The 57,671-nt window shown below is 46.9% G+C and carries 51 protein-coding genes and 2 pseudogenes (2 of these 53 only partly in view); 42 read left to right on the plus strand and 11 right to left on the minus strand.

From position 1 onward, the window contains the following. A protein-coding gene (locus HW560_RS12380; protein ID WP_179265790.1) for a YetF domain-containing protein crosses the window boundary here: on the plus strand, window positions 1–238 show its final stretch. Its footprint begins 479 nt before the window's first position; only the last 238 of its 717 coding nucleotides appear in the window; its start codon lies beyond the left edge, outside the window; it ends in the stop codon at window positions 236–238. A gap of 3 nt (window positions 239–241) precedes the next feature. Here the strand turns inward: HW560_RS12380 and spoVB are convergent, their stop codons facing one another. Further along, window positions 242–1,843: a stage V sporulation protein B gene (gene spoVB / locus HW560_RS12385; protein ID WP_090903978.1), complete on the minus strand. Its 1,602-nt coding sequence runs from the start codon at window positions 1,841–1,843 to the stop codon at window positions 242–244. Between the two features lie 223 nt (window positions 1,844–2,066). Between spoVB and HW560_RS12390 the strand changes: the two genes are divergently transcribed. The 6 genes from HW560_RS12390 to HW560_RS12415 all read left to right on the plus strand — a co-directional run bounded on the left by HW560_RS12390 (window position 2,067) and on the right by HW560_RS12415 (window position 8,583). Continuing rightward, on the plus strand, window positions 2,067–2,306 hold the full coding sequence (locus HW560_RS12390; protein WP_175383441.1) for a post-transcriptional regulator: 240 nt from the start codon (window positions 2,067–2,069) through the stop codon (window positions 2,304–2,306). A gap of 90 nt (window positions 2,307–2,396) precedes the next feature. Further along, complete coding sequence (gene secD, locus HW560_RS12395) at window positions 2,397–3,647, plus strand: protein translocase subunit SecD (RefSeq protein WP_090903977.1); 1,251 nt, start codon at window positions 2,397–2,399, stop codon at window positions 3,645–3,647. Then, the gene (gene secF / locus HW560_RS12400; protein WP_090903976.1) at window positions 3,637–4,545 is read left to right on the plus strand and encodes a protein translocase subunit SecF; all 909 of its coding nucleotides are present in this window, start codon (window positions 3,637–3,639) and stop codon (window positions 4,543–4,545) included. Before secD ends, secF begins: the two co-directional genes overlap by 11 nt. 74 nt (window positions 4,546–4,619) lie before the next feature. Then, a complete protein-coding gene (locus HW560_RS12405; protein WP_090903975.1) occupies window positions 4,620–5,585 on the plus strand; it encodes a cation diffusion facilitator family transporter in 966 nt (321 codons plus the stop codon). A gap of 39 nt (window positions 5,586–5,624) precedes the next feature. Further along, window positions 5,625–8,033: a single-stranded-DNA-specific exonuclease RecJ gene (gene recJ / locus HW560_RS12410; RefSeq protein WP_179263266.1), complete on the plus strand. Its 2,409-nt coding sequence runs from the start codon at window positions 5,625–5,627 to the stop codon at window positions 8,031–8,033. Between the two features lie 37 nt (window positions 8,034–8,070). Further along, a complete protein-coding gene (locus HW560_RS12415; protein WP_024633046.1) occupies window positions 8,071–8,583 on the plus strand; it encodes an adenine phosphoribosyltransferase in 513 nt (170 codons plus the stop codon). A gap of 194 nt (window positions 8,584–8,777) precedes the next feature. Here HW560_RS12415 and uraA read toward each other — a convergent pair whose 3' ends face one another. Continuing rightward, a complete protein-coding gene (uraA, locus tag HW560_RS12420) occupies window positions 8,778–10,094 on the minus strand; it encodes a uracil permease (RefSeq protein WP_090903973.1) in 1,317 nt (438 codons plus the stop codon). 375 nt (window positions 10,095–10,469) lie between these two features. Between uraA and HW560_RS12425 the strand changes: the two genes are divergently transcribed. The 12 genes from HW560_RS12425 to HW560_RS12480 all read left to right on the plus strand — a co-directional run bounded on the left by HW560_RS12425 (window position 10,470) and on the right by HW560_RS12480 (window position 27,076). Beyond that, on the plus strand, window positions 10,470–12,647 hold the full coding sequence (locus HW560_RS12425; protein WP_024633048.1) for a RelA/SpoT family protein: 2,178 nt from the start codon (window positions 10,470–10,472) through the stop codon (window positions 12,645–12,647). A 12-nt stretch (window positions 12,648–12,659) separates the two neighbouring features. Beyond that, entirely contained in the window at window positions 12,660–13,121 is a 462-nt protein-coding gene (gene dtd / locus HW560_RS12430) for a D-aminoacyl-tRNA deacylase (RefSeq protein ID WP_090903972.1), read from the plus strand. A 77-nt stretch (window positions 13,122–13,198) separates the two neighbouring features. Continuing rightward, entirely contained in the window at window positions 13,199–13,366 is a 168-nt protein-coding gene (locus HW560_RS12435) for a hypothetical protein (RefSeq protein WP_177185862.1), read from the plus strand. A 284-nt stretch (window positions 13,367–13,650) separates the two neighbouring features. Beyond that, complete coding sequence (locus HW560_RS12440; protein WP_053779112.1) at window positions 13,651–14,157, plus strand: type 1 glutamine amidotransferase domain-containing protein; 507 nt, start codon at window positions 13,651–13,653, stop codon at window positions 14,155–14,157. A gap of 114 nt (window positions 14,158–14,271) precedes the next feature. Next, the gene (locus tag HW560_RS12445) at window positions 14,272–14,718 is read left to right on the plus strand and encodes a hypothetical protein (RefSeq protein ID WP_090903971.1); all 447 of its coding nucleotides are present in this window, start codon (window positions 14,272–14,274) and stop codon (window positions 14,716–14,718) included. 615 nt (window positions 14,719–15,333) lie between these two features. Beyond that, window positions 15,334–16,602 carry an SEC-C metal-binding domain-containing protein gene (locus tag HW560_RS12450; protein WP_090903970.1) on the plus strand — a complete coding sequence of 423 codons (1,269 nt, stop codon included), beginning with the start codon at window positions 15,334–15,336 and terminating at the stop codon, window positions 16,600–16,602. Between the two features lie 605 nt (window positions 16,603–17,207). Then, window positions 17,208–18,461 (plus strand): histidine--tRNA ligase, encoded by a 1,254-nt coding sequence (gene hisS, locus HW560_RS12455; protein WP_090903969.1) that lies wholly within the window; start codon window positions 17,208–17,210, stop codon window positions 18,459–18,461. Window positions 18,462–18,663: 202 nt separating this feature from the next. Continuing rightward, a complete protein-coding gene (gene aspS / locus HW560_RS12460) occupies window positions 18,664–20,442 on the plus strand; it encodes an aspartate--tRNA ligase (RefSeq protein ID WP_063567716.1) in 1,779 nt (592 codons plus the stop codon). Window positions 20,443–20,460: 18 nt separating this feature from the next. Then, the gene (locus HW560_RS12465; protein ID WP_076287755.1) at window positions 20,461–21,219 is read left to right on the plus strand and encodes a tRNA threonylcarbamoyladenosine dehydratase; all 759 of its coding nucleotides are present in this window, start codon (window positions 20,461–20,463) and stop codon (window positions 21,217–21,219) included. Between the two features lie 333 nt (window positions 21,220–21,552). Further along, window positions 21,553–22,851: an NCS2 family permease gene (locus HW560_RS12470; RefSeq protein ID WP_090903968.1), complete on the plus strand. Its 1,299-nt coding sequence runs from the start codon at window positions 21,553–21,555 to the stop codon at window positions 22,849–22,851. Between the two features lie 70 nt (window positions 22,852–22,921). After that, window positions 22,922–24,715: an ABC transporter ATP-binding protein gene (locus tag HW560_RS12475; protein ID WP_110001993.1), complete on the plus strand. Its 1,794-nt coding sequence runs from the start codon at window positions 22,922–22,924 to the stop codon at window positions 24,713–24,715. A gap of 174 nt (window positions 24,716–24,889) precedes the next feature. Beyond that, entirely contained in the window at window positions 24,890–27,076 is a 2,187-nt protein-coding gene (locus tag HW560_RS12480) for a HelD family protein (RefSeq protein WP_179263268.1), read from the plus strand. 133 nt (window positions 27,077–27,209) lie between these two features. On the opposite strand, the gene HW560_RS12485 is transcribed toward HW560_RS12480, so the two are convergent. Together HW560_RS12485 and HW560_RS12490 are read right to left on the minus strand one after the other, a co-directional pair. After that, on the minus strand, window positions 27,210–28,112 hold the full coding sequence (locus HW560_RS12485; protein ID WP_090903965.1) for a DMT family transporter: 903 nt from the start codon (window positions 28,110–28,112) through the stop codon (window positions 27,210–27,212). Window positions 28,113–28,140: 28 nt separating this feature from the next. Continuing rightward, on the minus strand, window positions 28,141–28,881 hold the full coding sequence (locus tag HW560_RS12490) for an SDR family NAD(P)-dependent oxidoreductase (protein WP_179265791.1): 741 nt from the start codon (window positions 28,879–28,881) through the stop codon (window positions 28,141–28,143). A 163-nt stretch (window positions 28,882–29,044) separates the two neighbouring features. Here HW560_RS12490 and HW560_RS12495 point away from each other — a divergent pair, with 163 nt between their 5' ends. The 3 genes from HW560_RS12495 to HW560_RS33795 are packed head-to-tail and all read left to right on the plus strand — an operon-like array spanning window position 29,045 to window position 31,460. Further along, complete coding sequence (locus HW560_RS12495; RefSeq protein WP_090903964.1) at window positions 29,045–29,923, plus strand: LysR family transcriptional regulator; 879 nt, start codon at window positions 29,045–29,047, stop codon at window positions 29,921–29,923. Between the two features lie 53 nt (window positions 29,924–29,976). Continuing rightward, a complete protein-coding gene (locus HW560_RS12500; protein ID WP_110001989.1) occupies window positions 29,977–31,284 on the plus strand; it encodes a replication-associated recombination protein A in 1,308 nt (435 codons plus the stop codon). Window positions 31,285–31,325: 41 nt separating this feature from the next. Next, a complete protein-coding gene (locus tag HW560_RS33795; RefSeq protein WP_256222378.1) occupies window positions 31,326–31,460 on the plus strand; it encodes a hypothetical protein in 135 nt (44 codons plus the stop codon). A gap of 537 nt (window positions 31,461–31,997) precedes the next feature. Here the strand turns inward: HW560_RS33795 and HW560_RS33800 are convergent. Together HW560_RS33800 and HW560_RS33805 are read right to left on the minus strand one after the other, a co-directional pair. Next, window positions 31,998–32,759: pseudogene (locus HW560_RS33800) on the minus strand (hypothetical protein); the annotation flags it as partial. Between the two features lie 69 nt (window positions 32,760–32,828). Beyond that, a pseudogene (locus tag HW560_RS33805) lies at window positions 32,829–32,933 on the minus strand (hypothetical protein); the annotation flags it as partial. Between the two features lie 212 nt (window positions 32,934–33,145). Between HW560_RS33805 and HW560_RS12520 the strand changes: the two are divergent. Beyond that, complete coding sequence (locus tag HW560_RS12520; protein ID WP_090904028.1) at window positions 33,146–33,559, plus strand: C40 family peptidase; 414 nt, start codon at window positions 33,146–33,148, stop codon at window positions 33,557–33,559. On the opposite strand, the gene HW560_RS12525 is transcribed toward HW560_RS12520, so the two are convergent. Beyond that, entirely contained in the window at window positions 33,483–33,725 is a 243-nt protein-coding gene (locus tag HW560_RS12525) for a helix-turn-helix domain-containing protein (RefSeq protein WP_256222376.1), read from the minus strand. The genes HW560_RS12520 and HW560_RS12525 overlap by 77 nt on opposite strands. A gap of 12 nt (window positions 33,726–33,737) precedes the next feature. Between HW560_RS12525 and HW560_RS12530 the strand changes: the two genes are divergently transcribed. Genes HW560_RS12530 through crcB (HW560_RS12540) form a run of 3 tightly spaced genes read left to right on the plus strand, consistent with a single transcriptional unit; the run spans window position 33,738 to window position 34,697 of the window. Next, entirely contained in the window at window positions 33,738–33,911 is a 174-nt protein-coding gene (locus tag HW560_RS12530; protein ID WP_179263272.1) for a hypothetical protein, read from the plus strand. 28 nt (window positions 33,912–33,939) lie between these two features. Next, window positions 33,940–34,341, plus strand: a complete 402-nt coding sequence (crcB, locus tag HW560_RS12535) for a fluoride efflux transporter CrcB (protein ID WP_090903960.1) — start codon at window positions 33,940–33,942, stop codon at window positions 34,339–34,341. After that, window positions 34,338–34,697: a fluoride efflux transporter CrcB gene (crcB, locus tag HW560_RS12540; protein ID WP_090903959.1), complete on the plus strand. Its 360-nt coding sequence runs from the start codon at window positions 34,338–34,340 to the stop codon at window positions 34,695–34,697. Before crcB (HW560_RS12535) ends, crcB (HW560_RS12540) begins: the two co-directional genes overlap by 4 nt. Before the next feature lie 144 nt (window positions 34,698–34,841). Here crcB (HW560_RS12540) and mnmA read toward each other — a convergent pair whose 3' ends face one another. After that, window positions 34,842–35,963, minus strand: a complete 1,122-nt coding sequence (mnmA, locus tag HW560_RS12545) for a tRNA 2-thiouridine(34) synthase MnmA (protein WP_076287764.1) — start codon at window positions 35,961–35,963, stop codon at window positions 34,842–34,844. 322 nt (window positions 35,964–36,285) lie between these two features. Here mnmA and cymR point away from each other — a divergent pair, with 322 nt between their 5' ends. Further along, window positions 36,286–36,705 (plus strand): cysteine metabolism transcriptional regulator CymR, encoded by a 420-nt coding sequence (cymR, locus tag HW560_RS12550; RefSeq protein WP_076287765.1) that lies wholly within the window; start codon window positions 36,286–36,288, stop codon window positions 36,703–36,705. Between the two features lie 196 nt (window positions 36,706–36,901). Here cymR and HW560_RS12555 read toward each other — a convergent pair whose 3' ends face one another. Continuing rightward, entirely contained in the window at window positions 36,902–37,297 is a 396-nt protein-coding gene (locus HW560_RS12555; protein ID WP_179263274.1) for a hypothetical protein, read from the minus strand. A gap of 127 nt (window positions 37,298–37,424) precedes the next feature. Here HW560_RS12555 and HW560_RS12560 point away from each other — a divergent pair, with 127 nt between their 5' ends. From HW560_RS12560 to HW560_RS12625, 14 genes are all read left to right on the plus strand, one after another. Next, window positions 37,425–38,576 carry a cysteine desulfurase family protein gene (locus HW560_RS12560; RefSeq protein ID WP_090903957.1) on the plus strand — a complete coding sequence of 384 codons (1,152 nt, stop codon included), beginning with the start codon at window positions 37,425–37,427 and terminating at the stop codon, window positions 38,574–38,576. Window positions 38,577–38,740: 164 nt separating this feature from the next. After that, window positions 38,741–39,262, plus strand: a complete 522-nt coding sequence (locus HW560_RS12565) for a PRC-barrel domain-containing protein (RefSeq protein WP_024633069.1) — start codon at window positions 38,741–38,743, stop codon at window positions 39,260–39,262. A 10-nt stretch (window positions 39,263–39,272) separates the two neighbouring features. After that, complete coding sequence (locus HW560_RS12570; protein WP_024633070.1) at window positions 39,273–39,482, plus strand: hypothetical protein; 210 nt, start codon at window positions 39,273–39,275, stop codon at window positions 39,480–39,482. A gap of 251 nt (window positions 39,483–39,733) precedes the next feature. Further along, window positions 39,734–40,801, plus strand: coding sequence for an AI-2E family transporter (locus tag HW560_RS12575; protein ID WP_110001984.1), 1,068 nt, complete (start codon window positions 39,734–39,736; stop codon window positions 40,799–40,801). 428 nt (window positions 40,802–41,229) lie between these two features. Continuing rightward, window positions 41,230–43,860 (plus strand): alanine--tRNA ligase, encoded by a 2,631-nt coding sequence (gene alaS / locus HW560_RS12580; RefSeq protein WP_090903955.1) that lies wholly within the window; start codon window positions 41,230–41,232, stop codon window positions 43,858–43,860. 277 nt (window positions 43,861–44,137) lie between these two features. Then, entirely contained in the window at window positions 44,138–44,398 is a 261-nt protein-coding gene (locus HW560_RS12585; RefSeq protein ID WP_024633073.1) for an IreB family regulatory phosphoprotein, read from the plus strand. A gap of 125 nt (window positions 44,399–44,523) precedes the next feature. Beyond that, a complete protein-coding gene (ruvX, locus tag HW560_RS12590; RefSeq protein ID WP_076287768.1) occupies window positions 44,524–44,940 on the plus strand; it encodes a Holliday junction resolvase RuvX in 417 nt (138 codons plus the stop codon). Between the two features lie 12 nt (window positions 44,941–44,952). Beyond that, window positions 44,953–45,252, plus strand: a complete 300-nt coding sequence (locus HW560_RS12595; RefSeq protein WP_024633075.1) for a DUF1292 domain-containing protein — start codon at window positions 44,953–44,955, stop codon at window positions 45,250–45,252. Next, a complete protein-coding gene (locus HW560_RS12600; protein WP_024633076.1) occupies window positions 45,253–45,567 on the plus strand; it encodes a DUF1292 domain-containing protein in 315 nt (104 codons plus the stop codon). Window positions 45,568–45,646: 79 nt separating this feature from the next. Continuing rightward, the gene (gene mltG, locus HW560_RS12605) at window positions 45,647–46,687 is read left to right on the plus strand and encodes an endolytic transglycosylase MltG (protein WP_257031873.1); all 1,041 of its coding nucleotides are present in this window, start codon (window positions 45,647–45,649) and stop codon (window positions 46,685–46,687) included. A gap of 15 nt (window positions 46,688–46,702) precedes the next feature. After that, entirely contained in the window at window positions 46,703–47,632 is a 930-nt protein-coding gene (locus HW560_RS12610; RefSeq protein ID WP_179263276.1) for a peptidase U32 family protein, read from the plus strand. A 17-nt stretch (window positions 47,633–47,649) separates the two neighbouring features. Then, window positions 47,650–48,978 carry a peptidase U32 family protein gene (locus tag HW560_RS12615; RefSeq protein ID WP_090903953.1) on the plus strand — a complete coding sequence of 443 codons (1,329 nt, stop codon included), beginning with the start codon at window positions 47,650–47,652 and terminating at the stop codon, window positions 48,976–48,978. A gap of 235 nt (window positions 48,979–49,213) precedes the next feature. Continuing rightward, a complete protein-coding gene (locus HW560_RS12620) occupies window positions 49,214–51,496 on the plus strand; it encodes a methyl-accepting chemotaxis protein (protein ID WP_090903952.1) in 2,283 nt (760 codons plus the stop codon). 113 nt (window positions 51,497–51,609) lie between these two features. After that, entirely contained in the window at window positions 51,610–53,412 is a 1,803-nt protein-coding gene (locus HW560_RS12625; protein ID WP_256222369.1) for a peptidoglycan D,D-transpeptidase FtsI family protein, read from the plus strand. On the opposite strand, the gene HW560_RS12630 is transcribed toward HW560_RS12625, so the two are convergent. Continuing rightward, the gene (locus HW560_RS12630; RefSeq protein ID WP_179263278.1) at window positions 53,391–54,587 is read right to left on the minus strand and encodes an AI-2E family transporter; all 1,197 of its coding nucleotides are present in this window, start codon (window positions 54,585–54,587) and stop codon (window positions 53,391–53,393) included. The genes HW560_RS12625 and HW560_RS12630 overlap by 22 nt on opposite strands. 186 nt (window positions 54,588–54,773) lie before the next feature. On the opposite strand from HW560_RS12630, the gene HW560_RS12635 reads away from it, so the two are divergent. Beyond that, window positions 54,774–56,174 carry a polysaccharide deacetylase family protein gene (locus HW560_RS12635; protein ID WP_090903950.1) on the plus strand — a complete coding sequence of 467 codons (1,401 nt, stop codon included), beginning with the start codon at window positions 54,774–54,776 and terminating at the stop codon, window positions 56,172–56,174. 108 nt (window positions 56,175–56,282) lie between these two features. On the opposite strand, the gene ilvD is transcribed toward HW560_RS12635, so the two are convergent. Beyond that, on the minus strand, window positions 56,283–57,671 hold the 3' portion of the coding sequence (gene ilvD, locus HW560_RS12640) for a dihydroxy-acid dehydratase (protein WP_090903949.1). The gene runs 297 nt beyond the window's last position; 1,389 of the gene's 1,686 nt are visible here — the last part of the coding sequence; the start codon falls outside the window, past its right edge; it ends in the stop codon at window positions 56,283–56,285.

Consider the following 57,671-nt stretch of genomic DNA (forward strand, 5'->3'; position numbering starts at 1 on the left):
TAGACGGAAAAATAAAATAGATGGATTTGAAAACATCAAATATGAAGGCCTACCATTGCCATTGATCATGGATGGCAAAGTTCAGGATCAGAACCTTGAACTGATTCAGAAAACCAGATTTTGGCTTAAAAATCAGATTCAGCAGAAAGGGATTATGGACTTCAAAGATGTGTTTATCTGTTCCATTGATCATAACGAGAAAGTTTATGTAAGTTCCAAAGATGATAAAGATAACTGACGTCTAAGAACGGCGTTTAAACCAGGAACCAATAATGGGGGCACGGGAAAGATCGTGAAAATCGATCATTTTGGTCCAGCCCATAACCATGAAATAAACAATTAGACCAACAAGGGGAGCAAGAAGCATTCTGATCCAAAACGGAAGCAAAGATGCGGTCTGCTCATAAATGACCAGAGTAGCGGCGCCCATGATGACCATACCCGTACCTGTTTTGACCCAATCCATCAGCTTGAAACGGAACTGCAAAAGGTTGCGCACACTTCTTGCATGTAGAAGGGTAACGACCGTTGAATTCACACATATGGCAATCACCGCACCAAATATGCCGTATTCCGGTCGGGAGGCGAGTACCAAAATCAATGTAATTTTGATGACAGCACCAATAAATGTATTGAGCAGTGCTTTTCCCGGACGATCAAGTGCTTGAAGAGCAGCTTGAAGAGGAGCTTGAATGTAGATAAACAAAGCAAAAGGAGCCATAAGCTTAAGCATGCTTCCAATCGATGCATCATTATACAGGACAAGACACATCGGTTCGGCAAGCACATACATAAATACAGAAAATGGGGCTCCTGTTACGAGTGCTAACCGCAAAGCCTGATGCATCCGTTTATGTATGAGCGCACGATCACCTTGAGCCGAGGCCTCAGACAATGAAGGGACAAGGGACGTTGCTAATGAGGACGTTAATGCTCCGGGCAGAAGAAGTAGCGGGATAATCATGCCTTGTAGTGCTCCATACTGGGCCGTGGCGAGCCCTTTGGAGATGCCTGCAATTGCCAGGCTCTGTGCGGTTACAATGGTCTCAGCAAGATAGGATAGGGAGCCAACTAATCGTCCGGCAGTTACGGGTACGGAAATCGCAAGTAAACGACGAAGGAGTCCAGGCTCTGATCCGGTTGAGTTTTTTAAAACAGCAGGTTTGGTTTCGATTGAAGATTCGAGTATGGGCTGATGTTGATCGATATATTTCTTCTGTCTAGCATAGTTCCACAGTAATACAAGCATGCCGACGAATTCACCGACAAGCGCCCCCAGCATGGCCCCTGCTGCAGCTTGTGCAATTCCTCGGGGCAAGAGGAGCCAGGAAAACCAGATTACACATATAATACGAATGACCGTTTCTACGATTGATGAAACAGCCGTAGGCATCATGTTTTGCTTTCCCTGGAAATAACCTCTGTAGACTGCAGATACGGCGATAATGGCAATCATAGGGCTCATGCTGACAAACGTGTGATAGACCCTTTCATCGGTCAGAACATAACGGGTGACCCATGGAGCGAAGATTATGCACAGAAACATAAACACAACGCCAAGGGTCAATGTGAAGCTCAGGCTGATTTGCAGAATCCGTTGGGGTGAGTAACGGTTGGCACCTGTATCCGCCTCGGCTACGAGTTTGGCTACAGCCAATGGAATACCGCCAGTGATTAAGGTGACGAGTACGATGAAAAAGGGATAGCTCAGTTGGTAGATGCCAACACCTTCTGCACCGATAACCCGTGGCAGCGCAATGCGCGGGATGAACCCGAGAATCCGATTAATGATGCCTGCGGCGAGCAGGATCATGGCTCCCTGGATAAATGTCTGTTTCTTCAAGACTACCCCTCTTTCCCGGTTGGAGTACAGATATTCATAAACGGGACAATGCCGTCGTTCTTCATCCTATGCCAGTCCAATATCTTCTCATGACAACTTGGACACGATTAACAAAAAGATCCATCAACAGCAAGAAGGAATATGATCGGGTAAAGTCGAATGATGTAATATTGATGCCGCATAAAGGCTTGGATGTATGAAGGGAGGCTCCCCGTTGGAAGAAATGAATGATGTGGAGTTGGAACAGTCTATAGAGATGCTCTGCCGTAGCAAAGCAGAGGAACTAAGGCTTGTCGGTTACGAATATGTCACCAGCAAAGATGTCTGGAATTGCATCAGTCATAAATATGAAAAGCAGGGCATTCCACCGCTTCACCAACTGGTGAACGACATATTGTCACTGAAAGCAACAAGCTTTATGAACTTTATGACCGTGTCTGCATACCGGGGGTCCTCTTTCTAGCGAAAGGGATCTTTTTTGTTGGAAATTGACTGCTTTTTACGGCATCGCTATAATAGGAATATTGAGAACGAAAGGGGATCTAGGAACGGCATGAAAAGAATCGTCAGTTTCATTTTGGTCGTGCTTGTGACCGCAGGAGTAATGTTGGGCACAAGTCCAGGGCTGCTCAAAAATATACGCTTGGGCCTCGATTTAAAAGGAGGCTACGAGATCTTATATGAAGCAGAGCCGCTGGAACAAGGACAACAAGTCACCAAAGCATCTTTGGTGCAAACAGCAAAAAGTCTGGAGAGCCGTGCCAATGCGCTCGGAACAAGCGAGCCGGAAGTAACAACTGAAGGAACGAACCGGATCCGTTTGAAGCTGGCCGGGGTTACCGACGAGGCTGAAGTCAGAGCCAAAATGAAAGAACCTGCTGTCATGACCTTCCGCAGTAAAGCTGAGAATGACAAAGAAGGCGAATATACCAAAATCGAGCTTCGGGGAAATGAGTTCGTGGAGAATGGTGCCAAAGTGGTATTTAACCAGTTGAACGCACCGATGATCGATATCCAGGTTAAAGACAAAGCGAAGTTTGCTGAAATCACCAAACGTTTGATTGGACAACCTTTGGCTATCTATCTGGATGATCAACTGTTATCCGCTCCAACCGTGCAGCAGCAGCTGAGTGACGGCTCTGCGCAAATCACGGGTAACTACTCACGTGAGGAAGCCAATCAGCTTCGCGATACCATTAATTTGGGTGCGTTGCCGCTGAAACTGACAGAGAAGTACTCTCAAAGTGTTGGTGCAACGCTTGGTAAACTATCTCTGGACCAGACGATTAAAGCGGGATTAATTGGTTCCGTAATTATTCTAGTGTTCATGATTGGCCTGTACCGTATTCCGGGGATTATTGCGAGCTTTGCCCTGATTACACATACGTGGCTTGTACTTGCAATCTTCTATATGGGAGAATTCGTACTTACCCTTCCGGGGATCGCGGCATTTATCCTGGGTATAGGGATGGCCGTGGATGCCAACATCATCACGTATGAGCGGATCAAGGAAGAAATGCGCAGTGGTAAGTCGATATTGTCTTCGGTAAGAGCTGGTGGTAAAAGTTCATTCCGTACGATTATTGACTCTAACATCACAACCATCATTGCTGCCGCCGTTATGTTCTTCATGGGTACAGGTGCGGTTAAAGGTTTCGCACTGGTACTGATTTTTGATATCGTGACCAGCATTATTACGAATATTTTCTTCTCCCGCTTCCTGTTGACCCTGCTTGTGCGGGCTAACGTATTGAAGAAGCCTAAGTACTTCGGAGTGAAGGAGAGTGAAATTCGTGCGCTTTAATTGGAATTTTGATTATGTTAAAGGCAGTAAAATTGCCTATGCTTTTTCCATCATTTTGACGATTGCAGGTATCATCAGCATTTTGGCTCTGGGATTGAATTATGCGGTTGATTTCCGTTCAGGTTCAAATGTGGATATTACGGTGTCTAAAGCAATCACAACAGAACAAATTAAGCCCATCGTTAGTGACCTTGGTGTTGACACAAAAGATGTTCATATTACACCTGGTGCTGATCGGGTTAACGTTCGTTTCTCGAACGTACTGGATGAAAATCAGGAAAGCAAGTTTAAGCAAGAGTTCACCAAGCTGGATTCAACCGCTTCTTATGAAGTCAATACGGTGGACCCGGAGATGGCTAAAGAACTTGAACGCAATGCCATATACGCGGTTCTCATCGCTAGTATCGGGATTATGATCTATGTAGCGATCCGATTTGAATGGCGGTTTGGCTTGGCTGCTGTCATTGCGCTCTTCCATGATGCATTTGTAGTGATTAGTGTGTTCTCGATTTTCCGACTGGAAGTGAATTTGACCTTCATTACGGCGGTACTGACCATTGTCGGATTCTCGATCAATGATACCATCGTTATCTTCGACCGGATTCGTGAGAATATGCGTTTTGCTAAAAAGACTACCAAAGCCGATTTGCGTGAAGTAGTCAACCGCAGTTTGGCACAAACGATGACACGTTCCCTGAATACAACATTCACCGTGTTTGTCGCTTCGCTCTGCTTGTTTATTTTTGGTGGAGAATCCATTCGCATGTTCTCACTTGCTATGGTCATCGGAACATTGTTCGGTGCATATTCTTCGATCTACATCGCCGCTCCATTGTGGCTGGCGCTCAAAGGTAAACAAACAGAGAAACCTAAAGCAGCTGTCAAAGCATCCAACTAAACATTGTATTGTCAAGCCGCGTCTGCCAGGCGCGGTTTTGCAACTTTAGGTACAGTATTAAGGGGGGCATCGCCATGACCAGAGAACGTTTCCCTTCTGTTCACGCTGCCACGTGGAGCGGGATCGCCGGGAATTTGACACTTGCAGTAATTAAGGCTGGGTTCGGTTATATGGCAAACAGCAAATCGTTGCTTGCAGACGGCCTGCACTCTGCTTCAGAAGCTGCTTCTTCATTGTCCGGCCTCTTTCCCTCGAAGTCTGTACAAACAAAAACAAAGGCTCGTAGGGAGCAGTCAAAGGAACATTCACGTATCGCTAGACCTGGAATTTCGGTATTATTATCTGTGCTCATCCTTATGGGAGGTTTGCAGATTGCCATCTCCGCTTTGGGTAGTTTGTCTGGAGAGGAACCAGAATCGTTAGAAAAGTATACCCATGCACTTGTAGTAGCTTTTGCAGCACTGGCTGTGAAGGAAGCGATCTTTCAATATCAATACCGGTATTTTCGTAAACGAAATCAATCGCAGGCTCTGGCTTATGCACAGCAACATCGTCGGGCACTCTACTGTTCACTTATCGTTTTGGTCGGCATTGTAGGTTCCATGACAGGAGAAACGATGGGGTGGAGTATTCTTCGATATATGGACCCCGCAGCTGCATTGATAGCTTCCTGTTTTGTGCTGCACAAAGGGTACAGAATGATTGTGGATACCGTATATGGTTCACTTGTTCAGGAATTGGAACAGGAAGAAGCAATTGACTTCAAAGAAACGGTACAGCGTGTATATGGCATTATTACGATCGAACATCTGGTAGCACGTGAACAGGAACATGATGTTACGATTGAACTGGTCATAAGTGTAAACCCTAGAATTTCTGTGCTCGAGGCACAGGAGATTGCGAATCGGGCGAAGACACTTCTCTTAACTCGTTTCAGTCATGTGAAAGAAGTACAGATCCAGGCTGTACCTTATGATCCTGGGTATCCTTATAAATCCAATCATGAACTGCCAGATCCTGAAGCGACATTAATTCAGTAATGAAGCTTGGTCCAGTAGATCAGGAAAGGAGCGTTATCATTGCTTTATTCGCAATACCGGTGGAACACACCGAATATCGATCTGGAGGCGGCTGCGGGACTCTCGCAGGCGCTTTCCGTTTCATCACTTGTTGGACGTTTGCTGGTTAGTCGGGGGGTTCATAATGAAACAGAGGCAGAACAATTTCTGCATCCTGATCTGAATCAGATGCATGATCCTTATCTGCTTCTAGGTATGAAAGAAGCTGTGCCCCGAATCCAGCAGGCCATTGAGCGTGAAGAACATATTTTAATATATGGGGACTACGACGCGGACGGCGTATCCAGTACATCCCTGATGATCCATCTGATGCGTTATCTCGGGGCTTCCTACGATATCTATATTCCTCATCGTTCCAATGAAGGCTACGGATTACACAATCATGCCTTGGATTGGGCTCATCAACAAGGAGTCACGCTGGTGATTACGGTAGATACCGGAATCAGTGCGGTAGAGCAGATTGCTTATGCTGCAACACTGGGAATGGAAGTCATTGTGACGGATCACCATGAGCCACCTGAAGTTTTGCCTGAGGCCTATACGCTCATCAATCCTAAGCTTCCGGACTGTCCATACCCTTTTAAAGGGTTAGCTGGTGCGGGTGTAGCGTTGAAGCTGGCCCAGGCATTGATCGGAGAAGTGCCTGGAGAATGGATGGAAATTGCCGCTATTGGTACGGTTGCCGATTTGATGCCTTTGGAAGGCGAGAACCGGGTTATCGTCAGTTATGGTGTTGAGTCCATGCGTGGTACACGTCTGCCCGGTGTAAGTGCTCTACTTGAAATTAGTGGTGTGGATCAAAGTCAGGTCACTTCAATCAATATTGCCTTTGCCATGGCTCCCCGTATTAATGCAAGCGGACGTCTGGATCATGCCGGCAGAGCCGTATCGCTGCTTACAACCGAGGATCTGGATGAGGCACATACTCTGGCAGGTCAACTGGATTTGCTGAATCGTGAAAGGCAACAGGTTGTTGAGGGTATACTTCTGGAAGCGACAGCCCAATTGGAGCAGAAAATCCAGCTTAATTCCGGAGCAGTGCCGGACGTCATCGTTTTAGCGGGAGAAGGCTGGAATGTTGGAGTTGTAGGTATCGTGGCTTCCAAGTTACTTGAACGGTATTATCGGCCAACGCTTATCCTGGGCATTGACCCGGAGAGCGGCGCTTGTAAAGGCTCAGCACGCTCCATAGAGGGGCTGGACATCTATGAGGCATTAACGGCTTGCAAACACACGATGGACCATTATGGTGGTCACCCGGCTGCAGCAGGCATGAGCCTGCATCGTGATCAGCTAAAAGAGCTGGAAGCCGGATTGAATGAGTTTGCGGCATCCGTGCTGACGGAGGAGGACTTTGTTCCCCATCGTCTTGCGGATGATGAGTGTAGAATCAGTGATGTGCCCCTGCAGGTCATTCAAGAGATCGACAGACTCCAGCCATTTGGCATGAGCAATCCTTCTCCTCGTTTTGTGCTGCGCAATGTGACTGTAAAAGAAACACGGACGATGGGACGTGAAAAACGTCATCTGAAATTGGTGTTGGAGCAGGATGGCCAGCAACTGGAAACGGTCGCTTTTGGCAAAGGAGCATTGGCGGAGTTTCTTCCTCCAGGCTCTATCATTGATGTTATGGGCGAGTTGTCTGTTAATGAGTGGAACGGGATGAGGAAACCACAATTGATGCTGCAGGACATTCAGGTCCCACATGCGCAAGTGTTTGATTTGCGAGGCAGTACGGAGCCTCTGAACGCGATGAAGCAGTTCCTGAGTTCGCTTGAAATACATTTACGATACAAGTCAGGCTCTATTGGTGCCATCGTTCGGAAAGAAACGAATGTTTCCGAGGGAAATTCATTGTATGAACCGTGCCTTTGGGTATATGATAGAAAGGTCGGGTTATTTCCGTGTAATGCTGCTGCGCAGCATTATGGGCAGGAACAGGTCCGGACGTTATTTGTGTTTGATACGCCGGAAACCCCGGAACAACTTGATGCAATGCTGGCTTTATTCAGCGGAGCCGAGAATATCATCCTTCTGAACGGATCAGGCAACCGCCGAGATCGCCTTCAGATGCCCTCCAGAGAACTCTTCAAGCGTATTTATATGCTGGTGTCCAAATGGAGAGCTGAACCCGTGGAGGAACAAGAGATCACTCCTGTGCTCAGTCGTCAGTGTGGCTGCTCGCCGCGCATGATTACCATGATGTTGGATGTTTTTGAGGAGTTATCGTTCATTACCCGAGAAGATGGAAAGATTGTGTTTGTGGATAACCCACCCAAGCGTGAGCTAACCGCTTCGCGTCATTATCAGGCGTTGGAGAGCATGGCCGAGACAGAGCAGGTGATGCTGGATGCATCGACCCCTCAACTGACACAATGGATGATATCCCGGATGAAGGGCGTATCTTAGATAGAAGTTGTGCTATTTATTTTAGGAGGAGATTATTTTGGATTTTAAAGATTATATTCGTGTCATTCCTGACTTTCCACAACCGGGAATCAGCTTCAAAGACATTACGACATTGTTGAAGGATGGAGAAATGTACCGCAAGGCGATCAATGAGCTGAAAGTAATGGTTTCAGATCTCAAAATTGACGTTATTGCCGGACCTGAAGCACGTGGATTCGTTGTGGGCGCTCCTCTGGCGTACGCTCTGGGTGTCGGTTTTGCTCCGATCCGTAAAAGCGGAAAATTGCCTGGAGAGACGATCGAAGTCGGTTATGATCTTGAATATGGCAAGGATACGCTTGCTATGCATACAGATGCGATCGAAAAAGGACAAAATGTTCTGATTGCGGATGATCTGCTGGCGACAGGCGGAACTATTGCTACCTCCATTAACCTGATTGAACAATTGGGTGGCAAGATTGTAGGTGCAGCATTCCTGATTGAGCTGTCTGATTTGAATGGACGTGCAAAATTGCCGGGAATTGATGTATTTACATTGATGAACTACTAGAATTCCGGCATTTATTGCTGTTAAATCACGTGAACTGGATCTCCCGTTTCCCGGGAAATAATATACAGCATTAACTATTTGCAAAAAAAGCCTGTCCCTCAACCCGTTAAGGTTGGAGAGCAGGCTTTTTGCATTGTACGATGTATAAGATGAAGAATGAATAAACATTGTTCGTTCGAAATAGTCGCAAAAAATCAATCCGGAGTTTTCTCCGTTAAAGGCTGTTTCTCCGTTTGATCATTCGACCAACCCAGTACTTCAAATAACTTAAACAACAAGCTCAGCAGAATTCCGACGATGGTTGCCAGAGCCATTCCCTTGAGATGAATACCATAAAACGTGATCTCCGTACCACTGAGTCCGATGACGAGTACAAGGGTCGTTAGCAGCAAGTTGGTCGGTTTGGCAAAATCCACTTTCTGTTCGACCAGAATACGCAAACCGGATGCCGCAATTACTCCGAACAGAAGCAAAGATACACCACCCATAACCGGAACGGGAATGTTAGCTATAAGTGCCGAGAACGTACCTGAGAACGAAAGCATGATCGCGATAACGGCAGCGCCGCCAATAACATACGTCGAGTAAACCCGGGTCAGAGCCATGACACCAATATTCTCACCATAAGTTGTATTCGGTGTGGAACCTACAAAACCGGAAAGAATGGTTGAAACGCCGTTCCCAAGCAGGGAGCGATGTAGACCTGGGTCCTTGGACAGATCTTTGCCCACAATGCTGCTCGTTACAAGCAGATGTCCGATGTGCTCAACAATGACAACAAGTGCGACAGGCAAAATGGTGAAGATGACAGACCAGTCAAATGTCGGTGTTGTTACGGTAGGCAGCGAGATAAAGTCAGCGTTCGCTATATTCTCGGTTTTTACCTCACCCATAAAGTATCCAAGCACGTAACCGGATACAATCCCGATCAGAATATGAATGATCTTGGGGAACCCACGGAAGGTTACTGCACCAATAACAGTGATACCAAGTGTAACCATGGATAAAATAATTGGTTTGGCCTGAGGAACCCAGTTGGGGTTCTCAGCAGGGGTCGAATTGATTAGACCAGCCATTCCGGCTGCTACTGGTACAAGCTCGAGACCGATTAGGGCAACAATAGCACCCATAACCGCTGGCGGGAAAACAACGTTAATCCAGCCTGTCCCCGCATACTTGATGATAAGAGCTACAATACAGAAAACAGCTCCCGTTACGATGAACGCTCCAAGTGCCATGGAGTATCCGTTATCAGGGTGTGCGAGTAACACGGAAGAAACAGGTGCGATAAAAGCAAAGCTTGACCCAAGATAGGCCGGAATCTTCCCTTTACACATGAGTATGTACAACAATGTTCCAATACCGTTCATAAGCAAGATCATACTTGGGTCCACACCGAACAGGTTCGGCACAAGTACCGTGCTGCCAAACATGGCGAACAAATGCTGAAGACTCAGCAGCGATCCTGAGCCAAGCGGCATTTTTTGATTAACCTGAATTTCACGTTGCAATGAATGTTCATCTCCTTTTTCCGAAACACAAATCTTCAATATAGTACAGAGTTTCTCTTCATTTAGCAATAACATTTTTCCTTTAAGCATGACGAATCCATTTTTATTTCGCGAATTGATACTTCTATTTCGGCAAATAACGGTAATAATACATAATAAATGAGGATGAATTCCACCTACTGTTGAATATCGGGCAACATCTTTGAGGAAAGACACATTACGTATAAAAAAATTGGATATGTGCTCTTATTCGTCAGTAGTTGACGGGAAACGGGCGAAGCGTCATAATTATAGGAAATTACTTTTACGGGGAACCTGTGTTGATATCATGTCACGGGTTCCATTTTGTATAGAAAGGACACGGAACAGATCAGAATGGGCATAGAGCAATTACTCGAGAAGGCCGGGGCATATATCAAAGAACCCGATCTGGTGCGCATACGTGAAGCTTACGAATTTGCTGATCAGGCCCACCATGGACAGACGCGAAAATCGGGAGAACCGTATATTCTGCATCCGCTTGCGGTTGCCGATATTGTTGTAAACATGCAGATGGACACCATCTCCATAATTGCAGCGCTTCTTCATGATGTAGTAGAAGATACTACGGTTTCACTTGAAGAAATCCGCAATCATTTCGGCAATACGTGTGCCATGCTTGTTGACGGCTTGACGAAGCTGGAACGTATTCAGTTCCGCTCCAAGGAAGAACAGCAGAACGAGAACTACCGCAAAATGTTCATCGCCATGGCGCAGGACATCCGTGTCATCGTGATCAAATTGGCTGACCGTCTGCATAATATGCGGACACTCAAGTTTCAGTCGGAAGAAAGCCAACGCCGGATTTCATACGAAACGTTGGAGATTTTCTGTCCGATTGCAAACCGTTTGGGTATCTCTGCAATCAAATGGGAAATGGAGGACATCGCCCTCCGTTATTTGAATCCGCAGCAATATTACCGAATTGCAAACTTGATGCACAAAAAGCGTGCAGAACGTGAGCAATATATTGATACGGTTATGGACGGTATTACCAGCAAGCTGGATGAGATGGGAATTCAGGCAGATCTGTCAGGACGTCCTAAGCACATCTACAGCGTGTTCAAAAAAATGACAACGAAAAACAAACAGTTTAACGAGATTTATGATCTGCTTGCGATTCGTATTATTGTGGATAACATCAAGGATTGTTATGCTACCCTCGGCATTATACACACGTTATGGAAACCGATGCCTGGACGTTTCAAGGACTATATCGCGATGCCGAAGGCGAACATGTATCAATCGCTGCATACCACGGTCGTAGGTCCGAATGGTGAACCGACCGAAGTCCAAATCCGGACGTGGGATATGCACCGCACTGCTGAATTCGGGATTGCTGCCCACTGGGCCTACAAGGAAGGCGCTGCGAACGGAAATAATTTTGAAGATAAAATTACGTTCTTCCGCGAGATCCTTGAACTTCAAAATGAAGCGCAGGATGCGTCTGAGTTTGTAGAATCGCTTAAAATGGATTTCTTCTCGGATCTGGTGTTTGTATTTACGCCAAAAGGTGAAGTTATCGAATTGCCGACTGGATCTGTTCCATTGGATTTTGCATATAGAATCCATACAGAGGTGGGTAATCGGACGATTGGTGCCAAAGTGAATGGTCGTATCGTTCCGCTCGATTATCATCTCAAGACGGGCGATATCATCGAAATTTTGACGTCCAAACATTCTTACGGACCGAGCCAGGACTGGCTTAAAATTGCTAAATCCTCTCACGCAAGAGCGAAGATCAAGCAATGGTTCAAGAAGGAACGGCGCGAAGAAAACGTTGAAAAAGGACGCGACAGTTGTGAACGTGAGCTCAAGCGTATGGGACTTGATCCATCTGCCTGGATGACGGACGACAAGTTGCAGGAAGCAGCCAAAAAGTATGCCTTCAATGATATTGAGGATATGCTCGCAGCTGTTGGATTCGGGGGCATTACGGCTGCACAGATCGTGACCAAAGCAACGGAGAAACTTCGCAAGGAGCAGGAAGAATCCAGCTTGCTTGAACTGAACTCCGAGATGCGTGAGCTGAAGCCAGCACCTGAACGCAAAAACCGCCCAACCAATGGCATTCGTGTCAAAGGTATAGACAATTTGCTTGTTCGTTTTGCACGCTGCTGTAACCCTGTACCAGGGGATGCTATTATCGGGTATGTTACACGTGGACGCGGGGTTTCGGTGCATCGCAGTGACTGTCCGAATATTCCGTCCAGTACGGATGGGGAAGAAGCAGCTCGCGTCATTGAAGTCGAGTGGGAAGAGAATATTGAAGCCAACTACAGCGTGGATATTGAGATTACGGGCCATGATCGCAATGGCTTGCTCAATGAAGTGCTTCAGGCTGTTTCGGAAAGTAAAACCAATATATCTGCCGTCACCGGACGTACAGATAAAAATAAATTAGCATTGGTGCACGTCACAATTCTGATTCGCAATACGGAGCATCTGCATTCGGTTGTGGAACGGATCAAACGGGTGAAAGATGTCTATTCTGTGCATCGGATTATGCAGTAAGGAGCCTGTAAGATGAGGGTGCTTGTACAACGCTGTAAAGAGGCTCAGGTGACCGTTGGAGACGAGCTGACTGGGAGAATTGAATCCGGTTTGATGTTGCTCGTGGGAATTACACATGAGGACACGGAGAAGGATGCCATCTATTTGGCAGACAAAATCGCTGGACTTCGAATCTTTGAGGATGAGCAGGAAAAGATGAATCTCAGTTTGATGGATGTGGGCGGGGCTGTATTATCTGTCTCACAATTTACATTGTACGGAGATTGTCGTAAAGGAAAACGCCCAAGCTTTGCAGCTGCAGCCAGACCTGAAGCGGCAGAATTATTGTACGAAACGTTTAATCAGCTGTTACGTGATAAAGGGATTCTGGTGGAAACCGGACGTTTCGGAGCGATGATGGATGTGACTTTCACGAATTGGGGACCGGTGACTTTAATGCTCGAAAGCCCTATTCGTCAAGAAACGCATGCATAATTGGTTGGGGAATAGGCCATAATGAGGGATAATTCGGCTCATTAACATAAGATGATCAAAGGAGTATCCCACCCATTATGCGCCAATCCGTCAAGGAAACACGTTCCCGACTAGAACCTCTGCTTCTGCCTGGAAACCTGTATGAGTCCCTGAAGCTTGCCCGCGCTGCTGCCGAGTGTGCAACAACGATTTGGGCCCTTCAGGATTTGGACAAAAGGGAGCAGAGCCGTCTTCCGCGTGACTGAGTGCTGACCATTTGGAATGAATGAAAAGTCTTGATTCGATCATCGAATCAAGACTTTTTTGTTATGGAGCTTATCTGGTGCTGAATCGGATCGTCTGATCAAAGTCAAAATAATACAGACTCGTCATGTTATAAACGGCTCTGGTTAGGGTAATAACAGAACGAGGCACGATGGCGTGCCAGGTTCAGTATTTATTACGGGCAATGAACAAGAAATGTACACCAACAATTTCTGCGAATACCCGATTTCAAGAAATTTCGAACACGGAAAGGAGAACATACGTTATGAGTAAAGTTGCTTTTTTATTGGCGAATGATTTTGAAGATTCGGAAATGCAGGTTCCATATGATGAGGTGAAAAAAGCCGGACACGACGTGGAAATTATCGGCTTGAAAGCAGGAGAGACGCTGAAAGGTAAAGGTGGTAAAGCCTCCTATACTTCGGACAAAGCGATCGCTGAGGTTTCGGCTTCAGATTACGACGCAGTTGTCATTCCAGGTGGATCTTCTCCTGAAAATTTGCGTACAGACGCACATATCCTGAAATTCGTAACGGAGATCAATAGTGCGAAGAAACCAATCGCTGCGATCTGTCACGGCCCGCAAATTCTGGCAAGTGCGAATTTGTTGAAAGGCCGTACGATTACATCCTATCCACCGCTCAAGGATGATATGGTGAACGCAGGGGCAGAATTCAAGGATCATGAAGCTGTAGTAGATGGAAATTATATTACATCCCGTACGCCTGCCGATGAACCGGCATTTGTCCGCGAGTTGTTAAAAGTCATTTAATGACTTGGGACGGGCCGTACGTGTTAATGAGATTAGGTTGAAGTTCGAAAGTCGAAGCTCAAAGCTTCTAAGTTTTCATTACCAAGCATTTATTCCGATAAAGGAGGGTTTGACATGACAAAACATATTCAGGCGTATTTTCGGACCGAGGACGAGGCGGAGGGAGCAAGAACCTCACTTCAGACGTTCCGTACAGAGCATTTGGAAGTAGGACAACTGGACAGTGCGGTTGGCAGAGACAAACGGATTATGGTGCCTCTGGTGCCTTATAACACAGCAGGTGGCGTAGGAACCAATGGAGCCATGGGTGTGGGTGCTGCCCCTGGGGTTCCTGCCAGTGAAAATGTAATCCCGGTCGTCAGCAATGTGGATCGCGATACCGAGCGAGGTTCACGAGATAATGTCAATGAGGATGGCGATCTACTGGATGCTGCGGATGTGTCCTCGGCTGACTATGACGATCTGCGTTATGTTTTGTCTGCCAAAGTAAGGGATGAGGATTATGAGGAAATCGTTCATAAACTTCGTTCCAACCAAGCTTATGTGGAAGAATTGAATTAATATGTAGAATCAAGCCCTTGCAGTGCCTGACTTTCATGTCAGGAACGTCTGCAGGGGCTTTTGTGATGTAGAAAATAATAAATTATAAAGCGCTATCATTTTTGTAATATTACTGTAATATTAGTTACATAAGCCTTTAACATAGCCCGTTTATAATAACACACATGACCCCCTTTTTTTATATATCCTTTGAGCCTGCACACCGTGTGCAGGTTTTTTTTTTGAGATGAGAATGTATATCTTTTGGGCGAAACTTACCCCGTATTTAAATTTTTGCTAGAATAGAGAAATGGACTTGAATATTTTAAAGCGAATTGTTTTCATAGTTGGGCTACATTGGACGGTAAATCAAGCTTCCAGTGATTGGACTCAGGCGAATCCAATCCTATGATAAAGAGTGTGAGGAATTCATAGCCAGAGTGATCGTCATATTCCAGATGAACATATACTCGCTGAACGACCCCGCCCTTATATAAGAGCGGGGCAACCGTTTCTGCTTGATGCTGGAAATTGTAAATTATATAGAATGCCTTGTAGGAGAAATGACACCTATAATGCTAAAGCAACAGTGTTCTCATGCAAATGGCTAGTGACAGATTTAAGGGGGAATTAGTTTTGAGTAAGGTTGGAAGAAATGATTTATGCCCGTGCGGAAGCGGGAAAAAATATAAGAAATGCTGTCTGGGCAAGGAGCCTTCTGCGGTAGAATCCATACTGGGGCTGATATCAACGGGGCAGCATGCCCAGGAAGCCTCGATTCAGCCTGAGAGCAAACTGACCTTGACCAAACTGAAAAAGATGGTGGAGCGCGAACTGAAATGGGAGCATCAGGCTCACGAACAGCTGGCCCTGCAGCTTATTGAGAACATGAGGGACCATTACGAGCGGGAGCTGATATTGGAAGCTCTGGTGCTATGGAATGGCTATTCTCGTCAGACCCGCCCTACTGTGAAGAAGACAGGCTCGTTCTGTGCCGCCATCGAGTATTTGCTGTCTGAGGAATACGGCTTCAATGTTTCGAAGGCTGAGCTGTCAGGTAAATATGAGGTAACGACATCAACGATTTCCCGAAAAGTTAAGGAGATGTTCGAGTACATCGAAGAATACGGCATGGGTGGCGAAACGGACGAGCTGATGATTCTGAACAGCCCAGGTACATCGAAGGACAAAGCGCAGGCTCTGCTACATAAGGCGATGGAAGCCAGTTCTTCCAAACGCAGAATACAGCTGGCGAAAATGGCACTGGAGATGTATTCTGACAGCTCTGATGCATATCGTATTCTGGCTGAGGAGTCGGACAATGAGCTTGATGCACGATCTTACCTCAAGGCCGGAATCGCTGCTGGCAAACGCGAACTGGGCGAACTGTTTTTTGAGAAGAACAAAGGGGACTTCTGGGGGCTTCATGAGACTCGTCCATATATCCGGATATGCAAAAGCTACGCCGAATCCTGCTGGTTTGGTGGAGATACCAAAGAAGCGGCACAAATCCTGGAGCATATTTTGGAGCTTAATACGGAAGACAATACCGGAGCGCGTTACCTGCTCGCTGCTGTGTATTTGTACAGCAACCAATTGGAGCAGGCAGAGCAACTGATGGAGAAGTATGGGAAAGGTGACGCCACAGCCGCCTTTGCCTATGACAAGATCATTCTGGAGTATAAGAGGAACGGAATCACCTCCCAGCTCAAAAGGCTGTACCGTGTGGCCCAGGGTGTGAACAAACATGTGCCTGATTATCTGCTGGGTTTGAAGCGGCTGCCACATAACCTCCCTGATTTTGTCGGAATGGGCAATTCCGACGAAGCGGTTGAATATGTCATTATACACTCCCGTCTATGGGCGAATGTGCCGGATCTGCTGAAGTGGATGCTGAAACAATAGAGAGATAAGAAAGCAATAGAAGTTGGAATTCATTGATGAATCCAGCTTCTATTAGCTTTGATTTCTATGGACTCCGCCTCCCGTACGGCGTGTGAATTTTTTTTTCTAATGCTATCTTTTTGTGTTAACCCTTGACTTTAGCACTGCGGTTCATTACAATCAGAAAATAAATTAACTTTAAACGTTATATAATAACATGTAATCATATAACTTGATGATTTGATGACGGGACCAAGTACTCCGTGCCCACATGAACAGAGAGGAATCCCCTGGCTGTAAGGATTCTCTTGATGAGCGGACGAATGACTTCCCCGAGAACAGACAGCGAACACATTAGATTTACATCTGATGGTCATTAGCTGGCCTGCGCAGGGCGTGCGTTATACGTAGAGCGGAATGATCTGTTTGATCGGATTGCCTGGAGCAATCTTAGATCATCACATGATCACCTGAACGGCGAAAGTGTCAGGGATTCCGGAATGTGGGTGGTACCACGGGTGAATGTGTAAACACAATCCCTCGTCCCTTTGTTTGCTGTGTATACAGCGACAGGGCGAGGGATTTTTTTGTTATACAGAGAAAAATAGATGCTGGAGGGATGAAAGATGGCTTTTCAAAAACCGACTGGAACGCAGGACTTGCTGCCTGGTGTTGTGGAAAAGTGGCAGTTCGTAGAGGAAAAAGCGCGTGATCTGTGCCGCCGTTTTAATTACCGCGAGATTCGCACACCGATCTTCGAACAGACTTCTTTATTTGTACGAGGCGTTGGGGAAACAACCGATATTGTTGAAAAAGAAATGTACACCTTCAATGATAAAGGGGACCGCAGCATGACCCTTCGTCCGGAGGGTACAGCGGGTGTTGTCCGCGCTTATGTGGAAAATAAAATCTATGGCGAACCAGATGTGAGCAAGCTCTATTACATCGGTCCGATGTTCCGGTACGAACGTCCGCAAGCAGGTCGCCAGCGGCAGTTCCACCAGTTCGGCGTAGAAGCTATCGGAGCCCTTGATCCAGCCATCGATGCTGAAGTCATTGCACTTGGGTATCAGCTGTGCGTAGAACTGGGACTGAAAGATGTCAAAGTCGAGATCAACTCGGTAGGTAACCCAACCAGCCGTGCAGAATATCGCGAAAAATTGCTTGGATTCCTAAGACCGATGAAGGACAGCCTGTGCAAGGACTGCCAATCCCGGATGGAACGTAATCCGCTGCGTGTGCTCGACTGCAAAGTCGATCAGGACAAATTCGTAGGGGCACCGTCCATACTGGATAGTCTGGATGAAGAATCATTGAACCACTTTGCCAAGCTGAAAGAGTATCTGGATGATTTTGGCGTAGATTACGCGGTGAACAATCGTCTGGTACGCGGCTTGGATTACTACACATTGACTGCTTTTGAACTGAAAGCCCAAGGTATTGGCGCAATTGATACAGTCGGCGGTGGCGGCAGATACAACGGCCTCGTTGGAGATATCGGTGGACCGGATCAGCCTGGTATTGGTTTCGGTATCGGTCTGGAGCGTATTCAACTGATTCTGGAGCACCAAAATATTGAGGTTACTACACTGGCTCCATTGGATGTGTACTTTGTTGCTTTGGGAGATGCTGCTGATCGTGAAGTGAACCGACTGTTGTTCAAACTCCGTCAATCCGGCCTGTCCGGTGAACGCGATTATCTCGGTCGCAAGATGAAAGCCCAGATGAAATCTGCTGACCGATTCAAAGCCCGTTACACTGCCATTCTGGGTGATGATGAACTGGAGCGCGGGGAAATTGCCCTGAAGTCCATGGATACAGGTGAACAACAAACCGTGAAGCTCGATGATCTGGTGTCAGCTGTACGCGGAAGTAAATAAGCACGAGTCTGAAACTGTAAAATAGCAACAATGGATCCGGCAAGATTACTGAGGTTCACCAATGTTTCCGATTAATCGGAAGTTGACGAGTCAGAGGTAACATGCCTTTTCGAAATAAAATCGTCTTCACGCAACCGCACTGTTGAAAAGCGGGCTCTGCCCGCCCATACAGAACGGAAATTCACATAAGAGGAGTTTGGTTATGAAAAGAAGTCATCATTGCGGCGCATTAACACCCGCACACATCGGTGAGACCGTAACATTGAACGGCTGGGTACAGACCCGCCGTGACCTGGGGGGCGTACTGTTTATCGATCTGCGTGACCGCAGCGGAATTGTACAAGTTGTTTTCAACCCGGCTTACTCTGGCGAAGCATTGCAAATCGCTGACAGAGTGCGGAGCGAGTATGTTATCGCGGTAACAGGTAAAGTCGTTAAACGTGACGAAGAGACTGTAAACAAAAACCTGCCTACAGGCGAAATCGAAGTGCAAATTACCGAGATTGAAGTACTGAACGCGGCCAAAACTCCTCCATTCTTCATCGAAGATGGTGTGGAAGTCGACGAGTCGCTTCGCTTGAAATATCGTTACCTGGACCTGCGTCGTCCGGAAATGTTTGAAACCTTGAAATTGCGTTCCAAAGCATCCAAAGTGTTCCGTGATTATCTGGATGGAGAAGAATTCGTTGAAGTAGAAACACCAATCCTGACCAAGAGCTCCCCGGAAGGTGCGCGTGATTATCTCGTACCAAGCCGTGTGCATGAAGGTGAATTCTTCGCCCTGCCGCAATCCCCGCAAATTTACAAACAATTGCTGATGGTCGGCGGACTTGAGCGTTACTATCAGATCGCTCGTTGTTTCCGTGATGAAGATTTGCGTGCGGACCGTCAACCGGAATTCACCCAAGTCGACATCGAGACTTCCTTCCTGCAACAGGATGACCTGCTGCCAATGATGGAAGAACTGATGGCCAAATTGCTGCGTGAAACGAAAGGCATTGAGCTGGAACTGCCTTTCCAACGGATTACGTATGCAGATGCAATGGGTAAATACGGTTCAGACAAACCGGATCTGCGTTTTGGCATGGAACTGGTTGAAATGAACGATATCGTAGCAAACAGTGGTGTGAAAGTATTTGCTTCTGTCATCGAAAAAGGTGGAGAAGTGAAAGTGCTGAACGCCAAAGGCTGTGGTACATGGAGCCGTAAAGAAATCGATGACCTCGGACCATTTGCTGCACGTTACGGTGCAAAAGGATTGGCGTGGATTCAAGTAAAAGATGGCGAGTTCAAAGGGCCAATCGTGAAGTTCTTTACGCCGGAAGAGATCGAAGCAGTCAAAGAACGTACTGGCGCTGAAGAAGGCGACTTGTTGCTCTTCTCTGCTGACACCAAAAAAGTGGTTGCAGATGTACTGGGCGCATTGCGTCTGAAAATCGGTCGTCAACTGGGCTTGATCGATGACAGCAAATTCAAATTTGCATGGGTTGTGGACTTCCCATTGCTCGGGTACGATGAAGATGCGAAACGTTATGTCGCAGAACACCATCCGTTCACACGTCCTAAAGATGAAGATGTACATCTTTTTGATACAGATCCGGGTGCCATTCGCGCTCAAGCCTATGACCTTGTTCTGAATGGTTATGAAGTAGGCGGCGGTTCGATGCGTATTTACAAACGTGATGTTCAGGAAAAAATGTTCGCTGCTCTGGGACTCTCTCCAGAAGTAGCCAACGAGAAATTCGGATATCTGCTCGAAGCGTTCGAATACGGAACGCCACCACACGGCGGAATCGCCTTTGGTCTCGACCGTCTAGTAATGCTGCTGGCAGGCCGCACGAATCTGCGTGAAACGATTGCCTTCCCGAAAACGGCAAGTGCAACGGATCTGCTCATGAATGCACCTTCTGAAGTGGATAACTCCCAATTGGAACAACTTCACATCCGCGTAGCCCGTAAACCGGTGGCGGAAAAGAAATAAAGGAGGCATCGATTCTCAATGCTCCATCAATTTTCAAGAACAGAACTGGCAATCGGACCTGAAGGTCTGAACGCTTTGAAAAATAGTACAGTAGCTGTGCTCGGCATCGGCGGCGTGGGCGGTATTGCAGTGGAAGCTCTCGCCCGTAGTGGTGTTGGGCGTATCATTCTGATTGATAAAGACGTGGTGGACATCACCAACATCAATCGTCAGATTCATGCTTTGACTACGACCGTTGGTCAGAAAAAAGCAGATCTGATGGTAGAGCGGGTGAAGCTCATCAATCCGGAGTGCGACGCGATTGCACTGAATATGTTTTACACGGAAGAAACGTATGAGGAATTGTTCAAATATGAGCTGGATTATGTGCTGGATGCTTCCGACACGATCATTTACAAAATCCATCTCATTAAGGAATGTTTGAAACGGAAGATTCCGGTCATTTCCAGCATGGGTGCGGCAAACAAAATGGACCCTACGAAATTCCAGGTTGCGGATATTTCGAAAACGACCATGGACCCGATTGCCCGAGTTGTCCGCACAAAACTGCGGAAAGAAGGCATCAAAAAAGGTGTGAAAGTGGTCTTCTCCACCGAAGAACCATTGAAACCTCGCGCAGATGTGACGCAAAAAATCGTTCCTGAGAATGCGCCGGAAATTCGCAAGGCGAAACAGCCACCAGCGAGTAACGCCTTTGTTCCTCCGGTAGCCGGACTGATCATGGTCAGTGTGGCCGTCAAGGAACTGATCGAAATTGCAGAGAACAAGCAGCAGTAATCTGCTGTGAATGGAAAAGCGTAGGTACCGACTAGGTACCTGCGCTTTTTTGCATGCGCGAAACCTTAACAAATGTCAGGGTTACGTGATGTACTTCAATCCCAAAACCGTGTATGATATGTGGTGCTGCGCGAAATGATGGTAAATACATAGAGAAATCGCAGCTATATAAGATTTACACAAGAACGAAGAGGACAGAAAAAACCTGGAGAAGCGAAGCGTGCGCCTAAAAGCTTTCTGAAAGAAAGCTACATCGGAAGGTTGTTCTGTCCGCGCAGTGGTAGAGTGTAAATACATTTGTTCGGCTTACATAGAGAGAGGGGAACGGAACGAATGAAACAAGGATGGATGACCAGACGTCTTGGCCTGGAGCCGGGGGACCAGTGGAAGAAAGAAATTGTGGCGGGGGCCATTTCTTATTTTGCCGTGGTCTATATCATAATGGTCAATGCAACAATTCTGGCCGATGCCGGAATGCCGCTGCAGGCGGCTATGGTGGGTACACTGCTGACGTCCATTGCAGGGTGTTTGCTGATGGCATTTGGCGGTAAGTCGCCGATTATCGTTGTACCTGGCATGGGCATCAATGCATTTTTCACGTATACACTCGTACATTCGATGAAATTGAGCTGGCAGGAAGCCTTGGCGGTTGTATCCGTCACCGGTGTGCTGTTTGCGGTCGTAGCCTTTACATCGTTATATAAAATAATTAGTGAGGCCATTCCGAAAAACCTGCAGCATGGCATTACGGTGGGGATTGGTTTGTTTCTGACGTTTATCGGTTTGCAAAAAAGCGGAATCGTCATCGCACACCAGACCACGTTTGTAGCGATCGGACATTTTAATGATCCTGGAGTGATCACTGCCTGTGTTACTCTTGTGATCGCCTTGATTTTATTTATACGCAATGTACAAGGCGGGCTCCTGATTAGTATTCTGGCGGGAACAGGACTAGCTTATGTGCTTGGTGCGGTAAAACCGGGTGATCCGGTGTCTGCCACAGCAGCATTGCATCAATACGGCGGTTTGTTTGCCCAGCTGTCCTTCGCAAATCTGGTGGATCTATCGTTCTGGATTGCTGTATTTTTGTTGTTGCTGATCGTTGTATTTGAAAACATCGGCCTGATCACAGCCCAAACCCATCTGATTGGTCGCCCCCAAAGATTTAAGGGCAGTTTGCGGGCGCTGTCGATCTCGAATATTTTTGCCGGAATTTTTGGCAGCAGTCCTACTGTAGCTGCGGCCGAGACAACAGCGGGCATAGCAGCAGGTGGACGTACAGGCTTGACTCCACTAGTTACCGCAGTGCTGTTTGGTGCAACGTTCTTCTTTATTCCACTATTGGGTTATATTCCGGACAGTGCTATTGCACCGATTTTGATCATTATTGGCGGCTTGATGGTACAAAGTGTGAAGGACATGGATTTCAGTGATTTCACGGAAGCTTTTCCGGCTTTTCTGATCATGGTCATGATTCCATTTACGTACAGCATCGTGGACGGGATGGCATTTGGATTCATTGCGTATCCGGTGGCGAAGCTGGCGGCGGGCCAGGGCAAACAGGTGCCTAAAGTCATGTATGGCATTGCCATCCTGTTTTTGGCCAATTTTGTGCTGCATGGGATATTGTAAAAGACAGGAAACGTAGTGTAAGTTCATACGTATGATCTCTGGTGAACAAGGGGAGAACGGGGGAACGGTAATGGAAGAGCAACAACAGGCAGGTCAAGCTGAATCGAAAATAGGAAAAAAAGGATTCAAGGATTTTGTGAAGCTGATTGCTGCGACAAATCCACCAAAGCTAATTCTGATCATTGCGTTGATCCTGACACTTATTCAGACGACAGCCGGACTGATTGTGCCATTGATGACCAAAGGCCTGATTGATGGGCTTACAATGTCTGCGCTGAACAAGTCCGTTATTTTCCTGCTGCTGGGGGCATTTGTTATTCAGGCCATCGCTTCAGGCATCAGCATCTATATGTTGAACTATGCAGGTCAACGGGTGGTTGCGACATTGCGAACGAAGCTGTGGAACAAGGTATTATCCCTACCGATGCCATATTTCGACCGGAATCGTACAGGGGATACGATGAGTCGAATTACGAATGATACAAGTCAGATTATGACGCTAATTGCGGATTATCTCGTCTCTTTTGTGTCCAATATCGTTGCGGTTGTGGGCGGGGTAGCGTTGCTTTTCTATCTGGATTGGGTTATGTCACTCATCATTTTGAGCCTAGTGCCGCTAACGCTGCTGATCCTGCTGCCTGTTGGTCGTAAAATGTACAAAATCTCCAAAAAGCAGCAGGACGAAATGGCAGGTCTTACTTCGGTGCTCAGCCAAGTCATTGGCGAGATTCGTTTGGTGAAAGCTTATGGAACGGAGAAACAGGAGGCGGAAGCAGGCGATTCCCGTATTGGGAAGATGTTTGCTTTTGGATTACAGGAAGCTCGGATTTTGGCGTTGATCGGTCCACTCTTTACGTTTGTCATGACGGCTGTGCTGGTTGTTATACTGGGTGTTGGCGGCATGCGGGTAGCTTCTGGATTGCTGTCTCCGGGTGAACTGGTTGCCTTCATTCTGTTGTTGTTCCAGGTGATTATGCCGATGGGACAATTTACGACACTGTATTCACGTCTGCAAAAGGTTGTCGGTGCGACAGAACGCATTCAGGCTATTCTGGCACATGAAGAAGAACCGCGCCATAGCACAGCAATTGCTCCCAAGGGCAATGAGACGATTACATTTAACAATCTCCATTTCTCATATGTAACAGGGGAAGAGGTACTGCATGGAATTAATCTGACCGTTCCTGCCCGTAAAGTGACCGCCATTGTGGGGCCAAGCGGCAGCGGGAAATCAACGCTGTTCTCCCTCTTGGAGCAGTTCTATCTTCCAGAGTCGGGCAGTATATCATATGGTGGACAAGCCATAACCGATTATTCATTAGCCTCTTGGCGAAGCAAGATTGGATATGTATCACAGGAGAGCCCTCTGATGGCGGGCACAATTAAGGAAAACATGACATACGGGCTGGGCCGTGAGGCGAGTATGGATGAAATTAGACAGGCGGCAGAAATGGCGTATTCCTCCGCTTTTATTGATAAACTGCCTCAGGGCTACGACACGGAAGTGGGAGAACGCGGGATCAAGCTCTCCGGTGGTCAACGCCAACGGATTGCCATTGCTCGTGCCCTGCTGCGCAGCCCGGATATTCTGTTGCTGGATGAAGCGACGTCCAGTCTGGACAGCACCTCCGAACATGAAGTGCAGCAAGCCCTGTCCAATCTGATGGAAGGACGAACAACGGTTGTTATTGCACACCGATTGTCCACCGTCGTCGACTCTGATCAGATTGTTGTTCTGGAACAGGGACATGTGACGGGAACGGGAACACATGCGGAGCTAATTAGCAACCACCCGGTATACCGTGAACTGGCACAGAAACAGTTTGTGGCACAGGATGGAAAGCCGGATTCGGAACCGGAATGATGTAAAAGGAAAACCGTTGTTCATCTGTTCTTTGCGAACAGGAACAGCGGTTTCTTTCATTTGGCTATCCAGGTTACTGTAGCTTTTTGTACATCAATATGATATAGTGGGTATCCTTTTGTGTCGTCAGTGTTGACTATGCAGAAAAACATATTCTTAGGAGGTAACTGAAACATGTCAGACAGCTTTCAAAGTGCCTATCAAGAAGAAGAGTACAGGTTAGAGCGAACGATGAAGGAAGTGGACAGTCAGCTGGAACGGCTGCGGAATATTCCGGTGTATACCGGCCACGACTTCACAGAGCAAGTGCTGGAGGCCGGACGTGAAGAGCGCCGCACCGCCTTGTCCAAGAGCGCGCAGCAACCCTATTTCGGACGCTTGGATTTCGAAGAACAGGGCAGTGGTGCACGGAAACCGCTGTATATTGGCAAAATCGGCGTAGACCGCGAAGAGGTGGGAGAGCATCCGCTCGTCATCGATTGGCGTGCTCCTGTCGCAAGCCTGTTTTACTCATTTACCGGAGGGGAAGCCTCCGCAACGTATGAAGCCCCGGAAGGACTCATTGAGGGCCTGGTTTATCTGAAACGAAACGTTGTCATTCGGCAGCGTATATTGGAACGTGTGGCAGATACGTACAATCGGGACAGTGACCAGCCAGCCGTATCGGATGAATTCCTCGTGTATCGATTGGGTGAGAACAAAGACAACAAACTCCGTGATATCGTATCTACCATTCAGGCGGAGCAGGATCAGATCATTCGTGCGGCGAGAAACACCGCATTGATCATTCAGGGTGTGGCCGGTTCGGGTAAAACAACCGTCGCACTGCATCGCCTCGCCTTTTTACTCTATCAGTATAAGGAGCAGGTATCTGCGGAGAAAATGGTTATTTTCGCACCTAACCATATGTTCCTGGATTACATATCGGATGTACTCCCGGAGCTCGGTGTAGGGGACATTCAGCAGCGTACATTCCCGGATTGGGCGATGAACCTGCTGGGGCTGGACCTACCTTTGGCAGACACGTCGGAGACATTGAACACCTGGTTTGAAACGCCGGATGCACGTCCTGAACTCAATGAGGATGTGCCAGGGCGCTACAAAGGATCGATCCGCTTCATGGAACTGATCCGGGAGTGGTTATCCGGGATGGAAGGAGAATCCGTACCTGATATGGACTTTAGTCCGTGGGATGGTGCAGTGCTCAGCAAAGCCGAGATTGAGAACTGGTTTGGGGAAGAGTACAAACATTATCCGCTGGCAAAACGAAAAGAGCGGGTTATGGCGCGTATTCATCGCTGGATTGAGATGGAACTCAAGAAACCTTGCCCGGAAGCCGTTCGTAAAGAGCGTAAAAAGAAAGCGGCAACCCGTGAGAAAGCCTATGCCAAAAAATGGCCTCAATATGAACCACTTACGCTGTACAAACAGCTGTTCAAGGTTGTTAAAGGCGGTTCGGTACCTGCCTCGCTTAGCGCGCTTATTCCCAAATTGGTGATGAAGCAAACGGCAGCAGATCTGAAGCAGGATATCATCCGTGAAGAGGATTTGCCTGCATTGGTGTACATTCATACCTTGGTTCACGATATTGAAGGCTCCGAGCGATTCGATCACGTTGTCATTGATGAAGCGCAGGACTTTTCTCCTTTTCATGTGGCGTTATTGGATCAGTTTGTCAAAGGGCATTCCTTCACCATACTGGGCGATCTGTCCCAAGGCATCCATGAGTACCGTGGTGTTCACGCGTGGGAAGAGATGAGTTCGCTGTTTCCTGAGGAACAGAATGCATACTTTGCATTGACGCGAAGTTATCGCTCGACGATGGAAATTATCGATTATGCCAATACGATTCTGGAGCGGGGCGTCAAGAGTGGCATTACGGCGATTCCTGTATTCCGGAGTGGTGATCCTGTACGGACATTGTCCTATGGGGTAGAAGGGCGCACAGCGAGCCTTGAACAGGCTCTGAAGCTCTTAACGGTCAAAGACTATCGTACAGTTTCCATTCTGACCCGTACCCTGCATGAAGCAAAGGAGCTTCACCGTAAACTTCAGGCAGCAGGCTGGGATCTGAACTTGATTGACGGCGGCAAAAAACAGTACACAGGCGGTCACTCCGTTTTACCTGTCTATTTGTCAAAAGGGCTGGAGTTTGATGCAGTAATCGTTGCGGACGCGGATGAGAAACACTATTTGCCCAATGCGGGTGATGCGAAGCTGTTATACGTTGGCTGTACACGGGCGTTGCACGAATTGTGGTTATTCCACGACGGCCAGCTGCCAGACTATGCTGCTGCAACCCACAATCCGGAAGGCGAGTCTGTTGCCATTCAGGGTTGGCCTGACAGCGAGGCAGAGTGAATCCTTGTTGTTGAACATAGCATTAATATAGAAAGGGCATGGCGCTGTTAAAACGCCATGCTCTTTCTGCGTTCTCATATGAGTTTTATTTTCGAGTGGCTCACCTCAAGTTTCGCTGTTGTTCTTCTACTGGTCAACTTGCAGGTGTGTGTTGGGGCGACCCCGGTTTATCCAAAACTGACTTATGACTGGCGGGATGGCGGTTAACCAGGAAAATGCCCAGACAGATCATTACCCCGCCTGCACCCACAATCCAGCCGACATGCTCTTCCAACAAGACGAAGCTCGACAGTAGTCCAAACAGCGGCGCCAGAAAAAGAAAGGAACTGGTTTTGGCCGGATCGGTGTTCTGCAGCAAATAAAACCAGAGGGTGAATTGAATGATGGAACAGAAAGTGGTCAGCCATACCAGGACAACGATGGATGTTGTATTTACGATAAAATGAGGCTGCTCTGTAAACACACTTAGTAGAAGCAGTACTGCCCCTCCAGCGAGCATTTGGTAAGCGGTAAGTACAAATGTATCATGAGCAGCTCCCCAACGTTTAATGAGCAACGTAGATACAGCAAAAGAGACAGCGCCGCCGAAGCCAATCCACGTTCCAGGACTCATACTCAGATGGAATCCAAAGGTTAACGCCACTCCGACCAATCCGAGCACCACACCGGTCCACTGGCTAAAACGATAGGACACTCCATATAGAGCAGCACTCAGGATGATGACAAGCAACGGATTCGTAAAGGTGATAATAGCAGACTCTCCCGAACTGATCCAGTTCATGCTGTAGTAGGCACAGCCCATCACTCCTGCCGACTGGAACAGACCGATTACGGCGACTTGCATCCACTGTTTCCACCCCACAGGCATGGGACGTTTTCTAATGATCCACGCTAGTAATGCTCCTGCCAATATATAGCGAAGTCCCATTAACAAAAAGGGAGGAGCATACATCATGCCGATTTTGCCTACGGGAAACGAGGTTCCCATGATAAGAGTTGTAACAAGGATCAGGAGTGTATATTTTAAAGGCTTCATCAGAATTCCTCCTTTTCGCTTCCCATGCTCATAACATCTGACCGCTATCTACTGTAATCAGTTGCCCGGTCATGGATGGTTGCTCCAACGCGGCGCATATCATATGTGCAATGTCTTCGCTTGCCGCTATTCGCTGCAACAATAATTCACCACCTAGACGATGCATCTGTTCTTCCTTTCCTGCCCACCAACGGGTCGCGACTGCACCCGGAATGATGGCGTTAACCCGAATATCAGGGGATAAAGCATGTGCCAAAGACTTCGTCAAACCGTGTACTGCTGCTTTGGATACTGCGTAAGGAAGGGAGGACCCGGATCCTGTGCTGCCAGCTATGCTGCCGAGGTTAACGATTGCGCCTTGACCTGCCTGCTGCATTCCTTTCGCTACAGCTCGTGCGCAGTAAAACATGCCTTTAACATTGACATCATATAGTTCATTCCATATGTCATCCGTTACGGCTTCCAGATCCTTCATTGGGATATGATGCGTAATGCTGGCGTTGTTTACGAGTGCTGTCACAGGGCCAACTTGATCAGTGATAGAGGCTATCATTTGACGAACCTCGACATCGGAAGCAACATTGGCCTGAACTGCAAAAGCATGACCTCCCGCATTCAAAATTTGTTGTACAGTCTCTTCGGCCTCATCCTGGGAACGGGAGTAATTGACGGCAACGGTTGCTCCACGACTAGCGAGCAGTATACTGGTAGCTCGGCCTATACCCGTACCGCCTCCGGTTACCAAAGCTACAGTGTTGGTCCAGTTCATCATCGTGAACACTCCTTAATTGAACTCAGCGAACAGGGAGTTGCTGTGTTCTGATCTACCCCGATTGTAGCTCGAAGCAGCTATACTGTATAATGATTGCTAATAGATTGGATATCATTTTAAATGATGCCTGGATGGATATAGCATAGTTGGGAGGTTTACAATGGAGAGCGGGGATTTAAGGATATTTCAATGTGTCGCACAAGAAGGGAATCTGACCCGAGCTGCGGAGCGCCTTGGTTACGTGCAGTCCAATGTGACAGCAAGGATACGACATCTGGAATCCGAAGTAGGGACACTGTTGTTTATCCGTCATAATCGGGGGATGACATTATCTCCAGCAGGGGAGATGCTGCTGACGTATGCGGATAAAATTGTAGGCCTGCTCGATGAGGCGGGTAAGGCGTTGAGTTCTACAAATGAACCTTCTGGACCACTGCGCATAGGCTCCACGCAGACTGCCGCAGCGGTACGTTTACCTGAGCTTTTTGCGAAATATTATAAACAGCATCCGGCTGTCTCCTTATCTTTGACTACAGGTAACTCCCAAGTGCTTATGGATCAGGTTATTGGGTATGAATTGGAAGGGGCATTTATCGGTTGTTCATGTGACCACCCCGACATTGCTGCTACTCCTGTATTCGACGAAGAACTATTCGTTGTCTCCTCCGGTATGGGACCGGAAGACGAGGAACTCACCAGTAAACCGATTCTGGTCTACAGCATGGGATGTTCGTATCGTCAGATTTTGGAGGAATGGTTATCGGTTAGCGGTGTAACCCGTCCGGTCATTATGGAATTTGGAACTCTTGAAGCGATTATTAGCGGGGTCACATCCGGCATGGGCATTTCATTGTTACCCGAGATCGTCATTCGGAACCAGATTGAAAATGGATTACTGCGAAAGCACACACTCCCGGTAGGCATGAATCGGATGATGACTCATTTTATTACGCGCAAGGATGCCTTTGTCAGCAGTGCGCTTGGCGCATTTATGGGTATGCTGCCGCGGGAGTATGATATGATAGAGAATAGCGATTAATCAGAAATTTATCAGGAACAAGTAAAGGCAATCCGTTAAGGAAGTGATGAGCAATGGATTTATTTTCGTTTCAGCAGGATTCAGTACCTCAAGCAAGACTGCTCGCTGACCGTCTGCGGCCAGAGCGGCTTGATGAATATATTGGGCAAGAGCATATTATTGGACCTGGAAAATTGCTTCGGCGCGCGATTGAAGCGGATCAGATCTCGTCCATCTTGCTTTACGGTCCTCCGGGATGTGGCAAGACGACACTGGCACATATTATTTCCCAGCATACCCAAGGACAGTTCGTTCGTCTGAATGCGGTGGATGCTTCCGTCAAAGATGTACGTGAAGTCATCGAGCAGGCGCAAACGAACAAGCAGTTGTATGGAACAAAAACCATTTTGTTCCTCGATGAAGTACACCGTTTTAATAGTTCACGTCAGGATGCACTGCTGCCCGCAGTAGAGAAGGGCACGATCATTTTTATTGGCGCAACGACAGAGAATCCCTTTCATTATGTGAATGGGGCCTTGATGAGCCGTTCGACGCTGTTTCAGCTGGAGTCTTTGAACAAAGAACATTCTCTGATTGCGATGCGCCGAGCGCTGGCGGATGCGGATAAAGGTTTGGGATTCATGGACCTGCAGGCAGATGATGAGGCATTGGAGCATATTGCAACGATGGCAAATGGCGATATTCGGCGTGCGCTGAACGCCTTGGAACTTGCTGCACTGACTACACCGCCAGAGAAGGATGGTTCGATTCACATTACGCTCGATGTAGCGGAAGAATCTATACGTCGTCCGATTGTGAAGGCAGATGAATCGACACAATATGATGTATTGTCAGCATTTCATAAAAGCATTCGGGGTTCCAGTGATGCGGCATTGTTCTGGTTTTTGTATGCGGTAGAGAAGCTGGGCATGGACCCGATGACGTTTATACGTCGTCTAATTGCAGCGAGCAGTGAAGATATTGGACTTGCGAATCCGCAAGCGATGACCCAGGCCATTGGGGCATTGGATGCTTATCGCAATAATGGCTGGCCTGAAGCCAAGCTGAACATTGCCCAAGCGATCCTGTTTGCTGTTGAAAGTCCGAAGTCCAATGCGGTGTACACTGCGATCTCAAAAGCGATGAATGCCATTGATGAGGTGAAATCGGCCGAGGTCCCTCTTCATCTGCGGGATACCCATTATTCCGGTGCAGTGAAGCTCGGACATGAAGGCTACCAATACCCGCATAATTATCCGGGCCATTATGTGAAACAGGAATATTTACCGAAACAGCTCTCACGCCGCATTTTCTATGAAGCAACGGAACAAGGCAATGAATCCAAGATTCGTCTAAACCAGCAGCGGCGCAGAGAACTGTAAGATCGATACCCGGTCCTAAATCAAACACGGCATATACAGCTTTGGACAGGGCTTGGGGAGACGTCCGCAAGGGGATCACCGGCGATGTGCCTGATCATCTTAAAGATGCCCATTACGTTTCCATAACCCTTTTTCAAAACGCATTTTTTAATATTTTAGCAAATGAAGTATGTTAATTTATCGATGTTGTGAAGGGATATTCTTAACTGAATTTAGTTTAATAAAAGTTCCATATTAAAAGGAATCGCGGTTGGCGATTCCTAAGATTATTATTTATTTGCTGCGTTTATGGTACTAAGTGAATTGTTAAGTGCTGTTTTACACTTGTTTACATCAGGATTTGATGAACGAACTGCTGCTAATACAACATCTATTGTTCCATCAATTTTCGTCCATGTAGTGCTATCCATTTTTCGAAGCTTAGGTTCTTGTGTATCCCATTGATGTTCCAAATTATCAGCGCCTTTTTTTGCTGTAGCAAAGTCGTTTTTATTTATAGCGTTTAGCATATCATTTTCATTATTAACAAAATCGTTTAATTCACCTCCTAACGAAGCTTGCTCAGCAGCACCTTGTGATGCAATATAATTACTGCGCCAGTTATAACCACCTATACCAACAACTAAGAAAATTACGAGTACAACAATCGTTTGTGTTAGCACATGTTTCTTATTTGCATTACTTTGATTTGTTCCCGCTTTATCACTTTTAGCATTTGTATCAATTTTTGAAACGGTAAGGAAAACGATGATCGCTAAAATAGCGATAAGAAAAATGACACTCGTAACGGTTGTCCCGAGTCCTAATCCGCCATTTACTTTTGGTTGAGATAGGTAATCTCCAAGTGACGCTCCAAGCGGACGAGTTAAAATATATGCAATCCAGAAAGCTAATACCCCGTCAAGTTTCAAAAATTTATAAGCTAAGAACACAAGAGCAATAATAATAACAACGCCTATTCCTGTGTTAAGATAACCAAAACCAAGTTGTTCTGAATATAAGTCGCCGACTGCAGTTCCAAGTGCAAAGGTGAAAAGGATCGTAAGCCAGTAGAAAACTTCTCTTTTTTTAGTGAAAATCGAGTGGATCGATAGTGTTTTTTCACTAAGATACCAAAATAGAAAAGTCAGTCCTAGTAGCACCGAGAAAACAGTTGTACTAACCTCAAGTGGTATGCTTATATTATCTGTCAAATTATCCGTTACCAGTGTTCCAAATACACTTATAAGAACAACGGTTACCCAGTAAATGGCTGGAACATACTTGTTTGCTTTAAGTTGAAAAAACAATGCAATAAAGAATGCAACTCCCATAGTAATGGTAGTAAGAGTTAAACCAAGTCCAATGTTGAAATTGATGAAGTCAGCAAATGTTTCACCAACAGTAGTACATAAAATTTTGATGATCCAAAAGAAAATTGTCACTTGGGGCACTTTGTTAAGTAAAATTATCATTTTATTTTGGTTTTCTTGCATATATAATTTCCTTTCTTTAAAGTGGTTTCCCACAACTTTGTTATATTTCATTCTCTCTAAATAAAATATTCATCCAGATCCAAGTTTAAGGAAGTCTTCGTTGTTTCTCCCACATTGGTTCAGCAGGTCCGCTGCCGTATCCCCAACGGTCGTTGCCAAGATTTTAATGGTCCAAAAAAATGGTGACTTGCAGGACTTTGTTTAACATCCATCTTCCCGGGCTCATGAGCGGCTGGATCAAGCCCTCCTAATTATACGTATACTGTTCCATTTGCCCATCCTCCTTTACCGTCATAGAAACCACCGGCATCAACTGCTCATACTGTCCATGTTGATTCGGTTTTGTTCATGAGTGTAACAGCTAAAAATGAGAATTTTCTGTGAAAATGACCCAGATCGGCTTGTGTCTCTCCATTGCTTTTTCCAGAAGCATGATGCTGCCGACCCATCCGGTTCACGCGGCTTCCGTACCCGGCAGCTCCGTGGCGGATCGGGTCATCTCGACAGGGAAACAATTTTTAGGCGTTCGCTACCAGTTTGGTGCACCTTCCGGAAGAACGGACGAATTCGATTGTTCCTCATTCACGCAGTATGTCTTCAAGCAAAACGGCTTCGATCTGCCCCGCTCATCAAGACAGAAATCGCAGGTAGGTACGCTGGTGTCCAATGATCAGTTGCAGAAGGGAGACTTGGTTTTCTCCGATACGAATCACGACGGCGTCATCAATCATGTCGTATGGCTTCGGACCATTTACCAAGTGAGATCGAAGCTTTACGACGCTCCTCATAAGCGCTTTTAGCCTGCTCTGCATGATAGGGTTTCGATGAAGTAGCAGGATCCAATTCACGACAAATCGTCGAAGGATGCCTTCCTAATTCTTTTGCGATGGCTCTTGAAATTTGACATTGTCGACGGAGGATTTCTAGCTTGCTGCGCTCAATTATGCTAAGATGTGTGTAGCTCATGGTGGATTCTCCTTGTGTGAATGTGGTGTAGGAACCTCATTCTACACGATCCGGCTATGGGCCCTTTTTTATTTATTTCCAGTAGGTGTCGCACTTCATATTACAATCCGCATTTTCTATGAAGCAACGGAACAAGGCAATGAATCCAAGATTCGTCTAAACCAGCAGCGGCGCAGAGAACTGTAAGATCGATGACCCGGGAGATGCTTGAACAATGAAAGAAATTTTCTATATTGGAATCGGCGGAATTTTGGGTACATTATGCCGATATGGGATACAGTTATGGATGCCAGCAGCCAATGAAGGCTTTCCTTGGGCAGTGCTGCTGATCAACGCCATCGGGAGCCTGTTTTTGGGTTGGTTTTTCACCATAGCTGTTCCAGGTAAAATAACGCCTCAACTTCGTCTTGCGATTGGAACGGGGTTTACCGGGGCCTTCACCACCTTCTCCACCTTTACTCTCGATGTGGTCCGTTTATCTGAAGGAGGAATGTGGGGGAAGGCTGTTATATACCTCGTTGTGAGTATACTCGCAGGGTTATTACTGTGTGTATTGGGGATTAAGGTTGGTCAGCGAATGCTGGGTAAACCGACGCAGGACGGTGTTGCACCTTGATCATCTGGATTGGTCTTGCAGGAATGCTGGGTGCGGTGCTTCGCTACAGTTTGGGTCGATGCATATCCGGTTCACTCGGAACGGCCTTCCCATGGGGGACATGGGTCATTAATATCAGTGGTTCTCTGTTACTTGGACTGCTCTATGGCTGGCATCAGTCAGCTTCAATCCCGGACGCAGTCTGGGTGATAGTGGGTACTGGATTTTGCGGAGCGTATACCACATTCTCTACGTTTGGATATGAAACCCTTGGTCTGCTTGGGCAGGAACGTTACTCAAGAGCAGTTATATACGTCACCAGTTCGGTACTGCTGGGGGTTGCGGCCTCTTTTGCAGGAGTGTGGCTGGCTGCATAAGTGAAGATAATTATTTTTTTTGCAGGAAAAAGAAGGAAAAAAGCCATCCGTCATGGTATACATGAAAGATGGCTTTTGTTATAGGAATACAGGGTATTGTGCAAAATCCATATGGGGATGGATTCATTTCTGTCATTGAATCTATTACAGCGCCGGTACAGGCACTTTTTGAACCTGATCAATCGTGCCCCCGCCGAGACACACATCTCCATCATAAAACACAACGGCTTGACCAGGCGTGATCGCTTTTTGCTGTTGGTCAAACTGTACATCCACGCTGCCATCTTCCTGCCATGTCAAGGTTACACCCTGATCCGGCTGACGATAGCGGAATTTGGCGGTACAACGGAATGGTACGTTAGGCATGTGTGCTGCACCTGCGATCCAGTTTACACCTGTTGCAGTCAGACCGGTTGAATACAGGCTTGCATGTGCATCGCCTTGAACGACAAGCAGTTGATTTTTCTCCAGATCCTTGTCTGCCACGAACCAGGGTTCACCATTACCGGAACCGCCAATGCCGAGACCCTGACGCTGTCCAAGCGTATAGTACATCAGACCATCATGACGGCCCTTCACTTCTCCGGTTGCAATATCAACCATGTCTCCGCCTTTGGCAGGGAGATAGTTGCTCAGGAACTCTTTGAAGTTGCGCTCGCCGATGAAGCACACACCTGTGCTATCTTTTTTCTTCGCGGTGTACAGGCCAGCCGCTTCTGCAATCTTGCGCACTTCCGGTTTAGGCAGATGACCAATCGGGAACATGGCTTTGGACAGCTGGTTCTGATTCAGTGCATTGAGGAAGTATGTTTGGTCTTTGTTACTGTCCACACCGCGCAGCAGTTTGAACGTTCCATCTTCTTCAATGAGGCGAGCATAGTGGCCTGTAGCCACATAGTCAGCGCCGAGATCCAGTGCTTTGTTCAGGAATTCGCCGAATTTGATCTCACGATTACACATGACATCCGGATTCGGAGTTCGACCCGACTTATATTCATCAAGGAAATAGGAAAATACTTTATCAAAGTATTCTTTCTCGAAGTTGACAGTGTAGTAAGGAATGCCGATCTGTTCGCAAACCCGGCGTACGTCCTCTGAATCTTCTTCAGCGGTACAGTGGCCGAACTCGTCCGTGTCATCCCAGTTTTTCATGAAAATGCCGATGACATCGTAACCCTGCTCCTTTAGCAGCAGTGCGGTGACGGAAGAATCGACACCCCCGGACATGCCAACGACGACCCGTGTATTTTCAATTGTTTTGGACATCGTTATCACCATTTCTCTATATAAATGTGTTTCGTTTCTATTCTAGCATAACCGGACTCAAGTTACGATACACCCGGCCAATTTTGGATAGTGTCCACCACAGGCGCACATTTTGGAATTTCGTCAATCTTTCTTTTCCATAAAGCATGCAGATATGTTAACATTAGCTGAGGGTTATGATCGGAATACGGAGGATTAGCAGGACTAGGCCTGTATTTTTCATATCCCGCTGTGGCGGATCCTGGAAAGACGGTCTTGGACCACATCCTGTTATTTTATGTTTCACAACTTGTTTTTTCGAAAATGGAAAGAGGTGACTCCTTTGAAAATATCGACAAAGGGCCGTTATGGGCTCACAATCATGATGGAGCTGGCAGCCAGAACAGGCGAAGGCCCGACATCTTTGAAAAGTATTGCCGAGCGCAACCAGCTCTCGGAGCATTATCTGGAGCAATTGATCGCTCCCCTGCGTAATGCAGGACTGGTCAAAAGTATCCGTGGCGCCTACGGCGGTTACATTCTGGCAGGCGATCCTGCTACCGTAACGGCAGGGGATGTGATTCGTGTACTGGAAGGTCCAATCTCCCCAGTAGATTTCACGGAGGAAGATGATCCGGCGAAGCGCGACTTGTGGTTGCGCATCCGTGATAGCATTGCAGAAGTACTGGATTCAACAACGCTGAAGGATCTGATTACATTCCAGGATCAGGAACAAAAAGACAGCTATATGTTCTATATCTAACATAGTTGATGATGAACATCTCAGATGACACACTAAAGCCCCCATATTGGGGGCTTTAGCCGTGCAACAAGCTACATTGTGATTCTTCTAATTCTAGAATAGCCTGTGATGAACAGGATTTATGTAATCATGTGCTGAAGAAGAAACCGTTTTGGAGGTTTCCCTTCCGGAATAATGTAGTCAGAAATTCGAGAATCTAGCGACGCTTGAGTGCTTCTATATCTGCTTCCATACGCAATTGACGACGGTTCAAAATATCAATGCTGTGCTGATGGGTGTTCAATTCGGCATTTACTTTACGTTCAAACGTGATCTGTGAAGCTTCAAGACGTTTGGTAACTTCCAGTGTCTCCAGAACGGTCTGCTGGAGCAGAGGAATGGTTTTGGTTTGTTCCTCGATGGCGTCAAGTCTGCCATCTATGGTATCCAGCCTGCGATCCATGGTACCAAGCCTGCTATCCATGGTATCCAACCTGCCATCCACGGTATCAAGCCTGTCTTCAATCTTTTCAAGCCGTCCATCGATGTTGTCAAAACGCTTGTCCATTTGTTGAAGCTGATTCAGAATTTGACTGAGAACCTGGTCACTCATGCCGATCTCTCCTTTTTGAATGGATATTAAACATTATACACGAAGATGCGACACAATAGCATTGGTTTAAATTTTCAATTACACAACATGAAAAGATGGAAGTCCAACATATAACGGGGTGAAATCAATGAAAAGAATATATTTGGATCACGCCGCATCGACACCTATGCACCCACAAGTCGCGGAAGCGATGATGAAAGTGATGACAGGGCAATACGGCAATGCATCAAGTATTCATGCCTTTGGGCGTGAAGCCAAACGTACCGTCAGTGGAGCAAGGGATGTCATTGCGGCGTCTTTGGATTGCTTCCCAGATGAACTCGTCTTTACCGGAGGCGGCACGGAAAGTGACAATCTGGCGATATTTGGCGCAGTTTCAGCGAGAAAAGAACGGGGACGGCACATCATTACAACATCTGTTGAACATCATGCGGTACTGCATACTTGTCAGGAACTGGAGCGGCAAGGCTATGACGTGACCTATTTGCCTGTAGATGAATACGGAAGAATACGTCTGGAAGAGCTGAAAGATGCTATCCGGCCAGATACAGTGCTGATCACCATGATGTACGCTAATAATGAAGTTGGCACGATTCAGCCCATCCGCGAAATTGGTGAGTTGGCTCGTCAACATGATATTTTGTTCCATACCGATGCAGTTCAGGCTCTTGGCACTCAGGAAATTTCCTGCAAGGAACTGCCTGTGGATATGATCAGCTTCTCTGCTCATAAAATTAATGGTCCTCAAGGCGTGGGTGCACTCTACGTACGGCGCGGAATTGTGTTGGAAGCGAGATCTCATGGTGGCCTTCAGGAACGGCAAAGACGTGCAGGTACCGAGAATATTGCGGGGATCACTGGCTTTGCGGAGGCGTTGAAAATATCAGGAGAACAGGCGGAGGCGCGCCGTGAACATGACCTGGCATTGCGATCATTACTTCTGGAACAACTGGAGCAGCATGTAGGGTCGGAGCATTTTCACGTCAACGGACATCCGGAATTTACGTTGCCTAATATCTTGAACATCAGCTTTCCGGAAGTATCCACAGAGACGATGCTCATGAATCTGGATATGGAAGGCATCGCAGTTGCGAGTGGTTCGGCCTGTACTTCCGGTTCCCTCGAAGTATCCCATGTGCTCAAAGCGATGAAGCTGTCCGAGACATTTTTGGATTCCGCGATTCGTTTTAGCTGGGGGTTGGGTAATACTACGGAAGAAATCATGATAACCGCCGAAAAAATTGGAACCATTCTGGGGCGACTGCGTAATAGAGCCTAAGGGGCTCTTTGCACATGGAACAGAAGGAGGGAAGAAGTTCCATTTCATCGGTTGGATAGAAGCGGTTTTGATGGTCGGCGTCTGATTGCCACTCATCAACTTTGGGCATACCTAGCAATAGCGCCGCGACTATTTAATGATAAGAAGATGAGGGGGACCCTGCGATGAAGCTTCAGGAAATGATCGGACTTGCCGTTTTTGACGTTGAGGATGGGAAGCAGGTCGGTAAAATCCAGGATTTCATTGTGAATGACGATTGGAAAATTGAAGGCATTGAACTTGAAAACAAAGGCCTGTTTACCAGTCATGTCAAAATCGTGCAGTGGCAAGATATCGTTGCCTACGGCGAAGATGCCGTCATGATCCGTAATCAACAGGCTGTCCGCAAAACGGGAGCCGACGACATAAAACACACGTACCTCCTCGGCCAGTCTAAATTGAAGGAGATGTCCGTGCTCACCGAAGAAGGTTTGCTGCTTGGACGTGTCTCTGATGTTTATTTTGACCAGGAGTTGGGAAATACAATAATAGGGATTGAAATTACGGACGGTTTTGTGTCCGATTTGATTGAGGGCCGCAAATGGCTGCCATGTACAAGCGATATGTCTATTGGGGAAAGTGCCATTATGGTGCCGCCGCTGAGTGAACAGCGCTTGGAAAATGCCATTCATTCTGTTAATGGATAGGTGAATGAATATGAAATGTCCAAACTGTAGTTCCAAAGATATTGGGAAAATTGGTTCCCACCAGTTTTATTGCTGGGGATGCTTTATCGAATTAACAGTGAACGGTGAGAAAATGTCTGTATACCAAGTGGAAGAAGACGGCACGCTCAGTTCCCTCGATGATCTGTTCTTCGGGGAAGAGCTGCCGCAAGACTTCCCTCATCTTCATGCTTCTTCTTAATAAGCAGCATAACTTCTTCTATATGCGGTTTCATGACAAAGACTGTCATTGAATGCTGTCATAAAATGATGACAGTTGTATATAGCTGCGGTTACATAGTGGTTCAAGGGAACTTGTATGAATATATGCTAACCCGGATCACAAGATGCGTCTCCTTCATCATGAAGGGGGCGCTTTTTTTGTGCGTTAATAAATATTCCCTTCCTTACATATACTGACTTTCAGAGCCAGTCCAAAAGGGAGAGATGCAAGTGGAGCAATTAACCAAAAACAAGCTGTTCCGTTATGCCATCTGGCTGCTACTCGGATTGATTATTCTGTACTTTATCTGGCTGCTGCGGCCATTGCTGCTTCATATATATGGATTTTTGAAAACAGTGCTGGCACCATTTATCGTGGCCCTCATCATATCCTATGTGCTCAATCCGATTGTAAGCATGCTGGGAGGGCGCAAAGTCCCTCGAACCATTGCCGTGCTGTTAATCTATGCTTTTTTCCTCACCTGCATCGCAGTCATCCTGATGAATGTCATTCCGGTGTTGATTGAACAGTTGGAGGAACTCAACGAGCATATGCCTGAGCTGTCGATGCGTGCCCAGAGTCTGATGAACAATATGGATCACAAATTAATGCCGCCAAGTGTGCGCACAGGTATGAACAGCTGGTTTTTCCAGATGGAGGATCGGCTGACCCAAGGCATCACGAAGCTGATGGATAATATCGGGACAACCATTAATGTATTGTTCAACGTGTTTATCGTGCCATTTCTCATTTTCTATATGTTAAAAGATTTTGAGGTATTCGAGCGTACGATTGTGGCGTACCTGCCCCGCTCACGGCGTAAGGCCATTGTTTCGGTGATGAAAGAGATAGATACGGCCTTGGGAAACTATATTCGCGGACAATTTATCGTCTGTGTGATTGTGGGCATCTTTGCGTATATCGGTTACATCGTCATTGATATGCCTTATGCACTGCTGCTCGCCAGCATTGTCGCTGTATTTAACATCGTGCCTTATCTTGGCCCGTTTCTGGGAGCAGCTCCTGCGGTGGTGATGGCTTCTACGGTATCGTTCAAAATGGTGCTCTTCGTTGTCATTGTGAACACACTGTGCCAGGTCCTGGAGAGCAACGTCATCTCCCCTCAGGTGGTAGGGCGGACGCTGCATTTGCATCCGTTGTCGATTATCTTCGCGCTCCTAGTGGGAGGCGAACTGGCGGGCATAGTAGGTCTTATTCTTGCGGTGCCGGTTTTTGCTGTTCTGAAAGTCATTGTGCAGCACTTTTTTGCCTATTACATCAAACGAAGAACGGACTGATCACAGCAACAGTCTGATCCAAAAGGGTGCGTTGACACCATATAGGCATATCGATATAATGGAGGGGTATGTTTAGAACAAGAAATCGATGATGAAATGAAGTACGCCGAGGGTTCCTTTCCTCAGAGAATAGACTTCTTCGGATCAGATGTAATCTGAGCCCGATGGCTGGAAGAGTCTTGAAAGTTGAAGCGGCGGAAAGCTGATTTCGGAGTGCAGGACAACCCTGCCGGGAGCGACCGTTATTTCGCATCAACGAGGAGATTGTTTGTTTATCTGCGGATGAACAGCAATAACCAGGGTGGTACCGCGATAACATCGTCCCTGATTATTCAGGGGCGTTTTTTGTGTTTCTTTTTACAAAAACAATGTTGACCAACCGGAGCGAATACGCAACGGACTATTATAATTTAATGGGGGCATCCAGTATGAAAGCCAGTGAAATCCGGTCCAAGTGGATAGAGTTTTTTGCAAGTAAAGGTCACAAAATCGAGCCAAGCGCATCGCTTGTACCTCATAATGATCCATCCCTTCTTTGGATCAATGCAGGTATGGCGCCGTTGAAACCGTATTTTGACGGTCGGGAGAAACCGGAGAACCCGCGTCTCGCCAACTCCCAAAAATGTATTCGTACAAATGATATTGAAAATGTCGGTAAAACGCGTCGTCACCATACGTTCTTCGAAATGCTCGGCAACTTCTCTATTGGAGATTACTTCAAGGAAGAGACCGTAACATGGGCGTGGGAATTCTTGACCAGCAAAGAGTGGATCGGATTCGATCCGGAGCGCCTGTCCGTTACGGTATATCCGGAAGATGAGGAAGCATTCAAACTGTGGAACGAAAAAGTGGGACTACCTGCTGAGCGTATCATTAAATTGGATGAAAACTTCTGGGATATCGGCGAAGGCCCGTGTGGGCCTTGTACCGAGATCTTCTATGACCGCGGCGAAGCTTATGGAAACGACATGAGTGATCCTGAAATGTATCCAGGTGGGGAAAACGAACGTTATCTGGAAGTATGGAATCTGGTATTCTCCCAGTTCAACCATAACAAGGACGGTAGCTACACACCGCTTCCTAATAAAAATATTGATACAGGTGCAGGTTTGGAGCGTTTTGCTTCCATTCTGCAAAATGTGGATTCCAACTTCGACACAGACCTGTTTCAACCAATGATTCAGAGAACAGCCGCTCTTGCGGGTGTGAAATATAACGACAGCGTAGAGATTGACGTTGCACTGAAAGTCATTGCCGATCATATCCGTACCGTTGCTTTTGCTGTAGGTGATGGCGTTCTGCCAAGCAATGAAGGACGCGGATATGTCATTCGCCGTTTGCTCCGTCGTGCCGTACGTTACGGAAAAGTACTGGGACTTGACCGTCCATTCCTGTATGAACTGACAACGACTGTTGGTGAAGTGATGGGGATGTACTACCCGGAAGTCGTGGACAAACAGGAGTTTATCGCCAAAGTGATCAAAACCGAGGAAGAACGTTTCCACGAAACACTCACAGATGGTCTGGCTATTCTTGCGGATATCAGCGGCACAGCCAAGTCCGAAGGACGTACGGTTATTAGCGGGCCTGAAGCGTTCAAACTGTATGATACGTACGGTTTCCCGTTTGACCTGACAGAAGATTATGCAGCAGAGCATGGTCTGACGGTAGATCGCGAAGGTTTTGATGCTTCCATGCAGAAGCAGCGTGAGCTAGGACGTGCAGGGCGTCAAGAGAACGAGAGCATGAAAGTTCAAGGTGGACCACTTGCTGATCTGGAGGTTAAAAGCGAGTTTGTTGGTTATAATGACCTGTTGACGGAAGCAAAAGTGGTAGCCATCGTTGCTGGTGACGCATTGGTAGACTCCGTAAGCGAAGGACAGACATGCCAGGTCATCCTTGACAAGACTCCGTTCTATGCAGAAAGTGGCGGACAAGTGAGTGATCAGGGCTTGCTGCGCGGAGCCAGTGTAACGGCGAAAGTGCAGGGCCTGTTCAAAGCTCCGCTGGGACAGCATGTACATCTGGTGACGGTAGAGTCCGGTGAACTGCGTGTAGGTGATGTGATTAAAGCTGAAGTGGATGCATCCAAACGTGGCGATATTATCAAAAACCATACCGCAACCCATTTGCTGCACAAAGCGCTCAAAGATGTGCTCGGAACGCATGTCAATCAGGCAGGATCACTCGTAGAGCCTCAACGTCTGCGCTTTGACTTCTCGCACTTCGGCAGCATTACGCCGGAAGAATTAACGGAGATCGAGCGTCAGGTGAACGAACAGATCTGGAATCGTCTGAACGTAAACATTGAACTGAAAGCTATTGATGAAGCCAAAGAAATGGGCGCAATGGCACTGTTCGGTGAAAAATACGGGGATATCGTACGTGTAGTACAAGTCGGAGACTATAGTTTGGAACTTTGTGGCGGCTGTCACGTAAACAATACATCAGAGATCGGTATCTTCAAGCTGGTGAGCGAGAGCGGAATCGGCTCCGGCGTACGTCGGATCGAAGCTGTGACTGGCCGTGGCGCGTATCTTTATGTGGAAAGCCAGTTGGAACTGCTCAAGCAATCAGCAGCACTGCTCAAAGCAAATGTGGCTGATGTACCTAAACGGATTGAAGGTCTGAACCTGCAACTGAAAGAAGCGGCCAGAGAGACTGAATCCTTACAAAGTAAGCTGAGTGCCATGGAAGCTGGTCAATTGACTGATCAAGTAGTACAAGCAGGAAATACACAATTGCTGGCAGCGCGCGTAGATGCTCCGAACATGGATGCACTGCGTACAGTGGCAGATGAGTTGAAAGTAAAATTGCCTAACGCGGTACTCGTATTGGGTGCTCCAGCGGACGGCAAAGTGAATTTCGTTGTAGCTGTACCTGCTGAACAAGTAAAACAAGGGCTGCATGCAGGTAAAATCGTCAAGGAAGTTGCGGCAGTATGCGGCGGCGGAGGTGGCGGACGTCCTGATATGGCGCAAGCCGGAGGCAAGGACGCAAGCAAGCTGGATGAAGCGTTGAAACTGGCGGTTTCATTGGTTAGCGGGCATACTGCATAAATCGAACGAGTGGCTTTCAAACGCCAAAATATAGTTCGAAATGGTTCTGTTCGTTTATATGGAGGTTGGATCGGGAGGCTTCTTCCCGTCCAACTTTTGTACCCGAGAGCGAGTGGAACTGAATGATGCAATATGCTGAAGCCAGTAAAGGACAAGCAAAAAACACAATTGGCTTATCCTTTGTTTACTTGTGGCAGTCAGAATATGTTATTATATAAGCAGAAATCAATTCGGCAGGACATGGTCCCCATGTTCATGCAGGAGCGAGGTGTCATCAATGGACTCCATGGATAAGACGGTTAAATTTAATGTGAAAGCCGACGAGCAGGAAGCATCCTCCAAAGAGATTCTTCTCACGGTATATGATGCACTGGTGGATAAGGAGTATAATCCTATTAACCAGATTGTCGGGTATCTGATTTCTGGAGACCCCGCATACATCCCTCGTCACAACAATGCACGCAGTCTGGTCCGTAAAAAAGAGCGCGATGAGCTGATTGAAGAGCTTGTTCGTTCTTATCTGGCCAATCACCGGTAATGTACATCGCTTCCGCTGTGATGCAGCTATGCAGGCAGCGGGAAATGAACCGACAGAAGACAGCCTGAAGCTTGAGAAGGCGAATATGGTTCGACCTGAGCAGGCTTGAGGATGGGAGAGCATGGATGAAAATATTAGGTTTGGATTATGGGGACCGAAGAATCGGAGTTGCCGCTAGTGACGCCTTCGGTTGGACTGCCCAGGGATTGGAAGTACTTGAACGCCGCCGGGATGAAGGTGAGTTCGCTCGGATTGCGGAGCTTGTGCGTGAGCATGAGATCGGCGAGATTGTTGTCGGACTTCCCAAAAACATGAACGGCACCGTAGGGCCGCGTGGTGAAATATGCATCGCTTTTGCCGAACGCCTGCGGGGCGAACTGAATTTACCTGTTCACCTTTGGGATGAACGACTGACAACCATGGCAGCAGAACGAACGTTGCTTGAAGCGGATGTCAGTCGCAAAAAACGCAAGCAGGTTGTGGACAAAATGGCCGCAAGCTTGATTTTGCAAAATTATTTGGATGCCAATAGTAAAAGGTGAGGGGGATCAACAATGGCTGAAGATCAACTGGGTATGGAAGAAGAATCGGAGATTATTTACATTGCGGATGACGAGGGTAATGAAGAGGAATTCGAAGTCATCATGAAATTCGAAGTGGACGGTTCGGAGGCCAAGTACATGATGGTTGCTCCGGTTGAACCCGAAGATGGAGAGACGGATGTCTATGCATTCCGTTATGAAGAAGAGGGCGACGATATTAAACTTTTCGTCATCCAAGATGATGCCGAATGGGATATCGTCGAGGAGACGTTTAATACATTTCTTGCAGAAGATGAAGAGGAAGCGAACTAAATGACAGAATACAGCCGCGAAGACTTGAAATGGACAGATTCGCTGCGTCTGGCTTTTGGTGCTCACGTTGAGCTGGAAGAAGAGAACGGTAAATCGCATCCGTATGACCTGCTGGCTGAGTTTGAAGTGAAGGGCCAGCAGTATGCGGTGCTCCGCAGTTCATTACGTCCTTATGACGAAGTTGAACTTTTGCGGGTTTTACCGGGAAGTGAAGGCCAGATCATGCCGGAATTAGTTACGATTGACGATGATGATGAGTGGGAGAACATCTCAGAATTGTATGATGAGTGTACACTCCCCATTGACGAAGATTGATGAATCAGCTTCAAATTGAAGAAACCGGAAGGGCGGAGAAGTCCGCTCTTTTTGGTTGTGTAAAGGAGTTGTGTCTTTTTTGAAAGGAAAAGCGATACTAATCTTTCTGCTTATCATCGTGGTGGTTGCCGGAGGCGCAGGCGTATATGTCTGGAACATGATGCGTCCGGTACAAGCATCCACAGAACCGATCGTTTTCGAGATCAAGAGCGGGTCAGGGACTTCCAAAATTGCGGACCAGTTGGAGCAGGAAGGTCTGATTCGGAGTGGTTTAGCTTTTAAGGGATACCTGAAATGGAAGAAACAGGGATCGAATTTTATGGCAGGTACATATTCCTTAAATCCAGGTGTGTCATACGATGAGATTATTACTAAGCTGAGTAACGGTGAAGTTGTGCCTGAATCCATGGTCAAGTTTACGATTCCTGAGGGATATACAGTATTACAAATGGCAGACAAACTATCTGCTGAAGGAATTGTAGATCGTGAGGAATTTATCAAGCTTGCGAATGATCCATCTGCTTTTGATATCGACATTATCAAGGACATTCCAGTGGATGAAGAACTGCGATATGTGCTGGAGGGGTACCTGTTCCCGGAGACGTATGAGCTCAAAGAGGGAAGTTCTACTCAAGAGGTCATGCAGCGAATGCTTGAGGAATTCCAGACCAAGGTTGATTCTATCCCTGATTTGGCGTCCAAACTCAAGGAGAGAAACCTGTCTTTGCATGAAGTATTAACGATCGCATCGCTTGTCGAGAGAGAAGTCGTGGTAGATCAGGAACGGGCGCTTGTTGCAGGTGTGGTCTATAATCGGATCAAGCAGAATATGAAACTGGAGATCGACGCGACAGTACAGTATTTATTGGATAAGCCGAAGGCAAGATTGCTTTTCAAGGATCTGAAGGTACAGAGCCCCTATAATACGTATCTGAACAAAGGGCTGCCACCAGGACCGATTGCTAGTCCAAGTCTGGCATCCATTGAGGCAGCGTTGGAACCGGAAGCTTCGGATTACCTGTTCTATGTGACCAAGAAGGACGGTACTTTTGGACATCTGTTTGCCAAAACGTATAAGGAACATCAGCAAAATATAGCCAAAAGTAAGGCTGCGCAATAAGCGGAGGGGATGTATATGAGTACGAAACATGAACTGCTCGTTACGGCGGCAAATGTGAAAGAAGCAGAGGTGCTGCTCCGAGCAGGAGCAGATGCTTTGTTAATTGGGGATGATCGCTTCGGCATGCGTCTTCCCGGAAGCTTCAGTTTAGATGAAACAGCAGAGGTCGCTGCCATTGCAGCGAAACATCAGGCTCGTGTATACGTGTCCATGAACAATCTGATGTCCAACGAGCTGCTAAAGGAATTACCTGAATATGTTCAAGCATTGGGTAAAATCGGTGTGCATGGGGTGGAGTTCAACGACCCATCTGTGCTCGCCGCTATTAAGGAGTTTGCTCCCCATATCCAGCTGCACTGGAACGCTGAGATGACATCGACCAACTATGCAACAGCCAACTACTGGGGAACCAAAGGCGCGAGTCGAGTTGTGCTTGCTCGGGAGCTGAATATGGACGAGCTGACAGAGATGGTTCCATTTCTGAAGGTGGAAGCTCAGGTGCAGGTACATGGCATGACGAACATTTATCATTCCAAACGGAGTCTGGTGCAAAGTTATATGTCCCATCAGGGGCGCCCAGTAGAAGGGCATTTGGGTAAAGAGCGTGGTTTATTTCTGATTGAGGCCGAACGGCGGGATGAGAAATTCCCGATCTATGAAGATGTGAACGGAACTCACATCATGAGCTCGGAGGATATCTGTATTCTTGAGGATCTTCATCTGTTGATGGAGGCTGGTGTACACAGCTTCAAAATCGAAGGCATATTAAAACCGCTTGCGTATAACGAAGCTGTTGTACGTGCATACCGTATAGCTCTGGACAGTTATGCAGCTGATGCCGATGCTTATGTATTTTGTGAAGAATGGCTGGACGAGGTGCGTCAATTGCAGGACCCTGAGCGGGAATTGTCGTTTGGATTTTTCTATAAAGAACAGGTGTATTAATAGACGAGGTGAACAACATGGAAACAGTGGCGGTACAGCGGAAGTTCTCGGGTAAACGTAACCGTCTGGACAAACCGGAGCTACTTGCTCCGGCGGGCAATCTGGAAAAGCTTAAATTTGCTATCCATTATGGTGCAGATGCTGTGTATATCGGTGGACAGGCATACGGATTGCGTTCCAACGCGGATAACTTTAGCTTTGAGGAAATGCGTGAAGGTGTGGAATTTGCCAAAAAATATGGAGCCAAGGTTTTCGTGGCAACCAATATTTATGCGCATAATGAGGATATCGAAGGCATTCAAGCATATTTGCAAAACTTGTATGATGCAGGAATTGCAGCGATTATCGTAGCAGATCCCGCAATTATTGAAGTGGCTCAGCGTGCCGTACCGGGGCTGGAAGTGCATTTGAGCACACAACAATCCACTCTGAACTGGCAAGCTGTGAAGTTCTGGAAGGATGAAGGGCTCCCACGCGTCGTTCTCGGACGTGAGACCAGCTTTGAAGAAATTGAAGAAATCAAGGCCAATGTGGATATCGAGATCGAAGCTTTTATTCATGGAGCGATGTGCTCGTCATATTCCGGACGTTGTGTGTTGTCCAACCATTTTACGGATCGGGACTCCAACCGGGGTGGCTGCTGCCAATCCTGCCGCTGGAAGTATGATCTGTTTGAAGATGCCCGCGAAGATACCGTGTGGGTCAGCGAAGAAGAAATGCAAATGCAGGCACCTGCACCATTCAAATTGGGAGAGAACCAGCTGCCCCTATTCCAGGAGCAGGACAATTCTTTTTCCATGGGTTCGAAGGATCTGTGCATGATTGGGCATATTCCTGAGCTGATTGATGTCGGTGTGGATAGTTTCAAAATCGAGGGACGCATGAAGTCCATTCACTATGTGGCTACCGTGGTTAACGTATATCGTCAAGCCATCGATTCTTATATGGCTGACCCGGAGAACTATGTATTGAAGCCTGAGTGGGTAGAGGAAATGAACAAGGCAGCGAATCGTCCACTGAATACCGGATTTTTCTATGATACACCGGATCATGAGGATCACATCTATGAACCGGAAGAAAAAGCGGTACCTTTCGACTTTGCCGGATTGGTTATGGACTATGATGCGACTACAGGAATGGCGACCATTCAACAGCGCAATCATTTCAAGCCAGGACAGGAAATCGAATTTTTCGGTCCGGGCGGCCACTTTTTCAAACAGGTAGTTGGGGAATTGCAGGATGAAGACGGCAACGTGATCGATGCAGCCCGTCACCCGTTACAGCGTGTAAAAATGAAGGTGAATCAACCTGTTTCCTACTTTGATATGATGAGAAAAAAGAAATAGGTTCAAATGCCTAGTTTTTAACAAAATAATGCTATGATTTAACAATATAGTGTTATAAAATTTACAAATTCGACCTCCGTATATCGGTATATGGGGGTCTTTTTTTTATAGAAAAATAGGAAAAAAGTTGTAATAAATTTCGAAAAAATGAGAGGGGAAAGGAGAAAGCTGTCGAATACTACATATTTATAGGGGAGAGAAAGAAAAATCCAACAAGTAAATTACTGGCAGGTGAATGGGATTGGTTCAAAAGAAGCAGAATGACAGTGGGGAAGAATTGACAAAACCCGAGAAGGTTAAGCCCGAGAAGGTTCAGAAAGTGAAGAAAGAAAAAGGTGTTAAGAGTAAGACAGGGGATACTCCAGGCCAAAAGCCCTTTAAATTGGACGGGAGTAAGCTGAAGTCGGGATGGAACAAAACGAAAACCCAATTGAAAAAGCAGGACTGGAAAAATATTGGGGGAACAACGTTTACACAGATTAAGAAGGCTAATCCCGTTAAATCGGTAGGCGTTAAGCTGTTTTTGATCTTTTTTGCGGGCATCATGATCTTTGTCGTTAGTTTGGGTCTATTATCCTATGCGAAAGCCAAGGATACGATTGAGAAGAATGCATCCCGATCAAATCAGGAAACGATTGAACAAACCAAGCAAAAAATGGACATTATTCTGGAGCGGTTTGTAGATACATCCACTCAAATTTTCTTCGATCCGGAAATGCAGTCCTTGCTTCAGAAAATGTCTGATAAGAATTTGTCGGCATATGATACGTTTGTGAATTCAAGCTCCATCAACAAACAATTGTCGAATATTGCTTTTACGAATAAATCTATGGAAGCGATTTATCTTGTGCCGACAGACGAAACAAAATCGATAATGGGTACAGGAAGCAACAGCTCTGCCATGGGCGACATCCGTAAAGAAGGTTGGTATGATGAATTGGTTCAGGCGGGTGGATATCGCTGGCTGCCAACAGAAGCCAAAGAGGATGGCAGCACACCCACGTTCCGCATTGCCCGTTCGATGAAAAACCTGCAAGGGACTACCCAGTCCTATGTGTTAATCATTGAATTGAAATTGGAGGTTCTGGAGCAGCAATTGAAATCTCTTGACTTGGGTGAAGGCTCAGTTCTTCAACTCATTGCTCCGGACAACAAGGTTGTAGCTTCAACGATTGCTGATCGTACAGGGAAAGATACGGATTTGACTTTTGTTAAAGAGTTGAAAGAAAAATCCGGCAGCACGAATACGGAGTATACGGTGGATGGAAATTCAACCAATATGCTGGCTTCATATAGCACCATGGATTCATCCGATTGGAAACTGATCGGGATGGTTCCAACATCTATTCTGGTGAAAGATGCTAAGGGTATTCTGACGTTGACCCTGTGGATGGCATTGGTTGATGCGGCTATTGCGATTCTGATCGGTATTTGGATGGTTCGCATGATTGCCCGTCCAATGGGTAAATTGAAAGATCTGATGCAAGAAGGGGCAAAAGGGAACCTCAAGGTGCGTACACCTTATAGCTCCCAGGATGAAATTGGTCAATTATCGGCTGCATTCAATCTGATGATGGAGCAAATTACGAAACTCGTGGAGCAAACCAACCGTTCTGCACAGGAAGTATTGGATACGGCTTCTGAGCTGAGCAGTGCGTCCAAGAAAACAGCAGTCTCTGCTTCCGAGATTGCCGTAGCCACTGAAGAAATTGCAGGTGGAGCAAGTAGTCTGGCAACAGAAGCAGAGCGTGGAAATGAATTGACCGACAATATCTCCCGTCAGATGGAGAGTGTGGTTGCCGCGAATGAACAAATGGGTGATTCAGCCCGTCATGTAGAGAAATCTAGTCAGACAGGTACACAGCATCTGAATCAGTTGATGACCAAAACGCAGAAGACAGAAGAAATGATCGGTGCGTTGGTAAACAAGGTGGATTCCTTGAAAGACAGTACGTCCTCTGTTCTGAAGGTGCTTGACGTCATGCAAAATATTACCAAGCAAACGAACATTCTTTCCTTGAATGCAACCATTGAAGCCGCTCGTGCCGGTACAGCTGGACGTGGATTCATGGTGGTCGCGAATGAGGTTCGCCAGTTGGCTGAACAATCCAGACAGTCCATTGATATGGTCGGCGACATTACCGACAAGATTATGACCGAAATGAATGAGACAGTGGATCAATTGTCTGCAGCGTATCCGTTATTCAAGGAACAGATGGATGCCGTAAAAGATACTAATGTAATATTTGCTTCAGTGCAGCAACAAATGGGTGCGTTTGTTGAGAGTCTGAGCATGGTCACTGGCTCAATCGGAGATTTGAATCAATCTCAAGGAACGTTGTCCGAAGCGATGAGTAATGTCAGCGCAGTAGCTGAACAATCATCTGCAACATCCCAGGAAGTTGCCTCCTTGAGCAGTGAACAACAAAATATCAGCAACCAACTGGTGAATTTGTCAGCAAAACTGGAGAATGTATCAACAGAATTGAAAGATACATTGTCTCGCTTTACAGTCTAATTCGAAGCTGTTTGAAAGCCTGTCCCTAATAAGGGACAGGTTTTCTTCTTGTTACCGGATAATTCCATTCCGAATGAAGAATACTATGCCAAAACGCTGAACGGGGTGGTCTGATGCAAGTACAACTGAAGCGGCGCATTTATATTGCATGTATTCTTTTTACGGGTTTATTTTCTTTGCTGATGATTCGTTTGGCTTGGGTTCAAGTCGTTCAAATCAATCGCACGATGCCAGGATTTCAACGTACCGTTCGTGAGATGTCCGTATTGCAGCGAGAGCGTGGAGTGGTATTGGATACGGGACGAGGACAGTTTATCGATTACAAAGGGCGGCCCCTAACAGGTAAGCTGGAATGGGGGTTGGTCCTTTTTCCGCATCCAGATCAAACAAGTCATTCATACCCATCCACAAAATCGGAAGTTAAGGAATTGGCGGCTCTCTTACATACTGATGTGAATTCGTTACAAAAGGAATGGAATCAAGGGAACGCACCCCACTTCTGGACTGCAGGTGCCAACCAGCCGAACCCATTGACTGAGTCTCAGGTTGCCCGACTACGTGAATTGAAGACAGACGGAGCGAGTGTGTATCCTCTTATGACACGTTATGGACAAGCCGCTACAGGCATGCAATGGTTGGGTTATCTTGCTGAACAGCCTGAATTCCCGAACGCACAGTCGCGTCATAAAAATGAGGTGAAGCAGCCTTTTGCCATGAAATCTGGAGCAGCTGGGCTGGAAAGAACAATGGAACCTTTATTGATGGGCATTGGACCTACCCTGTTAACACGCATGGTTACAGGTTCAGGAGAGGTTATTCCGGATATCCAGCCACGCGTGATTGCACCCGCGAATACACACTATCCATTGCGTGCGGAGACGACGATAAATATCGATTTGCAGCAAGGGATAGAGCAGATGGTGAGGAAGTCCGGTATGAAGGAAGGGGCTATCGTTGTGCTGGATGCGGCGAATGCAGACGTACGTGCGATGGTTTCGGCTCCGTTCTATAATCCGCAGCATGTGGACCCCAAACAAACGGCTTGGGCAAATCGTGCCGTGCAGGGGGCTGTGCCTGGTTCCATATTCAAAATCGTTACAGCCGCCGCCGCGTTGGAATATCACGCTGTATCCAAAGGGGAGACTTTCCATTGTGGTGGCGAATGGGGAAAATATGGTCTGTCCTGCTGGAAGGAGCATGGGCATGGGACATTGAATCTGGAGCAAGGGTTTGCCGAGTCCTGCAATATTGTATTTGCTGAAACTGCCCGTCGGCTCAGTATAGAGCAGATGGAACGTACGGCGGATGCTTTGGGATTGGCACGTGCAATTGGGTGGGAGGGAAAGCAGGTTGCAGGTATGCCGGTACTGCAGCATTTTGATCATGAGGATGCAGGAAGAGTGAGACTGCCATCTGTCTCGCCACAGGATGAAGGAGCAAAGGTACAGACGGCTATCGGTCAACGGGACGTTCTGGTGACCCCGTTACAAGCGGCCAATCTGATCGTCACGCTCTTGCATGATGGCAAGGTAAGTGCTCCACGCCTCGTTCAACGTATCCGATATGCCGATGGCGATACGATGCTGGATATGCCGATGCATGATTCACCATCTTCAGCAGGACGAATCTCCCCAGCTACGGCGCATCAGCTGTTATCCTGGATGAAGAAGGTTGTTAGGGACGGAACGGGAAAATCCCTGCAACATGCACGGTGGCAAGTGGCAGGGAAATCAGGTACAGCACAGGTACAGCAGCACGGAGAGAAGCGTAACCATCAATGGTTCATTGGGTACGGACCTACGGACCAACCCAAATATGCCGTAGCTGTCCTTGTCCAAAACGTTGCTCCAAGCAGCCGTCACCAAGCAACGGCGATGTTCAGAAAAGTGATGGACTATTTGGCCGAATCCTCATGATTCCCATGAGGAGCAGGTTCTTGCACCGAAGGCTCAGCATTCATACCAGGTGCGGCTCCACCCGGTGTGTCCATCACGAATGGTGAAGATTCAAATTCATCCTTCGGCAAGTGAATCCATTGCTGGAGATATCCTTGTTGCAGCAGTTCTTTGAGCAGAATTAGCAGCACCGGAGACAATACCACACCAGCCAGGCCAAAGACGGAGAGCGAGATCAGCATAAAAGAAAGCATCAAGTAAGCGGAAGAGACCCCGATTGAATTACCCGATATTTTCGGCTCCAGCAGTTGGCGTGTCAGCAAGGTTACAGCAAGGACTACAATTAAGCCAATCGCAAGGCTGCTATTGCCCACTATGAACAGATACACAATCCACGGAATGAATATAACTGGAACTCCCAGCAAAGGCACAAGGTCAAAAACGGCGCAGATGGCTGCGATAGTGAAGGCATTAGCAGTTCCAAGAATCAACAAGCCTGCATAAATCAATACAAAAGTGATCAGCATCATAATCATCTGGGCCTTCAAATACGAACGGATCGTCTTGAACACATGATTACGCATAAATTCAAGAGCCAGCTTCAACGTTTTTGGTGTTTTGGCCCGGGCAAATTTCCGCCAGGATTCAATCTCGATACTGAGAAAGAATGCGAGAATAATGGCAATGCCAAAATTGGTAATAAAGGAAGAAAACGAACTGAGAAAACCGATGACGATTTGTGCACCGCTGGTCACCCATTTGGACAGGAATCCGGTCAGTGTAGCAAAATAGTCATTAACCTTCTCGGTTATTCCGTCAGGTAAAGCATCCGACTTGTCCTGAATGAAATAAACCAGATTGGTGAATTCACGCTGAATCATCTCAATATAATAAGGAAAATTATCCTGCAAATTAGAAATTTGGGATACGATAATTAATCCCAATCCAAAAAAGGCAGCGACAATAACCCCAAGAAACAATAACACCGAAATGGCGGCGCCCAGGGTTTTGGGCAACCCTTTGCGATGTAGAAATCTTGCCAGAGGTTCGATCATCCAATACACTATAAATGAAAGAAAAACTGGCGCAGCCAATTGATATAATCGGCTGAATCCGTACATGATAAAGTACACGGTTAAAACGAGCAGCGCAATGTCAAAGACGGTGCGCCCGTATTTTTTGTAAAGCGGCAGCATGGGCAGGGCTCCTTTGTACGTCATTAAGGTAAAAATTAGGATGCATTAATTGTACACGATAGCTATCTTTTTGGGAAAAGAGGATTTAAGAAAAGGCTGAATTATGATAAAATTAAAGGCGGTTTATTTTAGTTAGTGCTATATTATGGCACGGTAATTCAGCATGAGAAGCGGGGAGTTTGTAGCATGACAAATTTACTTCAGAGCATATTACTGTGGTTATTGTACATTTCATCGTTTTACGCCTTTATTCCGAGTTTAGTTAGCAGACTTTTCGGTTTTCGTGTGTTCAGGCGCGGGAGAAGTGAGACGGAGTTTTCTTTAACTTTTGATGATGGGCCGGACCCGAAATACACACCCAGATTGCTTGATTTACTGCGTCAGTATGAAGCAAAGGCAACGTTTTTTGTAGTCGGGGAGCATGCAGCCCGTCATCCTGAGCTCATCCAGCGCATACATGAGGAAGGTCACCTTCTCGGAATTCATAATTATATTCATAAAACCAATTGGTTGATGCGGCCTCGTACGGTTCGAGATCAGATTCAACGAACAGGTCAGATTATTCAGGAGGTTACGGGGGTAAGAACTTGTTATTATCGTCCACCATGGGGCATTATGAATCTGTTTGATTTTTTCAGTAAAAAAGATCGCCGGATTATCCTGTGGTCGTCCATGTTTGAGGACTGGAGAAGCAGTGTGGGCGTTGAAAAATTGACGGAACGAATGTTGAAGGAGCTAAGGGGCGGAGAGGTCATGTTGCTGCATGATCGAGGGACTACCCTCGGCGCTGATGCACACGCGCCGGAGCAGATGCTCCAGGCGCTCGAAGTCGTATTGCAGGAAGCAAACAGGCAGCAGTTGCACAGTGTACGCATCGATACGTTGATGGGAGGCGTTACGGTGAGCGAATCTAAAACTACAAGTCAACCACAAACACATTTATCACCCTGGAAACGGATGGTTGTTGCGTTATGGCTAGGTTGGGAGAAGTTGTTTCATTGGGTATACCATTTGCATACAGCGTCACCGGAGGACCCATTGCTGCATTACCGCTCCCGCGTATATCATGGAGCATTGGTCGAAATGGATGATGGTCATGTGATTCGTAACGGGGATCCAGTTATTGAACTTCATTTTGATAATAAAAAGCTTTTCGATCTAGGTATGACTTCACGCTCAAGTATGCATCTGGCCATTCGCATGATTCGGGCCATGGAACAGCAACTTCCTGATTTGGCTCGGCAGGTCGCCCTTCAACCTGAACTCCGTTCGGCTAAGGCTCTATACGGTGTGAGCATGATTAACCGGGGACCGGAGAAATTCGGGTTTACGGTTCGGGAACTGGCTCCTGGTCCGTTCAGTTCTGCATCCAAAGTGTATTTGAAACTTCTGCTAAGCGTCATTCATCCGGCAGGAACGAAACGTCTGAAGCAACGATCCGAACAATTGGTTCCAAAAATGATTGCTATGCCGCTTGACGTGCTGTTGGATCGATATGGTCAGCACGCACTGGTAGCAGCGACGGCGGAACATTCCTCTGAGCATTTGTTGGTTTCCGAACAGGATCTTGTACCTGAACGAAACTAATCACGAAATGAATAAAGAAAAGGGTTGCCCTCCGCCGCATTTGGCAGAAGAGCAACCCTTTATTTATGTTTCCGATAAAAGAAATTCATCGGATATCTTGTACATGAATTAGATACTCAGTACGCCACCGTTGCTTGCATTCGTTACAAGTTTGGAATAACGAGCGAGGTAACCGGTTTTTACTTTCGGTTCAAAGCCTTTCCAACCTGCGCGACGACGTTCGAATTCTTCGTCACTGATATGCAATTCGATGATGCGGTTGTTCAGATCAAGTTCAATGATGTCTCCTTCTTCAACAAAAGCGATTGGACCGCCTTCAGCGGCTTCCGGAGAGATATGTCCGATACTGATTCCGCGGGATGCGCCAGAGAAGCGTCCGTCGGTGATCAGACCTACTTTGGCACCAAGGCCCATACCTACGATCTGGGAAGTAGGAGCGAGCATTTCAGGCATACCTGGTCCGCCTTTTGGTCCTTCATAACGGATAACAACAACATGTCCTTCTTTTACTTTGCCGTTCGCAATACCTTCGAGCGCTTGTTCCTGGGAATCGAAGCAAATAGCAGGACCTTTGTGATATCCACCAACCGAAGCGTCAACAGCACCAACCTTGATGATGGCGCCTTGTGGTGCAAGGTTACCAAACAATACAGCCAAGCCGCCTTTTTCGGAATGCGGGTTATCCAGGTGGTGGATGACATTTGTATCTTGGATTTCCTGACCTTCAACGTTCTCACGGATCGTTTTACCTGTTACCGTGATACAGTCGCCATGAATTGCACCTGGTTTCTTGAGCAATTCGTTCAGAACAGCACTTACGCCACCTGCATTGTGCACGTCTTCGATGTGAAGATCGGAAGCAGGTGCCAATTTTGCCAAGTGAGGAACGCGGTTAGCAACTTCATTGATTCGCTCGATTGGATACTCGATGCCTGCTTCATGAGCCAGTGCCAGTGTATGAAGTACCGTATTCGTGGAACCACCCATAGCCATATCCAGTGCAAAAGCGTTGTCGATGGCTTCTACAGTAACGATATCGCGTGGTTTCAGATCCATTTTGATGAGTTCCATCAGTTGTTTAGCGGATTGTTTAACAAACTCACGACGCTCAGGAGCAACAGCCAGGATGGTTCCGTTACCTGGCATAGCCAGTCCCATCGCTTCAGCCAGACAGTTCATGGAGTTCGCAGTGAACATACCGGAGCATGATCCACATGTTGGACAGCCGAACTGTTCAAGTTCAAGCAAGCTCTTGTCATCGATTTTACCAGCTTGATAAGCACCTACGCCTTCAAATACGGAGGTCAGGGACAGAGCTTTACCATTGCTGTCACGACCTGCCTTCATTGGACCGCCGCTGACAAACACAGTAGGGATATTACAGCGGAGTGCACCCATCATCATGCCGGGTGTAATTTTATCGCAGTTCGGGATACATACCATGCCGTCGAACCAGTGTGCAGATACAACGGTTTCCACGGAATCCGCGATAATGTC

The sequence above is a fragment of the Paenibacillus sp. E222 genome, assembly GCF_013401555.1.
In the GTDB taxonomy this organism is placed as follows: domain Bacteria; phylum Bacillota; class Bacilli; order Paenibacillales; family Paenibacillaceae; genus Paenibacillus.

Bases quoted from the DNA above. Each gene is read 5' to 3' on its own strand.
- HW560_RS12390 (WP_175383441.1), top strand. From the start codon at position 2,067: ATGAATGATGTGGAGTTGGAACAGTCTATAGAGATGCTCTGCCGTAGC.
- secD (WP_090903977.1), top strand. From the start codon at position 2,397: ATGAAAAGAATCGTCAGTTTCATTTTGGTCGTGCTTGTGACCGCAGGA.
- HW560_RS12405 (WP_090903975.1), top strand. From the start codon at position 4,620: ATGACCAGAGAACGTTTCCCTTCTGTTCACGCTGCCACGTGGAGCGGG.
- HW560_RS12425 (WP_024633048.1), top strand. From the start codon at position 10,470: ATGGGCATAGAGCAATTACTCGAGAAGGCCGGGGCATATATCAAAGAA.
- dtd (WP_090903972.1), top strand. From the start codon at position 12,660: ATGAGGGTGCTTGTACAACGCTGTAAAGAGGCTCAGGTGACCGTTGGA.
- HW560_RS12435 (WP_177185862.1), top strand. From the start codon at position 13,199: ATGCGCCAATCCGTCAAGGAAACACGTTCCCGACTAGAACCTCTGCTT.
- HW560_RS12440 (WP_053779112.1), top strand. From the start codon at position 13,651: ATGAGTAAAGTTGCTTTTTTATTGGCGAATGATTTTGAAGATTCGGAA.
- HW560_RS12445 (WP_090903971.1), top strand. From the start codon at position 14,272: ATGACAAAACATATTCAGGCGTATTTTCGGACCGAGGACGAGGCGGAG.
- hisS (WP_090903969.1), top strand. From the start codon at position 17,208: ATGGCTTTTCAAAAACCGACTGGAACGCAGGACTTGCTGCCTGGTGTT.
- aspS (WP_063567716.1), top strand. From the start codon at position 18,664: ATGAAAAGAAGTCATCATTGCGGCGCATTAACACCCGCACACATCGGT.
- HW560_RS12465 (WP_076287755.1), top strand. From the start codon at position 20,461: ATGCTCCATCAATTTTCAAGAACAGAACTGGCAATCGGACCTGAAGGT.
- HW560_RS12470 (WP_090903968.1), top strand. From the start codon at position 21,553: ATGAAACAAGGATGGATGACCAGACGTCTTGGCCTGGAGCCGGGGGAC.
- HW560_RS12475 (WP_110001993.1), top strand. From the start codon at position 22,922: ATGGAAGAGCAACAACAGGCAGGTCAAGCTGAATCGAAAATAGGAAAA.
- HW560_RS12480 (WP_179263268.1), top strand. From the start codon at position 24,890: ATGTCAGACAGCTTTCAAAGTGCCTATCAAGAAGAAGAGTACAGGTTA.
- HW560_RS12485 (WP_090903965.1), bottom strand. From the start codon at position 28,112: ATGAAGCCTTTAAAATATACACTCCTGATCCTTGTTACAACTCTTATC.
- HW560_RS12490 (WP_179265791.1), bottom strand. From the start codon at position 28,881: ATGAACTGGACCAACACTGTAGCTTTGGTAACCGGAGGCGGTACGGGT.
- HW560_RS12495 (WP_090903964.1), top strand. From the start codon at position 29,045: ATGGAGAGCGGGGATTTAAGGATATTTCAATGTGTCGCACAAGAAGGG.
- HW560_RS12500 (WP_110001989.1), top strand. From the start codon at position 29,977: ATGGATTTATTTTCGTTTCAGCAGGATTCAGTACCTCAAGCAAGACTG.
- HW560_RS12520 (WP_090904028.1), top strand. From the start codon at position 33,146: ATGACCCAGATCGGCTTGTGTCTCTCCATTGCTTTTTCCAGAAGCATG.
- HW560_RS12525 (WP_256222376.1), bottom strand. From the start codon at position 33,725: ATGAGCTACACACATCTTAGCATAATTGAGCGCAGCAAGCTAGAAATC.
- crcB (WP_090903960.1), top strand. From the start codon at position 33,940: ATGAAAGAAATTTTCTATATTGGAATCGGCGGAATTTTGGGTACATTA.
- mnmA (WP_076287764.1), bottom strand. From the start codon at position 35,963: ATGTCCAAAACAATTGAAAATACACGGGTCGTCGTTGGCATGTCCGGG.
- HW560_RS12555 (WP_179263274.1), bottom strand. From the start codon at position 37,297: ATGAGTGACCAGGTTCTCAGTCAAATTCTGAATCAGCTTCAACAAATG.
- HW560_RS12560 (WP_090903957.1), top strand. From the start codon at position 37,425: ATGAAAAGAATATATTTGGATCACGCCGCATCGACACCTATGCACCCA.
- HW560_RS12565 (WP_024633069.1), top strand. From the start codon at position 38,741: ATGAAGCTTCAGGAAATGATCGGACTTGCCGTTTTTGACGTTGAGGAT.
- HW560_RS12570 (WP_024633070.1), top strand. From the start codon at position 39,273: ATGAAATGTCCAAACTGTAGTTCCAAAGATATTGGGAAAATTGGTTCC.
- alaS (WP_090903955.1), top strand. From the start codon at position 41,230: ATGAAAGCCAGTGAAATCCGGTCCAAGTGGATAGAGTTTTTTGCAAGT.
- HW560_RS12585 (WP_024633073.1), top strand. From the start codon at position 44,138: ATGGACTCCATGGATAAGACGGTTAAATTTAATGTGAAAGCCGACGAG.
- ruvX (WP_076287768.1), top strand. From the start codon at position 44,524: ATGAAAATATTAGGTTTGGATTATGGGGACCGAAGAATCGGAGTTGCC.
- HW560_RS12595 (WP_024633075.1), top strand. From the start codon at position 44,953: ATGGCTGAAGATCAACTGGGTATGGAAGAAGAATCGGAGATTATTTAC.
- HW560_RS12600 (WP_024633076.1), top strand. From the start codon at position 45,253: ATGACAGAATACAGCCGCGAAGACTTGAAATGGACAGATTCGCTGCGT.
- HW560_RS12610 (WP_179263276.1), top strand. From the start codon at position 46,703: ATGAGTACGAAACATGAACTGCTCGTTACGGCGGCAAATGTGAAAGAA.
- HW560_RS12615 (WP_090903953.1), top strand. From the start codon at position 47,650: ATGGAAACAGTGGCGGTACAGCGGAAGTTCTCGGGTAAACGTAACCGT.
- HW560_RS12620 (WP_090903952.1), top strand. From the start codon at position 49,214: ATGGGATTGGTTCAAAAGAAGCAGAATGACAGTGGGGAAGAATTGACA.
- HW560_RS12625 (WP_256222369.1), top strand. From the start codon at position 51,610: ATGCAAGTACAACTGAAGCGGCGCATTTATATTGCATGTATTCTTTTT.
- HW560_RS12630 (WP_179263278.1), bottom strand. From the start codon at position 54,587: ATGCTGCCGCTTTACAAAAAATACGGGCGCACCGTCTTTGACATTGCG.
- HW560_RS12635 (WP_090903950.1), top strand. From the start codon at position 54,774: ATGACAAATTTACTTCAGAGCATATTACTGTGGTTATTGTACATTTCA.